Origin of the sequence: Microbacterium paraoxydans (assembly GCF_019056515.1) — a bacterium.
Lineage (GTDB): Bacteria > Actinomycetota > Actinomycetes > Actinomycetales > Microbacteriaceae > Microbacterium.
On sequence record NZ_CP064873.1, the window covers coordinates 1580045 to 1636037 of the forward strand.

Sequence of the window (55993 nt, forward strand, 5' to 3'; positions counted from 1 at the left end):
GGATCCTGGCGCATGTGCTCATCGCCGACGACCTCGATGCGGCGCGGGCCGCACGGCGCGCTCTGGACGCGGCAGGTGACACCGCGACCACGATCGTGACGACCGGGGGCGACGTCATCACCGCCCAGACGCTGCGGACCGGCTCCGGAGGGGAGCGCTCTCGCCTCGAACTCGCGGCCGAGCGCGATGCCGCGACCGAGCGGCTCACCGAGATCCAGATCGTCGTCGACTCCCTGCGCGAGGCGCGCATCGACGCCGACGAGGCCGTGGAGGAGACGCGGCGGCAAGCGAAGGACGCGCTGCGCGCGCTCCGCGAGCACGACGCCGCCCTCGCGACGCACGCGGAGCAGGTCAACAAGGTGACCGTGCGCCATGAGGCCGCTGTCGCCGAATGCGACCGTCTCGAGACCGGCCTCGCCCAGGCGCAGGCCGCCGTGGCGGACGCGGAGGCGAAGGCGGAGACCGCGAAGGCGGAGCTCGACGCTGCCGTCGCGGCGCCGCGTCCGGTGCTCGACGCGTCGGCGCGGGATGGACTGCTCGAGGCGCTGGAGCGCGCCCGCGAGGGCGAGGTCCGCGCCCGCCTGGAGGTCGAGACCCTGCGTGAGCGTGTCCGTGCCGCGCAGTCCCGGGTGACCGCGTTGGAGCGGCAGCGCGAGCAGGAGCGGGACGCCGCCGCGGAGGCCGCCCGCCGCGCTGTCATCCGCCGGGCGCAGCGCGAGGCGGCGTCCGGAGTCGTGGACGAGCTGCCGCGCATCCTCGACTCCCTCGACCGCTCGGTCACCGAGGCCCGTGTCGCCCTGGCGGAGGCGGAAGCCGCGCGGTCGGCGCAGAACGAGGAACTGGTCGCTCTGCGCGCCCAGGAGTCGTCGCTGCGGGAGCGTCTGGCCGGGCTCACGGAGAGCGTGCACGGCCTGGAGCTGCAGATCCACGAGAAGAAGCTCCACCTGAACAGCCTCTTGGAGCGCGTGTCCTCGGAGCTCTCGCTGGACGAGGACGTGCTCGTCGCCGAGTACGGTCCTGATCAGCTCGTACCGCGGGATCCCGGGGCGGAGCCGGCCGACGGCGAACTGCTCGACGACACCGCGATCCCGTTCGACCGGCGCATCCAGCAGCGGCGCCTCGCGGACGCGGAGCGGAAGCTCGCCCAGCTCGGGCGGGTCAACCCGCTCGCGCTGGAGGAGTTCGCCGCCCTGGAGCAGCGCCACGCTTTCCTCACCACGCAGCTCGCGGACCTGACGCAGACCCGGCAGGACCTCTTGACGATCATCGCCGACCTCGACGAGCGCATGCAGACGATCTTCGCCAGCGCGTTCGAGGACACCAAGGAGGCGTTCGGTCAGGTCTTCCCGCTGCTGTTCCCCGGCGGCACGGGCAGCATCTCGCTGACCGATCCGGAGAACATGCTGACGACGGGGATCGAGGTCTCGGTCCGTCCCGTCGGGAAGAAGATCGAGCGGCTGTCGCTGCTGTCCGGCGGCGAGCGGTCGTTGGCCGCGGTGGCGCTCCTGGTGGCGATCTTCAAGGCGCGCCCCAGCCCGTTCTACATCCTCGACGAGGTCGAGGCCGCCCTGGACGACGCGAACCTCGGCCGGCTCCTCACGGTGTTCGAGCAGCTGCGCGAGAGCTCCCAGCTCCTCGTCATCACGCACCAGAAGCGGACGATGGAGATCGCCGACGCGCTCTACGGCGTGTCGATGCGTCAGGACGGGGTCTCCGCGGTGGTCGGGCAGCGCGTCGGCGACCGCGCCGCCGCCGCCGTCTGACTCACCCCGGGCACGACTGCGGAGATCGTGGCCCCCACCTGGCGTGTCGACGGTCGGATCCGGCGTGTCGCCCGCGGTCTCCGAAGCTGTGCTCGGACGGACCCGGGGCGGGTCACATCGTGAGGGACTGTTCGAATGCGGTCACGGCGGCGGGGAACCCGGGGTGGTCCTGGGGGCGGTGAGCGAAACCGGAGAGGACGATGTGCTCGGCCCCGATATCGACGAGCCGTCGGGCGATGAGCTCGTACTCCTCGTTCCAGCCGCCGGTGACCACGAGGGTCGGCACCCCGGCGAGAGAATGCTCCCGGATGCCGTGTCCCCAAGGGAGATTCGCGGTTGCCCAGTGCTCCGCGACCGCGCGTTCGTCCGGCCAGGACTCGCGGTCCAGCGGGCCGCTGAACATGAGCGGGCGCAGGATCGACCAGAAGCCGTAGAGGTCGTCCTCGGCCGCGCGTGATCGCGCCTCCGTGACCACGGCGATATGCCGCTCGATCGGTGCGTCACCGCGAGCGATGTCGTACAGGGCGGGCTCGACGAGGACGAGGCCCGACACCCGCAGACCGTCGGCGAGGGCGCGGACGGCGGTCACCGCGCCGATGGAGTGGGCGAACAGGAGCGGCGTCCGGTCACGTTCTTCCTCGACGAGAGCGCCCGCCTGCGCTTCGACGGACGACTCCGGCGGGAAGCTGAGGAAGGTCCCCGACTCCGGACCCTGCGAGGGCCATGCGGCGGTGCCGAGCCTCCCGGCGCCATGGAGGAACACCCGGTGCGGGAGCGGCGCGCGGTGCATCCCTGGATGCTACCCGTAGGCTGGACGCATGGCAGAGAAGTCCTGGTCTCTCGGTCGCGCGCTGCGCGGCATGTTCGTGAAGCCCACCATCGACGAGACGACGTGGGAAGACCTGGAGACGGCGCTGATCACGGCGGACTTCGGCCCCGACATCAGCGAGCGCATCGTCGAAGAGCTGCGCGACAAGGTCGCGAAGTACCGCACCACCGACCCCAAGGACCTCCAGCGCATGCTGCGGGAGACCCTGGAGGAGCACTTCGCGAAGTTCGACACCACGCTCAAGCTCACCGAGCGCCCGGCCGTGGTCCTCGTCGTCGGGGTGAACGGCGTGGGCAAGACGACCACGATCGGGAAGTTCACGAAGTTCCTCCGCGGGTACCAGCGGAGCGTGGTCGTCGGCGCCGCCGACACCTTCCGTGCCGCCGCCGTCGACCAGCTCGCCACCTGGGCCCAGCGCGGGGGAGCGGCGATCGTCCGCCCGCAGCAGGAAGGCCAGGACCCGGCTTCCGTCGCCTTCCAGACCGTCGAGTACGCGAAGCGCGAGGGGATGGAGATCGCGATCATCGACACGGCGGGACGTCTGCACACCAAGGGCGGACTCATGGACGAACTGGGCAAGATCCGCCGTGTCGTGGAGAAGCAGGCTCCCATCAGCGAGGTGCTTCTGGTCCTCGATGCGACGACGGGGCAGAACGGCGTCATGCAGGCGGAGACCTTCCTGCAGCACGCCGGCGTCACAGGTCTCGTGCTCACCAAGCTCGACGGCTCGGCCAAGGGCGGCTTCGTGCTCGCGGTGCAGGAGCGCACGGGCATCCCGGTGAAGCTCCTCGGCCAGGGCGAGGGCATCGACGATCTGACCGGTTTCACGCCGCACGTCTTCGTGCAGGCGCTGGTCGGCTGACACAGGGCTTCCGCCCCGAGCACCAGGCTGGTTTCATAGCGTTATGGCGATCGAACACGACTACTTCGGACTGCTGTCGTCGGGCCCCGACGGCTCGATCTTCTGGTCGGAGACGGTCGAGCTCGGCGACCAGAGCGTCACGGTGGACCTGACGGCCCCGGACCAGGACGACGTCTCCGCCGACGCCCTCGACATCGCCGCCGGGCTCATCGCCGGCCTGGAGAACGTGGACGCGACCGCACGGCGCGGGATGCTCGCCGAGGTGGACGACCGCACGAGCGAGGTGACCGAGTACATCCTGCAGCAGCAGGAGGCGTTCGGCGACGACCTCCCCGACGTCCTCATCGACGTGTCCGGGGACGCGGCCGTGGACATCATCCGATCGCTGCGCCTGATGAGCATGACGATCCTCGCGGACGAGCACGGCGGCTCCGAGCCGTTCGCGGTGCTGGAGTACGCGCTCGACGACAGCGCCACCGACGACGTGCTGCTCGTGAACCTGGGCTCCGACGGCAGCGTGCAGTCGGTCATGAGCGCCGACTGACCGCCGCTGGTCAGACCGCCTGCGCGAAGCCGAGGTCGGCGCTCTCCGCGATGTGCGCGAGGTGCGCGGGGATCTCCCGTCCCTTCGAGGTCATCGACTGCGCCCAGAGCCGTCCGGCCCGGTACGAGGAGCGCACCAGCGGCCCGGCGAGCACACCGAGGAAGCCGATCCGCTCCGCCTCCTCCTTGAACTCGACGAACTCGGCCGGCTTCACCCACCGCGACACCGGGAGATGACGCGGCGTCGGGCGGAGGTACTGGGTGATGGTGATGATGTCGCAGCCGGCGTCGTGGAGGTCCTGCAGCGCCTGGACGACCTCCTCCGGCTCCTCGCCCATGCCGAGGATGAGGTTCGACTTCGTGATGAGTCCGGCGTCGCGGGCCTGCGTGAGCACGTTCAGCGACCGCTCGTAGCGGAACGCGGGGCGGATGCGCTTGAAGATGCGAGGCACCGTCTCCACGTTGTGCGCGAAGACCTCGGGGCGTGCGTCGAAGATCTGGCCGAGGAACGCCGGGTCGGCGTTGTGCTCGTTGGCCAGCAGTTCCACGCCGGTGTTCGGGTTCAGCTCGTGGATCTTGCGCACCGTCTCGGCGTTCAGCCAGGCACCGGTGTCGGGGAGGTCGTCGCGGGCCACGCTCGTGACGGTCGCGTAGCGGAGGTTCATCCGCTGCACGCTCTCGGCGACGCGTCGCGGCTCGTCGGTGTCGTAGTCGGCGGGCTTGCCGGTGTCGATCTGGCAGAAGTCGCAGCGACGCGTGCACTGCGACCCCCCGATGAGGAACGTCGCCTCGCGGTCCTCCCAGCACTCGTAGATGTTCGGGCAGCCGGCCTCCTGGCACACCGTGTGCAGATCCTCGCTCTTCACGAGCGAATGTAGCGCCGAGTACTCCGGCCCCATCTTGGCTTTCGTCTTGATCCACTCGGGCTTGCGCTCGATCGGGGTCTCGGCGTTGCGGATCTCGAGGCGGAGGAGCTTGCGCCCCTCGGGTGCGGCGGTCATGCCGGGACTCCTGTCAGGTCGGGTGCGTGCGCGGTGCGGAAGGCGTCCTGCACGGCGTCGACGAGGTCGAGCGGGCCGACCACGCGGCCGGACACCTCGCTCACCGTGGTCACGCCGGCGTCGGTGATGCCGCAGGGGATGATGTCGCGGAAGGGGGCGAGACTGTTGTCGCAGTTGATGGCGAAGCCGTGCATGGTCACGCCCTGCTGCACCCGCACGCCGATCGCGGCTACCTTGTCCTCCGAGAGCGGTCGGCGCACCCACACACCGCTGCGCCCCTCGACCTGGTGCCCGTCGACCCCGAACGGACGCAGCACCTCGATGAGGATCCGCTCCAGACGCCGGACGTGTGCGACCACGTCCATCGGCTCCGGCAGCCGGAAGATCGGATAGCCGACGAGCTGCCCCGGCCCGTGCCAGGTGATCTTCCCGCCGCGGTCGACGTCGATGACCGGGGTCCCGTCCTGGGGGCGCTCGTGGTCCTCCGTGCGCTTGCCCGCGGTGTAGACGGCCGCGTGCTCGAGCAGGATGAGCGTGTCAGGGCGGGCACCGGACACGACGTCCGCGTGCACGCGGCGCTGCAGGGCCCAGCCGTCGGGATAGGGGACAGGGGTCGGCATGAAGCCGGGGGTGAGGATGTCGAGCATGCGTCGTCGCTTCCCTCTAATACATGGATTGCGTCCAACAATACATCCTCGTCCGGGGTGCGGCGCGGCGCGCGGTACCGTGAAGTCATGAACCGGACTGGTCGCGCCGGCCGCCCGAAGGCCTCCTCGCGCGAGACCCTCGCCGAGGCCGCCTGCGAGCTCTTCCTGGAGCGCGGGTACGAGGCCACGTCCATCGCGGACATCACGCAGCGGGCGGGGGTCAGCCGGTCGAGCTTCTTCAACTACTTCACGTCCAAGAGCGACGTGCTGTGGTCGGGTATCGATGAGCGCATCGGCGTCGCCATCACCGCGCTGGACGACCTCGGCCGCGAGGCCACGGGGGAGCGGGTGCGGCTGATCCTCCACGGCATCGTGCAGGACTTCGCGCCGGATCCTCTGGCGCTGGCCCTGCGGAACGCGGCGGCCATGGCCCTCGAGGAGGAGCTGGTGCGGGAGACGGGCGTCCGTCTGGCCCGCCTCTCCGCCGCCATCTCCCGAGCGGCGTGCGCGGCCGGGATCGACGTCATGCGCGCCGACGTGCTCGGGGCCGCGCAGGCGGCCGCTGTCATGTCGGCGCTCCGGGTGTGGGCGGAGGAGGGCGCCGGCCGCGGCACTCCGGAGTCCGTGCTGCACGAGGCCCTCGCCCGCGTGCACGATCTCCCCTGGCGGGACTGACCGCGGTCGCGAGACCCCGGTTTCGCGCCGAGGCCCCGGCGTGCTCACGCATGCCGGGCGGGGTCTCGACAGCGAGGCGGGGTTTCGGCGAGCCGCCTCCGTGCCGCGCTGAGCGTGGAGGCTCCGCTCGCGTAGAATCGTAGGCACCATGGCTACCTTTGGCACGCTCTCCGATCGGCTCACCGACACCTTCCGCAACCTGCGCACGAAGGGAAAGCTCACCGCCGCCGACGTCGACGGCACGGTGCGCGAGATCCGTCGCGCCCTGCTCGATGCCGACGTCGCGCTCGCGGTCGTCAAGGACTTCACCGCCAAGGTGCGCGAGCGCGCTCTCGGCGACGAGGTCAACAAGGCGCTGAACCCCGCGCAGCAGGTGGTGCAGATCGTCAACGAGGAACTCGTCCAGATCCTCGGCGGTGAGCAACGGCGCCTGCAGTTCGCCAAGACGGCGCCGACCGTGATCATGCTCGCCGGCCTCCAGGGTTCGGGAAAGACGACGTTCGCCGGCAAGCTCGCCAAGCAGCTCGAGAGCGAGGGTCACACGCCGCTCCTCGTGGCGGCCGATCTCCAGCGTCCGAACGCCGTGAACCAGCTCCAGGTGGTCGCAGAGCAGGCCGGAGCCACCGTGTACGCGCCCGAGCCCGGCAACGGCGTCGGCGATCCCGTGAAGGTTTCGCGCGACGGTGTCGAGCACGCCCGCCGGCAGCAGCACGACGTGGTCATCATCGACACCGCCGGCCGCCTCGGTGTCGACGCCGAGCTCATGAAGCAGGCCGCCGACATCCGCAAGGCGGTCAACCCGGACGAGGTGCTCTTCGTCATCGACGCGATGATCGGTCAGGACGCCGTCAACACCGCCAAGGCCTTCCAGGAGGGCGTGGACTTCACCGGCGTCGTGCTCTCCAAGCTCGACGGCGACGCGCGAGGCGGAGCGGCGCTGTCGGTCGCCTCGGTCACGGGTCGCCCGATCATCTTCGCCTCCACGGGCGAGCGGCTGGAAGACCTCGAGCCGTTCCACCCCGACCGGATGGCGAGCCGCATCCTCGACCTCGGCGACATCCTCACCCTCATCGAGCAGGCCCAGCAGGCCTTCGACGAGGAGGAGGCACGCAAGGTCGCGGAGAAGCTCGCGAACGAGGCCTTCACCCTGGAGGACTTCCTCGAGCAGCTCCAGCAGATGAAGAAGATGGGCTCGATGAAGAAGATGCTCGGGATGCTCCCGGGCATGGGCCAGATGAAGCAGCAGCTCGAGGACTTCGACGAGCGCGAGATCGACCGCACCGAAGCCATCATCCGGTCCATGACGCCGGTCGAGCGTCGCAACCCCAAGATCCTCAACGGCTCGCGCCGTCTGCGCATCGCGCGCGGTTCCGGCATGACCGTCACGGACGTCAATCAGCTTGTCCAGCGCTTCGAGCAGGCCGCGAAGATGATGAAGACGGTCGCCCGTGGCGGCACGCCGAACATCCCCGGCATGGGCCCGGTGCCCGGCATGGGCAAGCCCGGCGCCTCGTCGAAGCGCGGCAAGAAGGGCAAGGGTGGCGGCGGCAACCGCTCCCGCTCCGGCAACCCCGCGAAGCGCGCGGCGGAGAACGCCGGCCTCGCGGCCTCGTCGGCACCGACCGGCTCGGGCTTCGGCCTCGGCGGGGGAGGCGCGGCCCCCTCGGAGGCGGACCTCGCTGAGATCCAGAAGCTGTTCGGCAAGGGCTGAGCGGCCGGGACCTCAGCGCACGGCGACCGGCGCGGCCGAAGGATCGACCGTGGTCGCGGGCGTGCCTCGCGGCCGTGCCGCGAACTGCCCGCCGACGAGGGCGGCGAGCGTGATCACGATGCCCGCCACCTGGACCAGGGTGAAGCTCTCGCCGACCACGAGCACGCCGAGCAGCGTCGCGACGATCGGTGAGAGCAGCGCGAGGAGCCCGGGCACGATCACGGGCAGGCGCTGGATCCCGCGGAACCACAGTGTGTACGCGACGATCCCTCCCGCCGTCGCGAGCCAGAGATAGCCGAGGAGCGCATCGGCGTCGAGGGCAGGAGGCGGGCCCTCGACCGCGAAGGTGAGGGGGAGCAGCAGCAGTCCTCCCGCGGTGAGCTGCCAGCCCGCGTAGGCCACGGGACCGACACCGGCGGGGCGTCCCCAGCGCTTGGTGAGGATCATCCCGAGGCCGGTCGCGGTCACCCCGCCGAGAGCCGCGACGAGGCCCCAGAAGTCCAGCGCGGCGGCCGGGCCGAGGACGACGAGGGCGACCCCCGCCGCTCCGGCGACGGCGGCGGCCGCGGAGATCGGTCGGACACGTTCCCCGAGCACGAGCGCTCCGAGTCCCAGGACGATGAGCGGCTGCGCCCCGGCGACGGCGGCGGCGACCCCACCGGGGAGGCGCTCGGCCGCGAGGAACAGCAGCGGGAAGAACGCGCCGATGTTGAGGGCGCCGAGCACGACGACCTTGCCCCACCAGGCGCCGTGCGGCAGACGCCGGGCCAGCAGCACCGCGAGGAGACCCGCAGGAAGCGAGCGGAGGAGGCCGGCGAGGAGCGGATGCCCGGCGGGGAGCAGCTCCGTCGTCACCAGGTAGGTCGTACCCCACGCCGCGGGCGCGAGGGCCGTGACGAGGGTGAGCGTGAGGCGGTTCATGCTCCCAGCCTGCGCGCCGCATTCAGATGAGTCCAACGCATTGTTGTCACGCTATCCATGACGAGCGATCATGGAGTCATGGAACTCCAGCAGCTGCGATATGTCGTCGCCGTGGCGGACACCGGCTCGTTCACCCGCGCGGCGGAGCGCTGTCAGGTCACGCAGTCGGCGCTCAGCCATCAGGTCGCCGCACTCGAACGCGAGCTGGGCGTGCGGCTGTTCGCGCGCACCAGTCGCAGCGTCCGTGCGACCGAGTCCGGAGAGGCGTACCTCCGCTCAGCGCGTCTCGCCGTGCGCGCCGCGGATCAGGCACGGGAGGATGCCGCGGCCGCTGCGGGCGAAGTCGTCGGAACGCTCCGACTCGGGATCATCCCCACGGTGACCGCCGTCGATGTCCCCGCGCTCCTCGTGGCCTATCGCACCGCGCATCCGGCCGCCCGCGTGGAGCTCCGCGAAGGGAACAGCGACGGCCTCATGGCTGCGATCCGTCAGGGCGACCTCGATGTCGCCTTCCTCGGGCTTCGGGAGGGCGTGGAGCCCCAGGGTGTGGCGTCCCGACCCCTGTCACACGAGCCGCTGGTAGCGGTGCTGCCTCGCGGGCACCACCTCGCCGCGAAGCGGAGGGTGCGGCTGAGCGACCTCGCGGACTCCGCTTTCGCCGACTTCCCCGCCGGAACCTCAGGACGCGCGCAGAGCGACGCGGCATTCCTGTCCGCGCGGCTCGTGCGGGACGTGGCCTTCGAATCCGACACAGCCCCGAGTCTGATCGGCCTGGTCGCTGCGGGCCTCGCCGTCACGCTGCTCGCGCCCGGGGTGGTGCGGGGCTATCGAGACGTCGTCGACACGGTGGCCATCCAGGACGGCCCCGTTCGTGTCGAGCACCTGGCCTGGGACGCCGCCGCACCGCGCAGCGCCGCCCGCGCCTTCCTCGACATCGTCGCCACGGCCTCCTGAGACCCTGTTCCGGCTGCACGACCCGCGAACGGATGCACGACGGAACCCCCGGAACGGGCGGGCCACCATATCCCGATCGTGCAGGCGACTCGGCAGAACGTTGAGCCGGAGACGACGAAGCGGGCCCGGGAAGAACCCGGACCCGCCTCATCGTGTGGTGATCAGCGCACGTCGTCGTCGACCCAGTCCATCGACTTCGTGACGGCCTTGCGCCACAGGCGCAGCTGACGGTCGCGCTCGGCCTCGTCGAGCGTGGGCTCCCAGCGGCGGTCCTCCTGCCAGTTCGCGGACAGGTCGTCGAGGTCGCTCCAGAAGCCGACCGCGAGGCCCGCGGCGTAAGCCGCACCGAGCGCAGTGGTCTCCGCCACGACCGGCCGCACGACCGGGACGCCGAGGATGTCGGCCTGGAACTGCATGAGCGCGTCGTTGGCGACCATGCCGCCGTCGACCTTGAGCTCGCTGAGATCCACTCCGGCGTCCGCGTTGACCGCGTCGAGCACGTCGCGGGTCTGGAAGGCCACGGCCTCCAGCGCAGCGCGCGCGATGTGGTTCTTGTTCGCGTAGCGGGTGAGGCCGACGATCGCGCCACGGGCGTCCGGACGCCAGTACGGTGCGAACAGACCCGAGAACGCCGGGACGATGTACACGCCGCCGTTGTCCTCGACCTTCTCGGCCAGCTCCTCGACCTCAGGGGCGGAGGAGATGATGCCGAGCTGGTCGCGCAGCCACTGGATGAGCGAGCCGGTGACGGCGATCGACCCCTCCAGCGCGTAGTGCGTGGGCTGGTCGCCGAGCTTGTATCCGACGGTGGTGAGCAGCCCGTTCTTCGAGCGGACGATCTCCTCGCCCGTGTTGAAGATGAGGAAGCAGCCCGTGCCGTAGGTGTTCTTGCTCTCGCCCTTCTGGAACGCGGCCTGCCCGAACGTCGCCGCCTGCTGGTCGCCGAGGATGCCGGCGATCGGCGTCTCGCGCAGCAGCGACGAGCTCTCGGCGGCACCGTAGACCTCGGAGGATGAGCGGATCTCCGGCATCATCGAGCGCGGCACACCGAACGCCTCGAGGATGTCGTCACGCCATTCCAGCGTCTCGAGGTCCATGAACATCGTGCGCGAGGCGTTCGTCACGTCGGTCGCGTGCACGCCGCCGTCGATGCCGCCGGTCAGGTTCCACAGGACCCAGGTGTCGGTCGTGCCGAAGAGCAGGTCTCCAGCCTCGGCCTTCTCGCGGGCCCCCTCGACGTTCTCCAGGATCCAGGTGATCTTGGTGCCGGAGAAGTAGGTCGCCAGCGGGAGGCCGACGATCGACTTGAACCGGTCGACGCCCTCGTCGCCCGCGAGGCGGTTGACGATCTCCTGCGTGCGGGTGTCCTGCCAGACGATGGCGTTGTAGACCGGCTTGCCCGTGGTCTTGTCCCACACGACGGCCGTCTCGCGCTGGTTCGTGATGCCCACGGCGGCGATGTCGTGGCGGGTCAGATCGGCGCGCCCGAGGGCCAGACCGATCACCTCCTGGACGTTGCGCCAGATCTCGGCGGCGTCGTGCTCCACCCAGCCGGCCTTGGGAAGGATCTGCTCGTGCTCCTTCTGGCCGGTGGCGACGATGCTGCCCTTCTTGTCGAAGATGATCGCGCGGCTCGACGTCGTTCCCTGGTCGATCGCGATGATGTAGTCAGCCATGTGTTCTCCTTTGAATTCCCGAGCGGTTGAGGGGGATCAGCCGGCGAGGCTGAGCAGGCCGGGGGCGGCGAGGGCGGCGATGACACCACCGATGAGCGGACCGACCACGGGCACCCACGAGTAGGACCAGTCGCTGGAACCCTTGCCCTGGATCGGGAGGATCGCGTGGGCGATGCGGGGACCGAGGTCACGAGCCGGGTTGATGGCGTAGCCGGTCGGGCCACCGAGCGACGCACCGATGGCGACCACCAGCAGGGCCACCGGGAGAGCCGTGAGCGGGCCGAGGCCACCGGGCGTGCCGACCTCGATGTCGCCGTAGTCCGCGAACGCGAAGATGACGAAGACGAGGACGAAGGTGCCGATGATCTCGGTGACGAGGTTCCAGCCGTAGGAGCGGATGGCGGGGCCGGTGGAGAAGACGCCGAGCTTGTTGGCGGCCTCCGGCTCCTCGTCGAAGTGCTGCTTGTAGGCGAGCCAGACGACGATCGCGCCGATGATCGCGCCGAGGAGCTCCGCGGCGGTCGCGGTGAGGAACATCGCGAAGGTGATCTTGCCGGCGACCAGCAGGCCGATGCCGACGGCCGGGTTCAGGATGGCACCGGAGTACGCCGAGACGAGCACACCCGCGAACACCGCGAGACCCCATCCCCAGTTGACCATCAGGAAGCCGCCGCCGAAGCCCTTGTTCTTCGCCAGGGCGACGTTCGCGACCACACCGCAACCGAGCAGGACCAGCATCGCGGTGCCGACGAGCTCGGAGAGGAAGTAGAGACCGAGATTGACGTCAGTCATGTCTTCGTTGACCTTTCTTGCGGGTCGGGGCCCCTCTGCCCCGACCCCTTATGGGGTAGCACCGCGAGGAGGGCGCGGTGGTCGGAGCCCCGTCAGCCGCGGGCGCGGGACGGGATGTGGAGTCCGTGTCGCTCGTTCAGCAGCACACGCGTCTGCTCCACCTCGGCGTCGTGACGCTCGCGGTCCCATCCGAGGAGGGGAGCCAGGGCGTCGGCGATCTCGTCGAGCACCTCTGCCCGGGCACCGCCGGTGAAGGCGATGCTGGTGCGGCGGAGGATGACGTCCTCGAGACGGGTGACCATCTCCTCGTTCACCATCCACTCCAGCTCGCGCGTCGACAGGTCGCCGCCGGCGAGGGGCGCGTCGTCCCCCTGCTCGACGAAGGCCCACACGGCCGCCGCCCGGGTGCCGTAGCGCGCGAGGAGCTGCTCGGCGCGAGTGCCGGCGCCGGGGAGGTTCTCCTGGATCCAGATCCGCTTCGCCTTCTCGGTACGCGGGAACTCGCGTCCGCCGCCGATCGCGCGACCCGCCGTGGACACGGTGCGCGTGCGGCCGAGGAGGCCGAGCACCGTGTCGGAGAGGGACTCGCCCAGGGCGCGGAACGTGGTCCACTTGCCGCCGACCAGGCTCACCAGCGGGACGGCGCCCTGGCGGTCGACCTCGACGCGGTAGTCGCGCGAGACGAAGCCGGGAGCGGTGTCCTCGTGGCGGGGGAGCGGGCGGATGCCGGAGAAGTTGTAGACGATCTGCTCACGCGTCACCGCGATGGACGGGAACACATGGTGGACGAGGTCGAAGAAGTAGTCGATCTCCTCCTCCGTGCACACCGGCACCTCGCGCGGGTCGGCATCGATGTCGGTGGTGCCGACGAGGACGCGGCCCTTGAGCGGGTAGATCAGCACGATGCGGCCGTCGGAGTGCTCGAAGAAGATCTCACGACCCCGCGTCGCCGCCAGCAGCTCGGGGTTGTCGAGCACGATGTGCGATCCCTTGGTGCCGCCCATGAAGTGCGTGTCGGTGCCGAGGGCGTCGTTCGTGAGGTCGGTCCAGGGGCCGGAGGCGTTCACGACGACATCGGCGGTCACGGTGAACTCGGTGCCGCTCTCGCGGTCCCGGAGCGTGATCTGCTCGCCGTCGCGGCCGATCGCCTCGACGTAGTTCAGTGCCACGGCACCGGGGTGCGCGGCGCGGCCGTCCTGCAGCACATCGAGCGCGAGGCGCTCGGGGTCGTGCATCGACGCGTCGTAGTACGTGGCCGTGTACTTGATCTTCCGATCCATCGACGGCAGCTCCGCGAGGGACTTCTTGCGGCCGAGGAAGCGGTGGCGGGGCACGGTGCCGCCGTCGCGGGAGAACGTGTCGTAGATCGTGAGGCCGACCTTGATGAGGAAGGCGCCGCGCTCCTTCGGCTTCCCGCTCTTGTGCGTGAGGAAGCGGAGCGGAGCGGAGAGGATCCCGGAGAACGTGGAGTAGATCGGGATCGTCGTCTGCAGCGGCTTGACGTAGTGCGGAGCGATCTTGAGCAGACCGTTGCGCTCCTCCACCGACTCCCGGACGAGGCGGAACTCGCCGTTCTCCAGGTAGCGGATGCCGCCGTGGATCATGTGGCTCGACGCCGCGGAGGCACCGGAGGCGAAGTCGCCGCGCTCGACGAGGACGACGTCGACGCCCTGCAGGGCCAGGTCGCGGAACGTGGAGATGCCGTTGATGCCGCCGCCGATGACGAGGACACTGGTGCGCCCGGATTCGCGGAGCGCGCGGACCGCGTCCCGCTCCGGGGACGTGTGGGTGGAATCGATCATCGTCGACCCTCTCTTCCTTGCTTGCCACCAGCATCGACCTCCGTGACGCCGCGCGCAAGCTCGCTGCACATATGTGCAAGGATCGAGGGAGAGGAGGTCATCATGGCGGGATCCGGAGCGCCATCGCGCGACGGCAAGCTGGTCGCCGCGCTCACCGCTGCGCAGCTCTACTACATGCAGGACAAGACCATGGAGGTCATCGCGCAGGAGCTCGGCACCTCGCGATCGTCCGTGTCGCGGCTGCTCAGCTTCGCGCGGGAGAGCGGCCTCGTCGACATCCGCATCAACTCGCCGCTGGAGCGCCTCGGGATGCTCGAGCAGCGCATCAGGGACCGGCACCGGGTGGTGGCGCACGTGGTGCCGATGGCCGAGATCGTCAGCGAGGTCGAACGTCTGGAGCGCGTCGCTCTGACCGCGGGACGACTCCTCTCGCAGTTCGTGGACTCGAACATGATCGTCGGCGTCGCGTGGGGATCGACGATCAGCGCGGTCAGCCGCGGTCTCACCCAGAAGGAGACGCACAACACGACGTTCGTGCAGCTCAACGGCGCCGGGAACACCCAGACCAGCGGTGTGGAGTACTCCAGCGACATCCTGCAGCGCTTCGGGAGCGCGTTCGGGGCGCAGGTGCAGCAGTTCCCGGTCCCCGCGTTCTTCGACGACCCCGCCACTCGCGAGGCGATGTGGCGTGAGCGCAGCACCCGGCGCGTCCTCGACCTGCAGGCGAAGATGGACATCGCCGTGTTCAGCCTCGGGTCCCCGGCCGCGGAGGTGCCCAGCCGGGTGTACGTCGGCGGCTACCTCGGTCGGGAGGACTACCGCAGTCTGCGGGAGGACCACGCGATCGGCGACGTGGCGACGGTCTTCTTCCGCGCCGACGGCTCCTGGCGCGACATCCGGCTCAATGCGCGGGCGACGGGGCCGGGCCTCGATCGGCTGCGGCGCGTGCCGAGGCGGGTCTGCGTCGTCTCCGGCGTGCCCAAGCTCGCGAGCCTGCGCGCGGCGATCGCGGCCGAGCTCATCACCGACGTGGTCCTGGACGAGGGGCTCGCGCGCCGGCTCGTCGAGGATTGAGTCGCGTTCGCCTCACTCGCCTTCGATCGAGGACTGCGGTCCGGTCCGGAACTCCCGGATGAGGTGCTGGACCACGGCGCGGAGGTCGCCGTCCGTGGCGTCGGCGACCGCGAGCTGACGGGCGTAGCTCGCTCCGCCGTCGAGGATCGTCGCGATGCTGCCGAACTCGCGCACGCACCCGAGCTCGACGGCGACCGGGGCCAGTTCCTCGATCTTCTCGGTCAGGTGCTCGCGCACGGGGCGCTGCGTGCCGATCGTGTCGACGATGACCCGGGCGTCCAGGCCGTATCGGGCCGCGCGCCACTTGTTCTCGCGGTGGAACCACGCGGGGAGGTCGGGCAGGGCGGCCCCTTCATCCAGGAGCCGGGAGAAGTGCTCGACGAGGACCTGCACGAGCGCGGCCACCGCGGCCATCTCGGAGAGCGTGGACAGGCCGTCGCACGCGCGGACCTCGATCGTGCCCCAGCGCGGGGCGGGACGGATGTCCCAGCGCACTTCCGTGGCATCGGCCATGACACCGGTGCGGACCATGTCGTCCAGGTAGCGCTCGAACTCCGACCAGTCGCGCAGCGGCCAGGGAAGGCCCGCCGTGGGCAGCTGCTGGAAGACGAGAGCGCGATTGGAGGCGTACCCCGTGCGTTCCCCGGCCCAGAACGGGCTGGACGCCGACAGCGCCTGTAGGTGGGGGAGGTAGGCCGACAGCGCGTTGATGATGGGGAAGACCTTGCGCTGCTCGTCGACGCCCACGTGCACGTGGATGCCCCAGATCATCATGTTGCGCCCCCACCACTGGGTGCGCTCGATGAGGGTGTGGTAGCGGGTCTTGTCGGTCACCGACTGGTCGTACCACTGGGCGAACGGGTGGCTTCCGGCGGAGAGCAGCTCGATCCCTGCCGGATCGGTGGCCGACCGCACCGCTGCGATCGCGTTGGCGATGTCGTCGACGGCGTGGGCCACGGAGTCGCCGATCCCGCTGGTCACCTCGATGGTGTTGGTGAGGAGCTCGCCGGTGACGGTGTGGCGTTCATCCTCGCTCTCCGCCTCCAGCGCGGCGAGGAGCTCCGGCGCGCGACCGACGAGATCACCGGTCTCGGGATCGGCGAGCATGATCTCCCACTCGAGACCGACGGTGGAGCGGGCCGAAGCGGCGAAGTCGAGCTGCACGGGGACAGTCTGACACGGGGCTGGGCCTGCTCCGCAACGCCGTGTCGCCGGGTTTCGCACCCGGCGCACGCATCTGGCAGAATAGAGGGTCGGACGACGTGCTCGACCCTCTATCCAGCGCTCGTCCTCCTCATTTGAGCTTCCGCCGGGTGTGCACCCCACGCTCCAGGCGACCGGTTCGTTTCCTTCCACACCATTCAGGAGAATCGTGGCTGTCAAGATTCGTCTCAAGCGCATGGGCAAGATCCGCGCGCCGTACTACCGCATCGTCGTCGCCGACTCGCGCACCAAGCGCGACGGTCGCGTGATCGAGGAGATCGGCAAGTACCACCCCACCGAGGAGCCCTCGTTCATCGAGGTCGACTCCGAGCGTGCGCAGTACTGGCTCTCCGTCGGCGCGCAGCCGACCGAGCAGGTCACCGCCATCCTCAAGATCACCGGCGACTGGGGCACCTTCAAGGGCGACAAGGACGCGAAGTCCACCCTCAAGGTCGCCGGCGAGAAGGCTGCGTTCGAGGCCGACGCCTCGAAGAAGTCGGTCATCAAGCCCAAGGCGGAGAAGAAGGAGGAGGCCCCCGCTGCGGAGGCCCCCGCCGCTGACGCCGACGCGGAGGCCGCTGAGGCTCCCGCCGCCGACGCCGAGTAATCCATCGTGCTCGCCGCCGCGCTCGAACACATCGTCAAGGGGATCGTCGATCACCCCGAAGATGTGCGCATCCACGAATCCTCGTCGCCCCGTGGCGACCTGCTCGAGGTGCGTGTGCACCCCGACGACCGTGGACGCGTGATCGGGCGCGGCGGCCGCACGGCCAAGGCCCTGCGCACTCTCGTGAGCGCCCTCGCCGACGGGCGCCGCGTCCGCGTCGACGTCGCGGACGACTGACGTGGTGTCGCAGGACCGCATCCAGGGCCGTAACCAGCTGCGCGTCGGACGCCTGGTCAAGGCTCACGGGCTCAAGGGCGCCCTGAAGCTCGAGCTCTACACCGACAACCCGGAGCGGCGATTCGTCCCCGGGGCCACGTTCACGTTGCAGGTGCCCGAGGCATCTCCGTGGCACGGCAAGGAGATCGTCGTCCGCGAATACCGCGTGATGAACGGCAACCCCGTCGTCTTCTTCGAGGACGTGGACGACCGCAACGCGGCCGAGAGCCTCGTCCGCGCCATCCTCTGGATGGACCAGGACGAGGACGAGACCGAGGACAACGCCTGGTTCGACCACCAGCTCGTCGGTCTGGACGTGGTCCGCGACGAGACCGTCGTCGGCCGCGTGGTCCGCGTCGAACACCTGCCGGCGCAGGACCTCCTGATCGTGAAGCCGTCGACCGGCGGCACGGACGAGGTGATGGTCCCCTTCGTCGAGGCCATCGTCCCCACCGTCGACGTGGCGGCCGGCCGCGTCATCGTGACCCCGCCGGCCGGGCTCTTCGAGGAGCTTCCCGAGTCGGAGGACGGGACCGCCGCCTCCGACGGCGCCGAGTGACCGCTGATACGGTTCCCCCGTGCGCATCGACGTCGTCTCCATCTTCCCCTCGTACTTCGACGGACTGACGCTCTCCCTGCTCGGCAAGGCGCGAGGCTCGGGTCTGCTCGACCTCCAGGTGCACGATCTGCGCGACTGGACGCACGACCGCCATCGCACCGTCGACGACACCCCGTACGGCGGGGGAGCCGGGATGGTCATGAAGCCGGAGCCCTGGGGCCTCGTCCTCGATGAGCTCACGGCGGACGCCACCCCCGCGCCGACCATCATCTTCCCCTCGCCGGCGGGCGAGGTGTTCACCCAGGCGACCGCGCGGGAGCTCGCGGGACGCGAGCACCTCGTGTTCGGTTGCGGGCGCTACGAGGGCATCGACGAGCGCGTCTTCGAGTACGCCGCCGAGCGTGGCGAGGTGCGGCTGCTGAGCCTCGGCGACTACGTGCTCAACGGCGGCGAGGTGGCGACGATGGCGATGATCGAGGCCATCGGTCGGCTGATCCCGGGCGTCGTCGGCAATCCGGAGAGCCTGGTGGAGGAGTCGCACGAGGACGGCCTCCTCGAGTACCCGTCCTACACGAAGCCGTCGGTCTGGCGGGAGCGCGCCGTCCCCGACGTGCTCCTCAGCGGCAACCACGGCGCGATCGCGGCATGGCGGCGTGAGCAGCAGCTCGTCCGCACCCGCCTGCGACGCCCCGATCTGCTGCCGGACGCGCCGACCGACGGCTGACCCTGCCATCCGTCGCGACGAGTGCTGTTAGCGTCGAGTCATGGTGGATGTGACACGCGCGCGATCGTTCGAGAGCATCGGCGAGGAGTACGACCGCTACCGGCCGGGGTTCCCGGAGCGCGCGGCCGACATCATCGTTCCGGACCGCGTGGCGACGGCGCTCGACCTCGGCGCCGGCACCGGGAAGTTCACGGGACTGCTCGTCGCGCGGGCGACGCAGGTGATCGCGATCGAGCCGTCCGCGCCGATGCTCGCCGTGCTCGCGCGCACGCTCCCGACGGTCGACGCGCGGCCGGGGACCGCGGAGAGCATCCCCGTTCCGGACGGCTCCGTCGATGCCGTCAGCGTCGCGCAGGCGTTCCACTGGTTCGATCGGGACGCGGCGGCGGCTGAGATCGCCCGCACGCTCGTCCCTCACGGGACGCTCGGGCTGCTGTGGAATCGCGCCGACCCCGCCTGTGCCTGGGATCTCGCGTGCCACCGGGTGGCGCATCCCGCGGTCGGCGCGGACGACGACACCTCCGCGTCGGCGACAGACCTTCCCGGTTTCGTCCTGGAGATCCACGAGGAGGTGCGCTGGACCGAGCGGATCACCCGCGAGGACTACCTCCGACGGTGGGGCACGGTGAGCAGCTTCCTCGTGGCGGACGAGGCGGAGCGCACGGCGATGGTGGCGGCCCTGGAGGCGGTGCTGGACGGCACGGACGAGACGCGGGGGAAGGCGGAGTTCGATCTGCCGCACCTCACCGACGTGTTCCGTTACCGCCGCGCATGAGGATCTGGTCGCTGCATCCGGAGTACCTCGACCGTCAGGGGCTCGTCGCCTGCTGGCGGGAGACCCTCCTCGCTCAGGCGGTGCTCGCCGACGCCACGAAGGGGTATCAGCGACACCCGCAGCTCGAGCGCTTCCGGGCGACGGCCGATCCCGTGGCCACGGTGGGTGCGTACCTGGTGGGCGTCGCCGATGAGGCGGACGAGCGCGGCTACCGTTTCGACCGCACGCGTATCCGGCGCGCGGAGTCGGCGGCGCCGTCGATCCCGGTCACCACGGGTCAGCTGGCAAGCGAGTGGGCGCATCTGCGGGCGAAGCTCGCCGAGCGCAGCCCGGACGTGCTCCGTCGGCACGGGTCGGTGGAGCTGCCGAAGGCGCACCCGCTGTTCGTCGTCGTGCCCGGGCCGGTCGCGCCCTGGGAGCGCGCCGACCCCGCGACCGGAGTCAGTCGACGCCGAGGAACGAGCGATCCGTCAGGATGATCGGTCCGTCCTCGGTGATGGCGATGGTGTGCTCGGAGTGCGCGCCGCGGGAGCCGTCCGCGCTCCGCAGCGTCCAGCCGTCGGGGTCGGTGATCAGCTCGTCCGTCGTCGCGAGGAACCAGGGCTCCAGGGCGAGCACGAGGCCGGCGCGGAGCGGGAAACCGCGTCCTGCGCGGCCGTCGTTCGCCACATGAGGGTCGCCGTGCATCGTGCGGCCGACGCCATGGCCCCCGAAGTCGGTGTTGATGGAGTAGCCCTCGCCGTGCGCGACGTCGGCGATCGCGGCGGAGATGTCGCCGATGCGCTTGCCGACCACCGAGGTCTCGATCGCGGCGGCCAGCGCGCGTTCCGTGGTGTCGATGAGACGGAGGTCCTCGTCCCGCGGCGTACCCACGACGAAGGAGACCGCGGAGTCGGCGACCCAGCCGTCGACCGAGACGGCGAAGTCCAGGGTGACGAGGTCGCCGTCCCGGAGCGCGTAGTCATACGGGAGGCCGTGCAGCACGGCGTCGTTCACCGAGGTGCAGATGACCTTGCCAAAGGGGCTCGCCCCGAATGACGGGTGGTAGTCGATGTAGCAGGACTCGGCGCCGGCCTTGCGGATCATGTCATGGGCCCGGCGGTCGATCGCCAGGAGGTTGGTGCCGACCTTCGTCTCGTCGCGCAGGGTCGCCAGCGTCTCGGCGACGAACCGGCCTGCCGCGCGCATCTCATCGATCTCGGCAGGGGTGCGCAGTTCGATCATCAGTGTCCTCTCGTCGTCTCCATTCTCCCTGATCGGATGGGTGCCCGGCGCCTGCCGCTCTCAGCGAACACCCGTGACGCGCGGGCGCGGTCGCCGTAGCATCGGAGCATGTGGATCCGACAGGCCTTCTTCCGCTGGCTGCTGCCGTCGGCGTTCCTCCTGCCGCTGTGGCTGCTCATCGGCTGGGCCGTCTTCCAGGGCGGCTGGTCGATCCTCTGGGTGCTGCTCATCGCGATGCCCTCGGTGTTCCTGGGGCAGCTCCTGCTCACGCTGCTGACCCGCTCCCGCCCGTCGGTCCGCGCCGAGCGTGCCGTCTCGTGGTGGGACGTCGCCGGGTTCGGTCTCTGGCACGCGCTCACGATCGCGGTCGGCTTCTTCATCGACGGGGCGTTCGGCTGGCTCCTCGCGGCCGCCATCGTCGTGGGCATCGCCCTGGTCTGGCTGCAGCTGTGGCAGCTCTGGAACGAGGCGCGGGGGAGTGGGACGCGCATCCGCGAGACCATCTCCTGGTCGACGATGACGCCGCCGCGCACCGAGAGCCCGCAGACGAGCGTGCACGAGGTGATCGTGGTGCGGGAGACCGACGACCGGCTCTGACCCGCCGTTTTGGCCGGGCCTGTCATCCGTGGCAGAATGGTTCTTTGTGCCGTGACCGGCTCTGCCCCAGGGGAGCCCGCGGACGCGTCAGCGCCGTTCGGCACACTCCCATTCTTGTTCCTTCCTAATCCGTGCATCCGACCTGAGGCGAGTGCAGAGAGAGACGATCATGCAGATCCTCGACGCCGTCGACGCGGCTTCGCTCCGTTCCGACATCCCCGAGTTCTTCCCCGGTGACACCGTCAAGGTGCACGTCAACATCACCGAGGGCAACCGCTCCCGTATCCAGGTCTTCCAGGGCGTCGTCATCGGCCGCCAGGGTGACAGCGTCCGCGAGACCTTCACCGTCCGGAAGATCAGCTTCCAGGTGGGTGTCGAGCGTACCTTCCCCGTGCACTCCCCGGTGATCGACCACATCGAGGTCGTCACCCGCGGTGACGTGCGTCGCGCCAAGCTCTACTACCTGCGCGAGCTCCGCGGCAAGAAGGCGAAGATCAAGGAGAAGCGCGTCAACAACTGACGCGAAGCTTCTTCACAGCACCCCGGGACACGATGTCCCGGGGTGCTTTCGTTCTGTCCCCGGTGTGCGAACCTTGTTACTGCCGTGCGCTCACGGTGCACTCTTCGAGAAGGAACCAGATGACTGACTCTCCGTCCGCACGCCCGACACGACGGCGGCGCGGGTTCCTGGTCTTCCTCCGAGACGTGCTGGTCATCGTCGTCATCGCCGCGCTGGTGTCCTTCGTCATCAAGACGTTCGTCGTGCGCTCGTTCTACATCCCCTCGGCCTCCATGGAGCGGACGCTGCTGATCGACGACCGCATCCTCGTCGACGAGCTCACCCCGCGGTGGACCGGCTACGAGCGCGGCGACATCGTCGTCTTCAAGGATCCGGGCGGGTGGCTCGACCCGATGCCGCAGGCGCCGGCACAGCCGCCGCTGGTCAAGGCCGTCGACTGGGTTCTCACCTTCGTGGGCATCTCGGCGACCGACACCCAGGACCACCTCGTCAAGCGCGTGATCGGGGTCGAGGGCGACCACGTGGTGTGCTGCAACGCGCTGGGGCAGATCACGATCAACGGCGCCCCGATCGACGAGCTGAGCTACCTGAACCTCCCCGAGGGGGACACCGCGGCCTCCAACGAGCCGTTCGACGTCGTCGTGCCGGAGGACTCCGTATGGCTCCTCGGCGACAACCGGGACCGCTCCCGTGACGCCCGCGCACACCAGGAGCTGCCCAGCGGCGGTTTCGTCCCCGTCTCCAACATCGTGGGCAAGGCGTTCCTGACGACCTGGCCGCTCGACCGATTCGGACCGATCGACGGCCACCACGACATCTTCACCGGAGTGCCGGACCCCGAATGACCGTCATCACGCCTCGACTGACCCTGGAACGGAAGCTCCTGGGGGAGTGCGACCTCATCATCGCCCTCGATGAGGTCGGTCGCGGCGCACTGGCGGGACCGGTGGCCGTCGGAGCAGCGGTGATGGACGCCCAGGGCGCCCGCCGCCGGGTTCCGGACGGCCTGCGCGACTCGAAGCTGGTCCCCGAGCGCCGGCGCCCGGATGTGGCCGCCCGCGCCGCCGCCTGGGTGCAGGCCTCGGCCGTCGGCTGGGCGACCGCGGCGGAGGTCGACGAGGTCGGGATCATGCGGGCCCTGGGTCTCGCCGCCTCGCGAGCCGTGGAGGCGGTGGTCGCTCAGGGCGCGACGGTGGAGAACGCCCTGGTCCTGCTCGACGGCAATCACGACTACGTCTCGCGTGTGCATCCGGTGCCGCTGCGGGTGCGCCCCGTCATCAAGGCCGACCGCGACTGCGCCTCGGTGTCCGCGGCGTCGGTGATTGCGAAGGTCGCGAGAGACGGTCACATGGCGGAGCTGCACGAGGGTCACCGTGACTACCAGTGGGATCGCAACAAGGGGTACGCGAGCCCGGAGCACCGGGAGGCCATCCGCTCGTTCGGGCTCTCCCCGTTCCACCGGTCCTCGTGGGCGATCGCCGACGCGCCGACGCTGTTCTGAGAGGCCGCGCCCGGGATGCCGCGACCGGCGCCGGACGACCATAGGATGGACTCATCATGGATGAGGAAGCCTTCGACGACTACGACCGCGAGCTGGAACTCGCGCTGTTCCGCGAGTACCGCGACGTCGTCTCTCAGTTCCAGTACGTCGTGGAGACCGAGCGTCGCTTCTACCTGGCCAACGAGGTCAACGTCGTGCGGCGGGACACCGAGCACGACTTCTACTTCGAGATCTCCATGAGCGACGTGTGGGTGTGGGACATCTACCGGGCCGACCGCTTCGTGAAGGCCGTCCGGGTGCTCACGTTCAAGGACGTGAACGTCGAGGAGCTCCAGCGTCGCGAGTTCGAACTGCCGCAGGAGCTCTCCCTCGACGGAGAGTGACGCGGCGCGCCGTTCCTGCACAGCGGTGACATTCTGCGCCATTTCCACAGCCTCTGGACTGGTCGCGCGGGACCACGGCGGTGACAGGGTGCTGACGTCCATCCTTTCGGGATGGCAGCGAAAGACGACCTCGGGCGAGCCGGGGAGCAGCAGGCAGCGGACTATCTGACGAAGCGCGGGTATCGGATCGTCGACCGCAACTGGCGGTGTCCCCAGGGCGAACTGGATCTCGTGGCGATCGTCGGGGCTCACCTGTCCGTCATCGAGGTGAAGACGCGGCGGTCGACGGCGTTCGGGCACCCGTTCGACGCCATCGACGACCGGAAGCGTCGGCGGCTGTGGCGGCTCGCTCATGCGTGGCGGGCGGAGCATCCCGATCTGGCGCGTGGACGGGTCCTCCGGGTGGAAGCGATAGGTATCACCGGTGCGTCCCCGGGGACAGCCACCGTCGAGCACCTCGAGGACATCGCATGAGCACCGCACGCACGTGGTCCGTGGCGCTCACGGGAGCGGACGGGCACGTGGTGGAGGTCGAGGCCGACCTCTCCCCGCAGACGCCGGAGTTCCGCATCATCGGGCTCCCGGACAAATCCCTCGGGGAGGCGGTGCAGCGCGTGCACAACGCCTGCGTGAACTCCAGCCTCCCGCTTCCGCGGCGGCGCCTGACGGTGAACCTCTCACCGGCGAGTCTGCCCAAGCACGGGGCCGCCTTCGACCTCGCGATCGCGGTGGCCTGCCTGGCCGCGAGCGATGTGATCGCTCGGCGCGCCGTCCGGCAGACCGTGCACCTGGGGGAGCTCGGGCTGGACGGGCGGCTGCGTCCCGTGCCGGGCGTGCTTCCCGCCGTCTTCGCCGCCGCGCGCGCGGGGTTCGAGCGTGTGATCGTGCCCCACGGCAACGCGACCGAGGCGGGTCTCGTCGCCGGCGTGGAGGTGCGTGCCGCCGCCTCGCTCGCGGAGGTCGCCGCCTGGCACGGCGCGGAGGTGGACGTGCCCGACGTCGAGCCGGTCCCGGGGCCGCACCCGCCGGAGGACGACCCCGATGAGCGCGATCTGAGCGATGTCCTCGGACAGGAGGAAGCCGTCGAGGCGCTCATCGTCGCGGCCGCCGGTGGCCACAACATGCTCCTGAGCGGTCCGCCGGGAGCAGGGAAGACGATGCTCGCAGGGCGCCTGCCCGGGATCATGCCGCCGCTGACCGAGCAGGAGGCCATCGAGGTGGCCTCGGTGCGCTCCCTCTGCGGTGAGGCCGTGACCGGGCTCGACCATCAGCCCCCGCTGGTCGCGCCGCACCACAGCGCCTCTGTGGCGGCGATGGTGGGAGGCGGATCGCGGACGGCGCGACCCGGAGCGGTGGCCCGTGCGCACCGGGGCGTCCTCTTCCTCGACGAGGCGGCGGAGTTCCCGCGGGTGGCCCTGGACGCGCTCCGTCAGCCGCTCGAGACCGGCTTCGTGGACGTGCATCGGTCCGGCTTCGTGGTGCGGTTCCCGGCGCGTTTCCAGCTGCTGCTGGCGATGAACCCGTGTCCCTGCGGCAACCGGGGCGTGCGTGATGGCGACTGCATCTGTCCGCCGCAGGCGCTGCGGCGTTACGCCACTCGGCTCTCCGGTCCGTTGCGCGACCGGCTCGACATCGATCTCCCGGTCACGCGCGTCGCGGCGTCGCGCTCGCTGGCGGGGGAGCGGTCGGGTGTCACGACCGTCGAGGCCCGGAACCGCGTCGGAGCGGCGCGCGCACGGGCCGAGCGGCGTTGGCGCGGTACGCCGTGGCGTCGGAACGCGGAGATCCCCGGCACCGTGCTTCGCCACGGCGGCTACCGTCTCCCGTCGGACGTGCGGGCGGGGCTCGATCGGGCGTTGGAACGCGGCGCGTTGACGCTCCGCGGCTACGACCGCGTCCTCCGGGTCGCCTGGACCATGGCCGATCTCTCCGGGCGGGACAGTCCCGGTTCGGACGAGGTCGGGCGGGCGCTCCTCCTGCGGACGGGGGTGGCGCGGTGATCGACGGACTCCTCTCCCAGAAGGATGCGCTCGACGCCGCGCGGGGCGTGCGCGGAACAGAGGAGGTGACGGAGGCGCTGGCGCGGGTCGCGTGGTCCGTCATCGCCGACCCGGGGGACGCCGTCGCCGCGACCCTCGTGCGCGAGTTCGGAGCGGCCGACGGGCTGCGCTTCGCGTTGGACGGGGCCGGGCGGTCGTGGCCGGAGGTCCGCGCGGTGGGGGCACGGCGGGCCCTCGACGACGCCCGCGCCCGGTGGCGCCAGCGCGCCGACCCGGTGGCTGTGGTCGCGGCCCTCCGCGGCGCGCAGAAGGCGGGTGCGCAGCTGCTGCTCCCCGGAGACCCCGACTGGCCGACGGCTGTCGACGACCTCGATGCCGACGCGCCGATGGTGCTGTGGGTGCGCGGGCGCGCCGAACTCCTGACGAGCGCGGCGCGTGTCGCGATCGTTGGTGCCAGAGCGGCCACCGCTTATGGCGAGCGGGTCGCCGCCGACATGGCCGGAGATCTGGCCGTGGGCGACACGGCTGTCGTGTCCGGCGGCGCGTACGGCATCGACGGCGCAGCACACCGCGCCGCGTTGACCGTCGGCGGGGGTACGATCGCGGTCCTCGCCGGGGGAGTGGACCGCCCGTACCCCGCCGGGCACCGTAATCTCCTGGCCCGGATCGCGGGCGACGGGGTCGTCGTCAGCGAGGTGCCGTGTGGCACGGCGCCGACGCGGTGGCGCTTCCTCGCGCGCAATCGACTGATCGCGGCGCTGGGGCAGGTCACGGTGGTCGTCGAGGCTGGCTGGCGCAGCGGCTCCCTCAACACGGCGGGGCATGCGGCGACGCTGGGCAGGCCGCTCGGCGCGGTGCCCGGTCCGGTGACGTCTGCGTCCTCGGCCGGCTGTCACCGGCTGCTGCGCGAATACGACGCGGTGTGCGTCACCTCCGCGGCGGAGGTCGCCGAGATGCTCCCTGTCGGTGCCCGGTCGCCCCGGGGACGCGAAGCGACGGACGAGGGGCGGGTGGGGCTCCTCCGTGCGCTGAGCACGCGGAACGCTCGGACGGAGGCGGAGCTCGCGCAGCGCGCGGGTCTCACCGTCGAGCGGACGAGGGCCCTGCTCGGTCTGCTCGACCTCGACGGACTCGCTCGCCGCGACGGGGACGGCTGGCGCGGGAGGGGCGCGGCGCCTTAGGGGTACGCGCCGACGGGGTGCGGGGCGCTCGTCGTCGGTCGCGCCCGGCGGGGCGCGTCGCTCTGGAGGCGGGGGAGCGGCAGGCTGGGGATATGGACTTCGCGGTCGCTGTCGAGGCGTTCGCCGACCACCTCGAGAAGGTGCGTCGGCTCTCTCCGGCGACCGTGAAGGCGTACCGCTCCGATCTGCGGGACCTCGGGGCGAGCGTCGGGGGCGGCCCGGTCGACCGGATCGACCTGGAGATGCTGCGCGAATGGCTCTGGCAGGCGACCCAGCGCGGCGACGCCCGTGCGACGCTGGCCCGACGCGCAGCCACCGCGCGGGCGTTCTTCGGCTGGGCGCGCGAGCAGGACATCGTCCCCGTCGACCCCAGCCTGCGGCTCGTGGCGCCGAAGCGCGCGAAGACGCTGCCGACGGTGGCATCGAAGGACGCGATGTCCGAGTTGTTGGAACGACATCGGCAGGCGGCGGCCTCGGGTGATCCCACCGCCCTCCGCGACCACGCGGTGCTGGAGCTCCTCTACGGCGCCGCGGTCCGCGTCTCCGAACTCTGCGGCCTCGACATCGACGACCTGGATCTCGATCGGGGGACGGCCCTCGTGCGAGGCAAGGGCGACAAGGAGCGCGTCGTCCCGTTCGGCGCGCCGGCGCGGGATGCGCTCACCGCCTACCTGCGCCGCGCTCGACCGGCTCTGCTCGCGCGGTCCGGCGCCGCGTCGCCCGCCGTCTTCCTCGGCAGTCGCGGGGGACGTGTCGGTCCGCGAACCGTCTACGAGGTGGTCGCCCGTGCGCTCGCGCCCGTCGTCGGCGCCGAGACCGTCGGGCCGCACGCCCTCCGCCACACGGCGGCGACCCACCTGCTGGACGGTGGTGCGGATCTCCGCGCGGTGCAGGAGATCCTGGGGCACGCGAGCCTGGGCACCACCCAGATCTACACGCATGTCTCGGCGGAGCGGCTGACGGCGACGTATCGACTGGCACACCCTCGGGCCTGAGCGCGGAGCCCGCGCGTCGGGTCATCCGTCGCAGCAGGGCAGGAGGCGCGCCCGCAGGAGACCGCCGAACAGCACCATCGGGTTGAGGTACTCGCCGTCGCGTCGTACCCCGATGTGCAGCGCGTCCGGGGGAGTGTGACCGCCCGTGGCGACACGGCCGATGTCCTGGCCCCGGCGGACCGGGTCTCCCGCGCGCAGGGGCGACTCCACCGGCTCGAACGTGCTCACGAGACCGTCGGCGTGTCGGATCGTGAGCAGCGGGCGGTCGACGACGACGCCCTGGAACGCGACCACCCCCTCCGCAGGGGCGAGGACGGGGTCGCCCGCGCTCGCGACGATATCCACGCCGCGGTGCCCGGGACCATAGGCGTGCGCCGGCGCGCGGTAGGCGACGCTCACGCGCCGAGTCCCGTCGACGGGCCATCGCCAGGGAACGTCGGAGACGAACTCCTCGGGCACGGGCGTGAGGCCGTGCGGTGCCGACGCCGCTTGCGCGGCGGGAGGAGACGGGAACGGAGCACCGCCGCACAGGAGCACGACAGCGGCGAGCACGGCGGCGATCAGCACCCGGAGGAGAGAGGGGTACGGGCGACAGCGAGGACGAGGAGGGGCTGGAGGAGTCATCACGCGAGTGTGCGTGGCCGGTGTGGGCCGGTGGAGCGGGTTCTCTCCGCTGGGGACGGCGGCAGGGGAGAAGACCCGGAATCGCGCTGCTGGGGAGGACGAGCTGTGGGCGCATGATCCTGTATGCTGGACGAGCACCTCGATCTCGGGGTGACTACGCGTGCCCAGAGCGACTTTGTCGTGGCATCCACTCCCGCAGGTCCCGTCTCCGAACGGGTGGGCGTGAGCCGGGCACCAGGATGTCCGACCGTCCGGTCGGCATGACAACCTCAACGGCGCGTCCCGCGCCAGAATCAGGAGACGACCATGGCTGTGGTCACCATCCGCCAGCTGCTCGACAGCGGCGTGCACTTCGGACACCAGACCCGTCGGTGGAACCCGAAGGTGAAGCGCTTCATCCTCACGGAGCGCAGCGGCATCCACATCATCGACCTCCAGCAGTCGCTCGGCTACATCGACAAGGCGTACGACTTCGTCAAGGAGACCGTGGCGCACGGCGGCACGATCCTCTTCGTCGGCACCAAGAAGCAGGCGCAGGAGATCCTCGCGGAGCAGGCCACGCGCGTCGGCCAGCCCTACGTGAACCAGCGCTGGCTCGGCGGCCTCCTCACCAACTTCTCCACCATCGCGAAGCGTCTCGCCCGCATGAAGGAGCTCGAGGAGCTCGACTACGAGAACCCCTCCGCCTCCGGCTTTACGAAGAAGGAGCTGCTGCTCAAGAAGCGCGAGCTGGACAAGCTGCACAAGTCGCTGGGCGGTATCCGCAACCTCACCAAGACGCCGTCCGCCCTCTGGGTCGTCGACGCCAAGCGTGAGCACCTCGCCATCGACGAGGCCAAGAAGCTCGGCATCCCGGTGATCGGCATCCTCGACACCAACGCCGACCCGGACGACTTCCAGTACCCGATCCCCGGCAACGACGACGCCATCCGTTCGGTGTCGCTGCTGACGCGCATCATCGCCGACGCCGCCGCCGAGGGCCTGCAGCAGAAGCACAACCCGGAGTCGGGCGACGCCGAGCCGCTGGCCGAGTGGGAGAAGGAGCTTCTCGAGGCTCCCGTGCAGGAGTCCGCTGACGCCGCCGAGGTCGTGACCGCGGATGACGAGGCCGCCGTCGTCGAGACCCCGGCCGCCGACGCCACCGCCGCCGACGAGGCCGGTGCCCAGGCGCACGACGAGGCGATCGCCGCCGCTTCCGGTGAGGAGACCGCCGAGGTCGCCGCCGCCGAGGCCGCTGACGCCAAGTAATCTCTCGTACACCCACACAACGAAGCAAGGAGCCACCACACATGGCCAACTTCACCATCGCCGACCTCAAGGCGCTGCGTGAGCAGCTCGGCACGGGAATGGTCGACACCAAGAAGGCGCTCGAGGAGGCTGACGGCGACGTCGAGAAGGCCACCGAGATCCTGCGTCTGAAGGGTGCCAAGGGCAACGCCAAGCGCGCCGACCGTTCGACCAGCGAGGGCCTCGTCGTCGCTCGCGAGCAGGACGGCGCCGTGACGCTCGTCGAGCTCGCCTGTGAGACCGACTTCGTCGCGAAGAACGAGCGCTTCATCGCGCTGGCCGACAAGGTCGCCGACGCCGTCGCCGCCGTGAAGGCCGACTCGGTCGAGGCCGCCCTGGCCGCTCCGGCGGGCGACAAGACCGTCGAGCAGCTCATCTCGGAAGAGGCCGCCATCATCGGCGAGAAGGTCGAGCTCCGTCGCGTGCGCACCGTCACCGGTGACAGCGTCGAGGTCTACCTGCACCGCACGAGCAAGGACCTGCCGCCGCAGATCGGGGTCGTCGTCGCCTACACGGGTGACGACGCCGCGACCGCGCGCAGCATCGCCCAGCACATCTCGTTCGCCAACCCGTCGTACCTGTCCCGCGAGGACGTTCCGGCGGACGCGGTCGAGAAGGAGCGCGAGATCGTCACCGAGATCTCCCGCAACGAGGGCAAGCCCGAGGCCGCCCTGCCGAAGATCGTCGAGGGCCGTGTCGCCGCGTTCATCAAGCAGGTCGCCCTGCTCGAGCAGGACTACGCGAAGGACAACAAGCTCTCCGTCGCCCAGGTGGCGAAGGACGCCGGTATCACCGTGACGGACTTCGCGCGCTTCAAGGTCGGCGCGTAGCACTGTCGAAGGGGTTCGGATCACTCGATCCGAACCCCTTCTTCATGCCCACCAGGCACTATCTTGAATCGGGACGAGAGGACATCCCCCATGACTGAACGCACCGGACGCCGCCGCGTCCTCCTGAAGCTCTCCGGAGAGGCGTTCGGCGCCGGTCAGCTCGGCGTGAACCCTGACGTGGTCAGCCAGATGGCGCGCGAGATCGCCGCCGCGGTCGACCGCGTTGAGGTGGCCGTCGTCGTCGGCGGGGGCAACTTCTTCCGCGGCGCGGAGCTCAGCCAGCGGGGAATGGACCGCGGACGAGCGGACTACATGGGCATGCTCGGTACCGTCATGAACGCGCTCGCGCTGCAGGACTTCCTGGAGCAGGCGGGCGCCGCCACCCGCGTGCAGTCCGCGATCTCGATGACCCAGGTCGCCGAGCCCTACATCCCGCGTCGCGCAGAGCGCCACATGGAGAAGGGCCGCGTCGTGATCTTCGGCGCCGGCGCAGGCCTGCCGTACTTCTCCACCGACACCGTGGCCGCACAGCGCGCCCTGGAGATCGGCGCGCAGGAGGTGCTCGTCGCCAAGAACGGCGTCGACGCCATCTACACCGCCGACCCGAACAAGCACGCCGACGCGGAGCGCATCGAGCGCGTGACCTACCGCGACGCGCTGCAGCAGGGACTCAAGGTCGTCGACTCCACGGCGTTCAGCCTGTGCATGGACAACAACATGGACATGCGCGTCTTCGGGATGGAGCCGGCGGGCAACGTGACCCGCGCGCTCCTGGGCGAGCCCATCGGCACGCTCGTCACGGCCTGAGCGCCTGCACGGGACGGGAGCCCGCTCCCGATAGAATTTCCAGAACACCCCGACGATAGGAGCCACCGTGATCGCGGACGTCCTCGCTGAAACCACCACCCGCATGTCCCGGGCCGTCGAGGCTGCCAAGGAGGACTTCTCCACGGTGCGCACGGGTCGTGCGAACCCCCAGCTCTTCCAGAAGGTGCTGGTCGACTACTACGGCACGCCGACGCCGCTGGCGCAGCTCGCCTCGCTCGCCAACCAGGAAGCGCGCACGCTCATCATCACGCCGTACGACAAGTCGGCGCTCAAGGCGATCGAGCAGGCGATCCGCGACATGCCGAACCTCGGGGCGAACCCCACGAACGACGGCAACCTCGTACGGGTCACGATGCCCGAGCTCACCGCCGAGCGGCGCAAGGAGTACGTGAAGCTCGTGAAGTCGAAGGCCGAGGACGCCAAGGTCCACGTCCGCGGCATCCGCCGGAAGGCGAAGGACGAGCTCGACGCTCTGAAGAGCGAGCTCGGCGAGGACGAGATCGCCCGCGGCGAGAAGGAGCTGGACGCGCTGACCCGTCAGCACGTCGACCTCATCGACGACGCGCTCAAGCGCAAAGAGGCCGAACTCCTCGAGGTGTAGCTCGTATGTCCGATGAATCGCGCGGCGCCGAGGAGGGCACTCCGGTGACCCGCCGGGAGGCACAGCCGGACCGGGTCTCCGATGGGGGTGCCCCGCTCGGCGATGCGTCGTTCCCGGGATTCGACGCCGGGAGCGTGCCGCCGCGTCCACCTCTCCCCGTCACGCCTCCCGCTCCTTCCGTCACGGCGGAGCGGCTGGACACCGCGGATCACAACGCGATCCGCGAGCAGTGGCGCCAGGCGCGGGATGAGTTCGGGACGCACGTGTCGCACGCCCGCGACCAGCTCGATCAGGCCAACGAACGCATCAAACAGCGCACCGGCCGCGACCTCGTGCTCGCGATCGTGATCGGGCTCGCTTTCGGCGCCGCCCTCCTCGGATCGCTGCTGTTCATCAAGGCGCTGTTCGTCCCGTTCGCGCTGGCCGCCGCCCTCCTCGGCGTCTACGAGCTGTCCCGGGCGCTGCGGGCGGCCGGGCGCCGCGTGGATGTGATCCCGCAGCTGGTCGCGGCCACCTTCCTGGTGCTGTCCGCGTACTTCGCCGAGCCGTGGCTGAGCTGGGTCATGCTGTTCGTCGCCGTGGCCTTCGTCATCGTGTGGCGGCTGCTCGCCCAGATGGTCGCGAAGGACGGTCGCACCTACGGTGACGTGCTCACCGACGCCGTGATCGGCGGTTTCATCCAGGTGTACGTGCCGTTCCTCGCCGGCGTGGCCCTCATCCTGCTCGAGCAGGAGGGCGGCCAGTGGTGGGTGCTGAGCTTCATCGCGATCGCGGTGGCGGCCGACACCGGGGCGTACGCCGCGGGTCTGGCGTTCGGCCGGCATCCGATGGCGCCCCGGATCAGCCCGAAGAAGACCTGGGAGGGCTTCGGCGGCGCCGTGGTCGCCTCCTTGGCGGCGGGCGTGCTCCTGGCCCTGTTCCTCCTCGATCTGCCCTGGTGGGGCGGCGTGATCTTCGGGGCGGCGATCCTGCTGTCCGCGACGCTCGGCGACCTCGGCGAGTCCATGCTGAAGCGCGACCTGGGCATCAAGGACATGAGCTCCTGGCTCCCCGGCCACGGCGGTCTCCTGGATCGCCTGGACAGCATCCTGCTGTCGACCATCCCCGCCCTGTGCCTGTACTTCCTCCTCTCTCCCTGGTTGGTGCTCTGATGAACGACAGCGGTGCTGTGATCAACGACGACGGGGTCGACACCTCTGCGCGCAGCATGGCGAAGCCTGCGTTCGCGCTCACGAGCGGTCGCACCAAGGGCTACCACCGTGCGGCCGTCGACACCTTCCTCGCCTCGGCGCGTCAGGCGTTCGAGGGCGGAGGAGACGATCTCACCGCCGAGGACGTGCGCACCGCCTCGTTCCCCCTCGTGAAGGAGGGGTATGCGGTGGCGGAGGTCGATGCCGCGCTCGGCCGGGTCGAGGATGCTTTCGCGGCCCGAGAGCGCGAGCGCGCCGTGCGCGCCCGCGGAGCGGGAGCCTGGGTGGAACAGGCCAGGGCCGATGCACAGGTGATCCTCGACCACCTCGCGCGTCCGCGGCGTCATCGGTTCGCCCGCACCGGAATCCTCACCTTCGGGTACCGCGTCGACGAGGTCGATCACGTCACCTCCCGCATCGTCCGGTACCTCCGCGACGGCGACGCGCTGACCGCCGAACAGCTGCGGTCCGCGGCGTTCCGCATGCAGCGCGGCGGCTACCGCGAGGAGCAGGTCGATGCGCTGCTCGACGCCACGATCGACGTCATCCTGGCGGTCCGCTGAGCCTGCCTGATGGCCTGTTCAGGCAGGTATGCGTAGACTGTCCACCATCGTGAACTCCCGAAACGACATGATTCCCGAACGAAGCGACGCCGCGCTGGTACCCGCAGCGACGGCTACGTCCGCCTCCCGAGGCACGCGACGCTGGTCGCGTCGCCGGGGTGTCGCCGGTGTCTTCAGCTCTCTCGCGGTCGTCGGATTCGCCGCCGCGATGGTCGCTCCGACCGGCGTCGCCCTCGCGCAGCCGGTCGCCACGGAAGCTCCGGACTCCGTGTACGCGGCGGCTCTCGCGGACACGCAGAACCTCACCGTCACCGTGGAAGGCGCAGCGATCACGCCGGTCGAGCGCGGGTCCTTCGAGGTGTACGTCAAGCCGAAGCCCAAGCCCAAGCCGAAGCCGGCGGCTCCCGCGAGCACGCCGTCGTCCGGTTCGCAGGGCGGGTCCTCCGGCGGGGGTCTCCCGCCGTACAGCGGCGGCGGTGCGCCGGCGGAGTGGATGGCCGCGGCCGGCATCGCTCAGGGCGACTGGCAGTACGTCGACTACATCGTGTCGCGGGAGAGCGGGTGGAACCCGAACGCCACCAACTCCTCCTCCGGTGCCTGCGGGCTCGTCCAGGCTCTTCCCTGCAGCAAGGTGCCCGGCAACGGCTACAACCCGGTGGACAACCTGCGCTGGGCCACCGGCTACGCCACCGGTCGGTACGGCAGCTGGGCCGGCGCGTACAACTTCTGGGTCACCAACCACTGGTGGTGAGCCGGCACCATGCCCCGCTCACGTCGTCGTCCTTCCGCGCGCCCTGAGGGCGAGGATTCGTTCGATCGCCTCCTCGCCGGGTGGAAGCGCACCGAGGTGCGTCGTGGCGTGGAGTGGACGGTCCAGCCGGTCTCCGCCGTCCAGGCGCAGAAGGCCTACGTCTGCCCAGGCTGCGGCCGGTCCGTCGACCCCGGGACGGCGCATCTCGTCGCCTGGCGGGCGGATGGCATCCTCGGCGAGGCGGCGGCGCTGGCCGACCGCAGACACTGGCACACCCCCTGTTGGAGGATCGCATGACCATGGAGATCCGCGGACCGCTCGAGCTCCCCGCGACGCGTGAGGACATCGAGCTGCACACCGCAGACGGGCTCACGCTGGTGGGCGAGCTGGCGGTGCCCGAGACGGCCGCCCCGGTGGCCACGCTGGTGACGCTGCATCCGCTGCCGACGGCGGGCGGCTTCATGGACTCGCACATCATCCGCAAGGCGTCCGCACGCCTGCCTGCCCTGGCCGATCTCGCCGTCCTGCGGTTCAACACGCGCGGCACGACGTCGCCGCGCGGCACGAGCGAGGGCGCATTCGACGGTGGGGCTGCGGAGCAGTTCGACGTCGCCGCCGCCATGGACTTCGTGCGTGACCGCGGATTGCCTCGCCCCTGGCTCGTCGGCTGGTCGTTCGGAACGGAACTCGCGCTGAAGTACGGCGCCGACCACGACATCGAGGGCATCATCCTGCTCTCGCCGCCACTGCACCGCGCGACGGCGGAGGAGGTCGCCGCTTGGGGGACGACCGACCACCGCGTCGTCATCCTCGTCCCCGAGCTGGACGACTACCTGCGCCCCGCCGAGGCCCGGGAGCGGTTCGCGAGCATCCCGCACGCGCAGCTGATCGCCGTCGACGGCGGGAAGCATTTGTGGGTGGGGGAGACGCAGACGAGGCGCGTGCTCACCGAGATCGTCGCCGCGGTCAACCCGTCGGCCCTGCCGCTGCCGACGCACTGGCCCGTCGAGGGCTGACGCGGAGCGACGGTCCGGTCACCGCTCGTTCATGCGGGGGATCAGCACCTGCCGGTAGATGATGAGGATGCTGGCCGCCACGGGGATCGCGATGAGCGCGCCGAGCAAACCGAGCAGGCTTCCTCCGGCGAGGGCGGCCACGACCACCACGGCGCCGGGCACCGACACGGCGCGGCTCATGATCCGCGGCGAGATCACGTACGCCTCGATCTGCATGTAGATGAGGTAGTAGATCGCCGCGGCGAGAGCCGTGCCGGGGGAGCCGAGACCGGGGATCAGGCAGACGAGGACGATGATCGTCGAACCCGTCAGGGTGCCGACGAGGGGGATGAGCGAGAAGAAGAAGGCGACGACGGCGAGGACGGCGGGGAACGGCGCGTCGATGATCGTGAGGTAGATGGCGCTGAGGATGCCGTTGATGACCCCCTGGCTGACCTGCCCCATGACGTAGTAGCCCACGGAGTCGGTGATCTGCTCGGAGAGGTCGATGAAGCGGTCCCGCTTGGACGCCGGCACGAGCTGGTACACCGCGCGCTTGAGCGAGGGGGTGGAGGCCGTGAGGTAGATGGTCAGGATGAGCACGATGAAGGCGCCGAACACCCCGCTCAGCACGGCCCCGCTGGCGACGAGCACGCCTTGACCGATCGATCCGCCGATCTCGGCGAGGTTCGTCGCCAGCCAGTCCTCGACGTAGGCGAACACGTCGTCGACGCGGAGGTTGGGGAAGGTCTCCTGGATCCACGTGCGCAGGTCCTCGATGGCGGTTCCCCGCTGCACGATCGCCGTGATCTGCGCGATGAGCTGGGAGATCTGGTCGACCAGCACCGGGAGGACGATGAGCACGATCCCGCTGAAGACCGCCAGCACGGCGACGATCGTGACCAGGACCGCGAGCCAGCGGGGCAGGCGCCGTCGCTCGAGGAACGTGACGAGCGGATCGAGCCCGAGGCTGAGGAAGAGAGCGGTGCCGATGTAGAGCAGCACCGTGGAAAGCGTCTGCACGCTGCTGATCAGCACGATGCCGAGGCCCACGCCGAGTGTCGCCACGAGGGCGGTGCGGAACGGGTTGTGGATCTTCATGCAGACTCCTCGGAACGGCTGCAGCAAGGCTACCCATGACCGGCCACGACGCGTCGCCGACGTGCCGCAGCGTCGCCAGGGGAGGGGCCTCGTGGTCAACACACAGGTGACTTCGCTAGTCTGAAATGTCGAGTGTGGCGTCACGGGCGGGAAGCCGTGGTGCGTGAGGAGACTATTCGTGCGTTTCGTATGGGCCGTCGTGGCCTTCGTGCTGGCTGCCGTGCTGATCGGTGCGGGGATCGCCCAACGCACCGTCTTCGTCGGTCCTTCGTCCCAGGAGGCCCGCGTCGACATCGAGGAGCCCGCTCCGTACGTGCTGATGGACGGCGATGTGCTCCGGATGAACCCGGGCGCGCAGAAGGTGCTGATCCGCGGCGAGGGCGAGATCTTCGCGAGCTACGGCCGTACGGCCGACATGGAGGCGTGGCTCTCTGACGCGGAGTACAACCACGTCTCGGTCGGCGACGACGACGAGCTCCTCGTCGAGCACGTCGCGGCCCCGGACCCGGAGGAGTCGGACGAGACCCCCGCGCCGGACGACTCCGAGACCCCCGCGCCGGAGGACGAGGAGTCCGCCGAGCCCGCCGGCCGCAATCCGGCCGGGTCGGACCTGTGGCTCGACTCCTTCAGCGAGAAGAACTTCCTCTCCACCGACACCATGCAGCTCCCCGAGGGGACGAGCGTGCTGATCGCCTACGACGGCACCGAGGACGCGCCGGACGACATCGTCGTCTCCTGGCCGCTGGACACGCGGACCCCGCTCGCCGGTCCGCTCATGGTCGCGGGCGGAGTCGTGCTGCTGGTGGGGCTCGTGCTCTACGTGCTCGCGATCCGCCACCAGCGCCGTGGCCGCGGCCCGCGCCGGAAGGGGCCGGGGCCGCTGCCCACGACCCAGCCGATCGACGTGGCGGCGCTCCCGCCGTCCGAGCGGGAGGCGCTGGAGGCCGCGGACGGCACGGAGCCGAAGACTCCGGCGCGGAAGGACGACGCGGAGGACGCGGAGGTCGTCGACGAGAAGCCCACGGAGGGGAAGAACGCCATGCAGAGTGTGCGCCCGCGCCGTCGTCGGCGTCTGCTCGTCGTGCCCGCGCTCGGTCTGACCGCGGTGCTGGCCGCCGGCTGCAGCGCCGAGTCCTGGCCGGAGTTCGGGGATGCCTCTGCGTCGCCGTCGCCGAGCCCCACCGTCATCGCGCCCGACAACCAGAAACCCCCGGCGGTCACCGAGACGCAGGCCGACCGCATCCTCGGGGAGATCTCCGAGACGCTGGTGAAGGCCGACGAGGAGAAGGACCTCGATCTCGCGGCGACCCGCCTGGACGGGACCGCTTTGGCGACCCGCACCACCGACTACGCCCTGCGGGAGAAGCTGCCCGACCGCCCCGCACCGGCGGCGATCCCGACCGACGACGTCGAGGTCGTGCTTCCGGAGGCGACCGACCGCTGGCCGCGCACCGTCCTCATGCTCTCGAAGAGCACCGGCGACGACACCGTGCCGCCCGTGGTCCTCACCATGACGCAGGCGGACCCCTGGTCCAACTACAAGGTGACGAACATGGCCGAGATGTCCGCCGACGCGGCCTTCCCCGAGGTGGCGGCGAGCTGGCTCGGCACCTCCCTCGTCCCCGCGGACTCCGCGTTCCTGTCGGTGCCCCCGGACGAGGTCGCCGCCGCCTTCGCGGACGTCGTCGACAACGGGGAGAAGAGCGAGTCGTACGGGCAGTTCGACGAGCTGGCACTCAACCTCGCGAAGTCGATCACCGACAGCCGCCAGAGCCTGGTGCAGGGGCTGGCCGACGCCGGTGCCGCGGAGACCTCGACGGCGGCCTTCGACATGACGCCGACGGAGGAGGACCCGGTCTCCCTGACGACCCTGGACAGCGGTGCCATCGTCGCCGTCTCCGTGCTGGACGTCGAGACGATCACTCCCACCTCGTCCGATGTGGTGATCCGCTTCGGCGACAACGAGGAGGCCAAGGCCCTCACCGGTGCCAACGAGTCCGCCAAGGGCGCCGAGACGACCTATGCATTCCAGCTGTTCTTCGCCGTCCCCTCGCAGGGATCGAGCGACCCGATCCGGCTCCTGGCGTCGCGCCAGGACCTCGTGTCCGTGAAGGTGATCAAGTGAGCGAGATCTCTCCCGCCGCCCTGCGCGGTGCCGTCGACCTGTCCAGCCTGCGCCATCGCCCCTCCGCCCCGGCAGGCGGCTCGGCGACCGCTCCCGCCGGATCTCCGGTCACGGATGTCGTCGTCGACGCGACCGATGAGAACTTCGGCCAGGTGCTCGAGCTCTCCCGCACGGTGCCGGTCGTCGTCGACCTCTGGGCCGAGTGGTGCGGGCCGTGCAAGCAGCTGAGCCCGATCATCGAGAAGGTCACCCGTGAGCTGGGCGGACGCGTCCTCCTCGCCAAGGTCGACGTCGACGCCAACCCGCAGCTCGCGCAGAGCTTCCGCGCGCAGTCGATCCCGATGGTCGTCGCCCTCATCGCCGGTCAGCCGGTCCCCATGTTCACGGGCGCGGTTCCGGAGCAGCAGGTCCGCGAGGTGTTCGCGCAGCTGCTGCAGGTGGCGGCGCAGAACGGGGTGTCCGGGTCGCTGCCCGTCGGAGAGGGCGAGGCGGCCGAGGCCGCCGCCCCGGCCGAGCCCGAGCTGCCGCCGCTGCACGCGGAGGCCTTCGCCGCGATCGAGCGCGGGGACTACCGTGCCGCCATCACCGCCTACGAGAAGGCCCTCGCCGAGAACCCGCGCGACGAGGACGCCATCGCCGGTCTCGGTCAGGTCCGCCTGCTCGACCGCGTGCAGGGGCTCGACCTCCAGGCCGCGCGCGCAGCAGCCGCCGCCGCACCGCAGGATGTGCAGGCGCAGTTCGACGTCGCCGATCTGGACCTCGCCGGCGGACACGTCGACGACGCGTTCGGCCGTCTGCTCGACCTGTTCGCGCAGCTGCCGTCGGATCAGCGGACGCCCGTGCGCGAGCGCCTCGTCGAGCTCTTCGGTCTCATCGGAGCCGGAGACCCGCGCGTGATCGCGGCCCGCAACCGGCTCTCCTCGCTGCTCTTCTGAGCGGTCTGCGCGGGGGGAACGCCCCCGCGCAGACCCCCGTCAGCCGTTGTTCACGGTGGGGACGTGCGGCTCCGGCTGATAGCGGAGCCACAGCGTGGACAGGGCCGGCAGCGTGATCGAGGCCGTCGCCGTGCCCCCGTCTCCGGATTCGGCGACCACCATCCCGAGGTTGCCGGAACCGCGCCCGCCGTAGACGTCGGCATCGGAGTTCAGGATCTCCTGCCAGACGCCGGGGCGCGGCAATCCCAGGCGGTACCCGGTGCGCTCCACGCCGGCGAAGTTGCTGACCACGACCAGACGGCCGCCGTGCGCGTCCCGCCGTTCGAAGGCGATCACGGACGGATCCCAGCTCGGTGCCCCGAGCCGCGTGAACCCCGAGCCGTCGCTGTCGCGCTCCCAGAGCGGTGCCTGCGCCCGGTACACCCCGTTCATCGCGGCGACGAAGTCCTGGAGCTGGGCGTGCGAGGGCTGGTCGCGGAGCCACCAGTCCAGCTCGCGCCCCTCCGACCACTCGGCGAGCTGTCCGAACTCCTGACCCATGAACAGCAGCTTCTTGCCCGGATGCCCCCACATGTACGCGAGGTAGGCGCGGACGTTCGCGAGCTTGTGCCAGTGGTCGCCGGGCATCTTCGACAGCAGGCTGCCCTTGCCGTGCACGACCTCGTCGTGACTGATCGGCAGCACGTAGTTCTCGCCGAACGCGTAGACGAATGAGAAGGTCATCTCGCCCTCGTGGTGCGCCCGGTACATCGGGTCTCTGCCGATGTACTGCAGCGAGTCGTTCATCCACCCCATGTTCCACTTGAACCCGAACCCGAGGCCGGCGTGATCCGTCGGCGCGGTGACACCCGGGAAGCTCGTGGACTCCTCGGCGATCATGAGGATCCCGGGGTGCAGCCGGTAGGCCGTGGCGTTGACCTCCTGGAGGAAGCGGATCGCCTCCAGGTTCTCGCGTCCGCCGTGGATGTTCGGCTCCCACTCACCCTCGCGACGCGAGTAGTCGAGGTAGAGCATCGAGGCGACGGCGTCGACGCGCAGACCGTCGACGTGGAACTCCTCGAGCCAGTACAGCGCGTTCGCGACGAGGAAGCCGCGGACCTCGGGACGACCGTAGTCGAAGATGAGCGTGCCCCAGTCCTGGTGCTCTCCGCGCCGGGGGTCGGGGTGCTCGTACAGGGGCTGACCGTCGAAGCGGGCCAGCGCGAAGTCGTCCTTGGGGAAGTGTCCCGGCACCCAATCCATGATCACGCCGATGCCGGCCTGGTGCAGGCGGTCGATGAGGTAGCGCAGGTCGTCGGGGGAGCCGTACCGGCTCGTCGGCGCGTAGTAGCCGCTGACCTGGTATCCCCAGGATCCGCCGAACGGATGCTCGGCGAGCGGCATGAACTCGACGTGAGTGAACCCCGTCTCCTGTACGTGCGCGATCAGTGGATCCGCCATGTCGCGGTAGCCCAGGCCGCCCCGCCAGGAGCCGACGTGCACCTCGTACACCGCCAGCGGCTGCGCGACGGCATGCGTGGCGGCACGACGGGTCATCCACGCGCCGTCCTCCCAGACGTAGGACGACGCCGTCACGACGGAGGCGGTCTCCGGCGGCACCTGCGCCGCCAACGCCATCGGGTCGGCCTTGAGGATCCAGCTGCCGCTCCGCGTCCGGATCTCGAACTTGTAGCGGGTGCCGACGGGGAGGTCGGGGATGAAGAGCTCCCAGACGCCGCTCGCGCCGAGCGAGCGCATGGCGTGACTCTCACCGTTCCAGCCGTTGTGATCGCCCACCACACGGACGGCCGTGGCATCGGGCGCCCAGACGGCGAAGGACACGCCCTGCTCGTCGCCCTGCGTGCGGGGATGGGCTCCCAGCGCTTCCCACAGCCGCTCGTGCCGGCCTTCGGCGATCAGATGAAGGTCCAGGTCGCCGAGGGTCGGCGCGTGACGGTACGGGTCGCCCGCGACGCTCTCCTCCTCGCCGCGGTAGCGCGTCGCGAGGCGGTAGGGGAGCGGCGGTCCCGGATGCGTGCCCTCCCACACCCCGTGCGCGACGTGGGTGAGCGTCAGGCGGCTGCCGTCGTCGAAGACGGCCTCCACCGTCTCGGCGAGCGGACGGCGAGCCCGGATCACGGTGACAGTGCGATCCGCCGCATCCTTCGCGGGGTGGGCGCCGAGCACGGCGTGCGGCGCGTGGTGCCGCCCTTCCGCCACGGCCTCCCAGTCGGCGTTCGCGGTGTCGTCGATGCCGCTCATGCGCGCTCCCTCACCTTCAGGATGTGGACCGGCTCGGCAAAGGCGTCGAGCCGGACGTAGTTGTGATCGGTCCAGGTCCAGACGCTGCCCGTGAGCAGGTCCTCCACCTCGTAGCTCTCACCCAGGGGGACGCCCCAGCGTGTGGTGTCGAGATGGACGGTGGTCTCGCGCACCGAGTGCGGGTCGACGTTCGCGACGACGATGAGCGTGTCCGGCCGCCCGGTTCCGGTGAAGGCGGCGTCGAGATGCTTGCTGAACACGAGGATGGCGTCATCGTCGCTCCAGTGCATCTCGAGGTTGCGCAGCTGCCGCAGGGCCGGATGCGCCGCGCGGATCTCGTTCAGCCGCCGCAGGAGCGGAGCCAGCGATTCCCCGCGTTCCTCGGCCCCCGCCCAGTCGCGGAACTTGTACTCGTACTTCTCGTTGTCGATGTTCTCCTCGGAACCCGGGCGGGCCACGTTCTCGATGAGTTCGTATCCCGCATACACGCCGTACACGGGGCCCGCGGTGGCAGCGATGCAGGCGCGGATCCGGTAGGCCGCGCGTCCGCCGAACTGGAGGTATTCGGTGAGGATGTCGTGCGTGTTGACGAAGAGGTTCGGGCGCATGTAGTCGGCCGTCTCGTGGGAGATCGTCGTGAGGAACTCCTCCAGCTCCGCTTTGGTGTTGCGCCACGTGAAGTAGCTGTAGCTCTGTTGGAAGCCCACCGCGGCGAGCGCGCGCATCACCGCCGGTCGGGTGAACGCCTCGGCCAGGAAGATCACGTCGGGATCCGTCTCGTTCACCGTCGCGATCAGCCACTCCCAGAACTGCAGCGGCTTGGTGTGCGGGTTGTCCACGCGGAAGATCCGAACCCCCTCCGCCACCCAGTGCCGGACGATCCGGAGCATCTCGGCGGCGATCCCCTCCGGGTCGTTGTCGAAGTTCAGCGGGTAGATGTCCTGGTACTTCTTCGGCGGGTTCTCGGCGTACGCGATCGTGCCGTCGGGGAGGGTGGTGAACCACTCCGGGTGGTCGCGCACCCAGGGGTGGTCGGGAGAGGCCTGCAGCGCGAGGTCGAGGGCGACCTCCAGTCCCTCCTTCCGCGCGGCCCGCACGAAGGCGCGGAAGTCCTGCGGGGTGCCGAGGTCAGGGTGGATCGCATCGTGCCCGCCCTCCGCCGCTCCGATGGCGTACGGCGAGCCCGGGTCCCCGGCCTCGGCGACGAGGGTGTTGTTGCGACCCTTGCGGTTGGTCGTGCCGATGGGATGCACGGGGACGAGGTAGATCACGTCGAAGCCCATCCTGGCGACCTCGGGCAGGCGCTTCGCTGCAGTACGGAACGTGCCGCTGCGGACCGTTCCGTCCTTGAGGCGGCGGGCTCCCTCCGACCGCGGGAAGAACTCGTACCAGGCGCCGACTCCGGCGCGGGTGCGCTCCACGCGGAGGAGCTGCTCCGCGGAGGCGGAACGGAGCGTCGTGACGGGGCGATCGCGGAAGATCGCCGCGAGGTCGGGGTCCACGGCACGTTCGGCGGCGACGACGGGGTCGCCGGCCCGGAGTTCCTCCGCCCAGGTCCTGAGGCGCGTGCGCTGCGCTGCGGGGCGGTCCTTCTCGGCAGCCGCCCGTCGCAGGAGCTCGGCTCCGAGGGCGGCCATCACGGGGGCGTCCACCCCGGCGGCGATCTTCACGTGCGCGGCGTGTGCCCAGGTGGCGAAGTCGTCGGAGAACGCCTCGAAGCGATACCGCCAGAGGCCCTCCGCATCGAGGGCGATCTCCGCCTCCCAGCGATCGGTGCCGTCGGCGAGCGCCGTGAGCCGGTGCAGGCTCTCTTCGCCGGCCGGTGAGGTCAGTCGCACGTGCACGCCGATGAGGTCGTGCCCTTCGCGGAACGCCACGACGCGGAAGGGGACGACCTCGCCTGCGAACGCCTTGGCGGGGAAGCCTCCCGGAACCACCGGCGTGCCGTCCAGCAGCGGGATCCGGGTGGTCCGCAGGGTTCCGGGCTGGTCGGCGTCGACGGCGCGCGTCGGGATCTGAACGGGGCTCCGCAGAGCCGTGGGTCGGGTTCCAGCACGAGCAGTCACATGCCGAATCTACCGCTCGGCCCTGTCGGAACCTACCGCTCGACCCCGGCGCCGAACCGTGCTATCACTCCACCCGGAACAGGCGCATGGATGTGCCGGGGATCGGCAGCACGTCACCCGGAGCGTACGTCTCCTCGGCCTCCGACGGGCGCTCGTCGGCGCTCGACCAGAGGGAGACGAATCGGCTGGCACCCTCGATCTCCTCCGGGAGCCGCACGTCGATCGGCGCCTCCGTCCCGTGCACGATCAGGAGGATGCGGTTGGCAGGTTCCTTGTCCGGTGTGGAGGCGGCGACGTACTGCAGCGTGCGATTGCCGGGATCGGTCCACTGCCCCGGTTCCATGGTCGCACCGTCCTGGTCGTACCAGTCCATGACCGAGGCGTTCGGGATGTGCTCGCCGAGGCGCGCATACCGACTCGGCCGCAGCGCCGGATTCTCCTCGCGCAACCGGGCGAGGCGCGCGACGTGGGCCCGGAGGTCGTCCTGCCAAGGCTCGAACTCCCAGGAGAGCCAGGACAGCGGCGAGTCCTGCGCGTAGGCGTTGTTGTTGCCGCGCTGGCTCCGCCCCACCTCGTCCCCGGCGGTGAGCATCGGGATGCCGGCCGAGAGGAGGAGGGTGCCGAGCAGGTTGCGCATGGCCTTGCGCCGGGCGGTGAGGATCGCGGGATCGTCGGTCGGCCCCTCGACGCCGTGGTTGAACGAGCGGTTCAGGTCGGCGCCGTCGCGGTTGTGCTCGCCATTGGCCTCGTTGTGCTTGACGTCGTACGACACGAGGTCGTGCAGCGTGAACCCGTCGTGCGCCGTGACGAAGTTGATGCTCGCGAGGGGTCCGCGGTCCTCGCTGAAGGTGTTGGACGATCCGGCGAGCCGGGTGGCGAAGCCGCCGATGCCGACCGGCGCCGAGGCCCGTCGTGCGTAGTCGATGTCGCTCAGCCAGAAGTTGCGCACGCGGTCTCGGTACCGGTCGTTCCACTCGTGCCACCCCGCAGGGAAGTTGCCCGTCTGCCAGCCGCCCAGTCCGACGTCCCAGGGCTCCGCGATGAGCTTGGTGTCCGCGAGGACGGGGTCGGCGGCGATCGCCTGCAGCAGCGGATGATCCGGAGTGTAGGCGTGAGCGCCGTCGCGCGCGATCGCCGTCGCCAGGTCGAAGCGGAAGCCGTCGATCTGCATCTCCTCGGCCCAGTACCGGAGCGAGTCCAGCACCAGTCGTGCGCCCGCGTCGGTGGCCGTGTTGAGCGTGTTGCCGCATCCCGTGGTGTCGATGTAGACGCCCGCGTCGTCCTGTCGGTAGTACCGCGCGTTGTCGATACCGCGGAGACTGGAGCGCGGCCCGCCGATGCCTTCTTCCGACGTGTGGTTGTACACGACGTCGAGGATCACCTCGAGGCCGGCCTCATGCAGCAGACGCACCATGCCCTTGAACTCGGCGATGATCGCCTCGGGGCCCCGTTTCCTGGCGTCTTCCGTCGCGTAGGCGGCGTGGGGCGTGAAGAAGTTCAGGGTGTTGTACCCCCAGTAGTTCGTCAGCCCCCGCTCCAGCAGCCGCGGCTCCGGGACGAAGGCGTGGACGGGGAGCAGCTCCACCGACGTCACCCCGAGCGTGCGGAGGTACGCGATCATGGCCGGATGCGCGAGGCCCGCGTAGGTGCCGTGCAGCGCGGGCGGGATGTCGGGGTGCCGCTTGGTCAGTCCCTTCAGGTGGCCCTCGTAGATCAGCGTCCGGTCGACGGGGATCCGCGGCTTCGTGGAGCCGCCCCAGTCGAAGCCGTCCTCGATGACCACGGCTCGCCATTCCTGGTAGCCGTGTCCCTGGGCGAGGCCTCGCGCATACGGGTCGAGGAGCAGCGTCTCCGGGTTGAACGTGTTGCCGGGCCCGTGCGGACCCTCGACGCGGAGCGCGTAGCGGACTCCGGGCTGCAGCAACGGCGTCGTGACCTCCCAGACGCCTCCGGGCCGCCGTTCGAGCGGAGCCTGGTCGACGACCCAGTCGAGGTCCGTCGCGTCGAAGACGACGAGCTCGACGGCGGAGGCGTTCTGCGACCAGACCCGCAGTGTGCCGACACCGTCGTGCAGCCGGACGCCGAGGTTGTCGAGGATCGCCCCACCGGGCACGACGGAGTCGGGGGACGAAGACATGGATACACCCTAAACGTGTTGCATTTCAGTCTCATGACAGGACGCACCCGGTCTCACGCGCAGACGGTCGGTCCGGGTCGCGGATCGGGGAGAATCGAAGCATGCGGCACTATCTCGACCACGCGGCGACGACCCCGTTGCGCCCGGAGGCCAGGGACGCGTGGCTGGAGGCGTCGGTCATCATCGGCAACGCGTCGTCGACGCATGGAGCCGGGCAGGACGCGCGCCGGGTGCTGGAGGAGTCACGGGAGCGGATCGCCGCGGTCCTCGGGTCCGATCCGATCGAGGTCGTGCTCACCTCCGGTGGGACGGAATCCATCAACCTCGCCCTCCAGGGACTGTGGCACTCGCGTCGTCCGGAGACGACCGCTGTCGTGGTGCCGGACGGCGAGCATCACGCGACGATGGACACGGTCGCAGCCCTGGTGGCCGACGGTGCCGCGGTGCGGGCCGTGCCCGTGTCGGCCCACGCGCGCATCGACGAGGACCGCTTCGCCGCGGCCCTGCCGGGGGCCGCGCTCGCGACCGCGCTCGTCGCGAACAACGAGACCGGGACGATCAACGGTGCGCCCGCGCTGGCGGCGGCCACGGCCGACGCCGGTGTACCCCTGCACCTCGACGCCGTCGCCGCTCTCGGGCATCTGCCGCTGTCCTTCCGGGACCTCCGCGGCCGCGCGGACGACGGCGTGGGCCTCGTGGCGCTCAGCGTCGCCGGACACAAGGTCGGCGCACCGGTCGGCGTCGGCGCGCTGGTGGTGGCCCGGTCCGCCCGGCTGACCCCGCTCCTGCGGGGCGGGGGCCAGCAGCGGGGTCTGCGTGCGGGCACGCAGGACGTGCCGGGAGCGGCGGCGCTGGCGACGGCGCTCGAACTCGCCGAACGGGAGCGGGCCGCCGAGAGCGTCCGGGTGGGCGGTCTGCGCGACCGCCTGGTCGAGGGCATCCGTGCGCGGGTGCCGGCGGCCGAGCTCCTGGGCGATCCCGATCACCGTCTTCCGGGTACCGCCCATCTGCTCTTCCCCGGTGCGGTGGGAGAGAGCCTGCTGTTCCTGCTGGACGTGGCCGGCGTCTCGGCCTCCACGGGCTCCGCGTGTCAGGCGGGGGTCGCCGAGCCTTCGCACGTCGTGATGGCGATGGGGCGCAGTGAGGCGGACGCCCGGAGCGTGCTGCGCTTCTCCCTCGGGCGCACGTCGACCGATGCCGATGTGGATGCGGTGCTGGCGGTGATCGGAGATGCCTACGCACGGGCATCCGGGGCCCGTGCAGCCGAGCGCTCGTAGACTGGACCCATGCGAATCCTTGCGGCCATGAGCGGTGGTGTGGACTCCGCCGTCGCGGCCGCCCGGGCCGTCGAGGCGGGGCACGATGTGGTCGGCGTGCACCTCGCGCTCTCCCGTGCCGGCGGGACCCTGCGCACCGGCAGTCGCGGCTGCTGCACGATCGAGGACGCCCTCGACGCGCGTCGCGCCGCCGACCTCCTCGGCATCCCCTTCTATGTGTGGGACTTCTCGGAGCGGTTCCGCGACGACGTGATCGACGACTTCGTCGCCGAGTACCGTGCGGGTCGGACGCCGAACCCGTGCATGCGGTGCAACGAGAAGATCAAGTTCGCTGCCCTGCTGGAGCGCGCCCTGGAGCTCGGTTTCGACGCCGTGTGCACCGGGCACTACGCGACCCTCGTCGACGGCCCGGCGGGACTCGAGCTGCACCGCGCCTCGGACAACGCGAAGGACCAGTCCTACGTGCTCGGCGTCCTCACGGCCGACCAGCTCGCCCACACCTATTTCCCCCTGGGTACCACGCCGTCGAAGGCGCTCGTGCGGGCGGAGGCGGAACAGCGCGGTCTCAGCGTCGCCCAGAAGCCGGACAGCCACGACATCTGCTTCATCCCGGATGGGGACACCCGGGGCTGGCTGGCCGAGAAGGTCGGCACGGCCACCGGTGAGATCGTCGACCGCACCGGTGCCGTCGTCGGCGCGCACGAGGGCGCCCACGCCTTCACGGTCGGCCAGCGGCGCGGACTCAAGCTCGGCGTCCCGGCGGCGGACGGCAAGCCGCGCTTCGTGCTCGAGGTGCGCCCCGTATCGAATACGGTGGTCGTCGGCCCGAAGGAGGCGCTGGCGATCGCCGAGATCGCGGGGGAGCGGTTCAGCTGGGCCGGCGCCGCGCCGACCTCGTCGTCGTTCGCGTGCGACGTCCAGATCCGCGCGCATGCCGAGCCGGTGCCCGCCACGGCCACGGTGACGGCCGAGGGCGTCCGCGTCGTCCCGGACACGCCCCTGGACGGCGTCGCCCCGGGGCAGACCGCCGTGCTCTACATCGGCACGCGCGTGCTCGGGCAGTTCACGATCGATGCGACCGTCTCCGCGGTCCCGGTCGGCGTCTGATCCGGGCGGATGTCGGTCGCCGCTCCTAGACTGACGGAGTGCCGGAGAACATCTCACTGGAAGACGCCCGCCGCGAGGCGGAGGAGCTGACGACCCGCATCCTCGAGGCGAAGGACGCGTACTACGGGCGTGACACGTCGCTCGTCGACGACGCCACGTACGACGGCTGGATGCGGCGCCTGGAAGAGCTCGAGCGCCTGCATCCCGAGCTGCAGGGACAGGACTCGCCCACCCAGATGGTCGGCGCGGCCGAGGCGACGGGGCTCGCGACCATCGAGCACGCCGAGCGGATGCTCAGCCTCGACAACGTCTTCTCGATCGACGAGCTGCGCGAGTGGGCGCAGAAGACACGAGCGGCCGCCGGGCGCGACGTCGACTGGCTGACCGAGCTCAAGATCGACGGCCTCGCGATCAACCTGCGGTACGAGGACGGCGTGCTGACGTCGGCCGCGACCCGTGGCGACGGGCGGGTCGGCGAGATCGTCACCGAGAACGCGCTCCGACTCCCCGAGATCCCGGAACGGCTCGCCGGGGAGGGGCACCCGCCCATCGTCGAGGTGCGCGGAGAGGTCTTCATCCCCGTCGCCGCGTTCGAGCGGCTGAACGCGGCGCAGGCGGCGTTCCGGGACCGCGCGTACACGGACGCCCTCGCGCGCTGGGAGGCCAGGGGCGGCGCGAAGAAGCCGTTCGACGAGGAGAAGGCGCGCACCGCGGCGGCACGGCGCTTCCCGGCCTTCGCGAATCCCCGCAACGCGGCCAGCGGCGGCCTGCGTCAGCAGATCGACAAGAAGGACGGCCTGGAGTTGGAAGCGGGTCTGCTGCGCATCGAGTCGCTCGCGCTGTACGTGCACGGCATCGGTGCCTGGACGAACCCGCCGGTCGCGGCCCAGAGCCAGGTCTACGAGCTGCTGGCCGCCTGGGGGCTGCCGACGAGTCCGCACACGAAGGTGTGCCGCAGCATCGACGACGTCGTCGCCTTCGTCGAGCACTACGGCGAGCATCGGCACGACATCGAGCACGAGCTCGACGGCATCGTGGTCAAGGTCGACGAGCTCGACCTGCATGACGAGCTGGGAGCGACGAGCCGGGCGCCCCGCTGGGCGATCGCCTACAAGTACCCGCCGGAGGAGGTGCAGACGAAGCTGCTCGACATCGTCGTCTCCGTCGGTCGCACCGGTCGCGCGACGCCCTTCGCGGTGATGGCGCCGGCTCACGTCGCCGGATCCGTGGTCCGTCAGGCCACGCTCCACAACAAGGACGTGGTGAAGGCCAAGGGCGTTCTCATCGGCGACACCGTGGTGCTGCGCAAGGCGGGCGACGTGATCCCCGAGGTGCTCGGCCCGGTGGTCGAGAAGCGGGACGGGACCGAGCGGGAGTTCGTCATGCCCGCCGACTGCCCCGAGTGCGGCACGCCGCTGCGCGCCATGAAGGAGGGGGACATCGACCTCCGGTGCCCGAACGCCCGGTCGTGCCCCGCCCAGGTGCGCGGACGCGTCGAGCACATCGGCTCGCGGGGAGCCCTCGATGTCGAGGCCCTGGGCGAGGTGACGGCGGCGGCGCTGACCCAGCCCACGAGTCCGGCGGAGCCTCCCCTGGTGACGGAGGCGGGCCTGTTCGCCCTGACCCTGGAGCAGCTCGTGCCGATCGAGGTCGTCGTGCGCGATGCGGAGACGGGTCTGCCGCGCGAGGACGAGGACGGCCTCGTGAAGACCCGCGCGCCGTTCCGACGCAACCCGACCGCGGCCGAGAAGAAGTCGGGTCTGGAGGGTCCGCAGCCGTCTTCCCAGGCGCTGACCCTGCTCGCGGAGCTGGAGAAGGCGAAGACGAAAGACCTCTGGCGGCTTCTCGTCGCGCTCAACATCCGTCACGTCGGACCGGTCGCGGCGCGGGCGCTCGCGCAGTGGTTCGGGTCGCTCGACGCGATCCGGGAGGCATCGCGGGAAGAGCTCGCCGCGGTCGAGGGCGTGGGCGGCATCATCGCGGACTCCTTGCTCGCGTGGTTCGACGTCGACTGGCACCAGGACATCGTCCGCCAGTGGGCGGACGCGGGCGTGCAGTGGGCGACGCCGGGTCACCCCGGCCCCGGAGCGGCGGTCGCGGCCGGGGGAGTGCTGGAGGGCCTCACCGTGGTGGCGACGGGGTCCCTCGACGGGTACACCCGCGACGGGGCGCAGGAGGCGATCATCAAGGCCGGCGGAAAGGCGGCCTCGAGCGTGTCCAAGAAGACGGACTTCGTGGCCGCGGGGCCGGGAGCCGGCTCCAAGCTCGCGAAGGCGGAGGAGCTCGGCATCCGCATCCTCGACGCCGCGCAGTTCCACGTCCTGGTCACCGAGGGGCCCGCGGCGCTGGACTGAGGGTCAGGCGCTCTCCGGCGCTGCCGTGGTGGGAGCCAGGAACTGCCGCAGCCGTGGGGAGTCCGCGAACCCCAGCTCCTGATAGAGCCCGACGGCTGCCTCGCTCGAATGCACGGTGATCCGTTCGGCGCCGACGGACACCGCGTGGGCGCAGGCCGCGGCGACGAGACCGCGGCCCGCTCCTCGTCCCCGATGCTCGGGAAGGACGAAGACGCTCTGGATGTCCGCGGAGAGGCGGTGCGGAGCGCCCGGCCGCGGCACGCGGGGCACGAGGGCGACCCACGCTGCGCCGACGATGCGGTCGTCGTCATCGCGCCGCGCGACGAAGGCCACGTGGGTGCGGTCGTGGGCCCGCCACCAGTCGCCCAGCTCGGCGGTGAAGGCGTCGAGCGATCGACCGGCCGTCAGGTCCGCGGGCACGTCCTCCCACTTGAGCTGGGCGAGTGCGGCGAGATCGTCCCTGCCGGCGCGGTCGATGCGCATCGTCGGTCCGCTCAGGCCTTGTGGCGGGGCTTCCGGAAGGGCTTCTCCTCGCGGTCGCGGTGCGGCGGGCGCTCGTCACGGTCGCGGCGGTCGGTCCGGTCGTAGCGGGCCGGCCGGCCGCGGCCGTCGCGCGAGGACGAGCCCCGCCGTGCGCCGGGACCGCGGTCAGGAGCGATCTCGATCAGCCGTCCGGAGATGCGCGTATCGCGGAGCTTGTCGAGGACGGCGGGGTCGAGGTTCGCCGGGAGCTCGACGATCGAGAAGTCGGGACGGATGTTGATCGCGCCGAAGTCGTCGCGGCCCAGACCGCCCTCGTTCGCGAGCGCGCCCACGATCTGCCGCGGCTCGACGCGGTGCCGCCGACCCACCTCGATGCGGTACGGGGTGTAGTCGCCCCGGCTGCGACGCTCCCGGGGTTCCCGGGGCTCCCGCGTCTGCCGCTCGCGCTGCGGGCGGTTGTCGGCGGCGACCGCCTGCGACAGGGCGTCGTCTGCGGGGTCGAGGAGCAGCGGCGTGGAGCCCTGGGCGACCACGGCGAGAGCGGCCGCGACGTCGCCCTCCGGCACGTCATGATGCCGGACGTAGTGGGCGATGATGTCGCGGAACGCGTCGATGCGCGACGTCTCCGACAGTGCGGTCGTGATGGCGTCGTCGAAGCGGGCGAGCCGCGTCATGTTCACGTCCTCGGTGCTCGGCAGCTGCATCTGCGTGGGCTGCTGCCGCGTCGCCTTCTCGATGTGCTTGAGCAGGTAGCGCTCGCGCGGGGTGATGAAGCTGATCGCGTCGCCCGTCCGCCCGGCCCGCCCGGTCCGTCCGATGCGGTGCACGTACGACTCGGTGTCGGTGGGGATGTCGAAGTTGACGACGTGACTGATGCGCTCGACGTCGAGTCCGCGGGCGGCGACGTCCGTCGCGACGAGGATGTCGAGCTTCCCGTCCTTGAGCTGATTGACGCTGCGCTCGCGCTGCACCTGCGGCACGTCGCCGTTGATCGCGGCGGCGGAGTACCCGCGGGCGCGGAGCTTCTCGGCCAGGGTCTCGGTCTCGTTCTTCGTGCGGACGAAGACGATCATCCCGTCGAAGTTCTCCACCTCGAGGATGCGGGTCAGGGCATCCACCTTCTGGGCGTAGGAGACGACGAGGTAGCGCTGGGTGATGTTCGTGTTGGTCGCGGTCTTGGACTTGACCGTGATCTCCTCCGGGTCGCGGAGGTACTGCTGCGCGAGGCGGCGGATCTGCGCGGGCATCGTGGCGGAGAACAGGGCGACCTGCTTCTCCTCGGGGGTCTGAGCGAGGATCTGCTCGACGTCCTCCGCGAAGCCCATCTTCAGCATCTCGTCCGCCTCGTCCAGCACGAGGTACTGGAGCTCGGAGAGGTCGAGGGTGCCCTTGGCCAGGTGGTCCATGATGCGGCCGGGGGTGCCGACCACGACGTGCACGCCGCGGCGGAGGGCGGACAGCTGCACACCGTATCCCTGACCGCCGTAGACGGGCAGCACGTGCACGCCCTTCATGCGGGAGGCGTAGGACTCGAACGCCTCGCAGACCTGCAGCGCGAGCTCACGGGTCGGGGCGAGGACGAGGGCCTGCGGCGTCTTCTGCGCGACGTCGAGCCGCTCCAGCACGGGCAGGGCGAAGGCGGCGGTCTTGCCGGTTCCGGTCTGCGCCATGCCGACGACATCGCGGCCGGCGAGGAGGGTGGGGATGGTCGCGGCCTGGATGGGCGACGGGGTCTCGTAGCCGAGATCCTTGATGGCCTTGAGGACCGGCCCGGTGATGCCGAGGTCCTCGAATCCGGGGGTGGCAGGGGACTCGTCGGGGGCGTCGGCGGGGGTCACTTCTTCAGGGGTCACTTCCCAAGGGTAGCGCGCCCGGCCCCCCGCTTCCTGTGGGGCCGGCTCAGACCCCCGACGTGAGGGCGAGCAGCTTCTCCTTCACCTGCCGGCGGAGCACCTTCCCGATCAGCGACTTCGGCAGCTCGTCGACGACGAAGACGCGGCGCGGCACCTTGTACGGGGTGAGGATGCTCCGCGCGTACTCACGGATCGCCTCCACGTCGACATCGGCTCCGGGGTCGACGACGATCGCCGCGACGACCTCCTCGCCCGAGTGGTCGCTGGGGAGTCCGACGACCGCGGCGTCCGCCACCGACGGATGCTGGCGCAGCGCGTTCTCCACCTCGGTCGGGGCGACGTTGAAGCCGCCGGTGATGATGAGCTCCTTGATGCGGTCGACGATGCGGACGAAGCCGGCGTCATCGATCGTGACGATGTCGCCGGTCCGGTACCAGCCGTCGACGAACACGGCCTCGGTCTCCTCGGGCTTGCCGTAGTAGCCGGAGAAGACCTGAGGACCCCGCACGATGAGCTCCCCGGCGGAGCCCTCCGGCACATCCTCGGTGGGATTCTCCGGATCGACGACGCGGCACTCCGTGCCCGGGAGAGGGAGTCCCACGGTGCCGGGAACCCGGTTGTCGGCGACCGGGTTCGCCATGAGGACGGGCGAGCACTCGCTCAGCCCGTAGCCCTCGACGAGGTAGCCGTGCGTTGCGGCCTCGAACGGGACGACGAGCTCGTGCGGGAGGGCCATGGCCCCGGAGATCGCGACCTCGATGCCCTCGAGGGAGACGCCCTTGGCGTTGGCGGCCGCGAGCAGCCGGTCGGCGATGGGCGGCACGAGCGGGAGGAACGTCGCCGGATGCTTCTTGACGACGTCGAGCACGAGGTCCGGGTCGAACTTCGGGAACAGCACCAGACGCGCGCCCATCGACATGGCGAAGGTGAGGCAGAGTGTCAGCCCGTACGCATGGAACATCGGCAGCACGGCGTACACGACGCAGCCCTTGCCGCGCTGGATCGACGGCACCCAGGCTTGGGACTGGGCGGCATTGGCGAGGAGGTTGCGGTGAGTGAGGGCGGCGCCCTTCGGTGTGCCGGTCGTGCCGGACGTGTACTGGATGATCGCCAGGTCGTCGGTGTCGGGCTGAGGATGCGAGGCGGGGATCGGGGTGCTGGCCACCACCGACTCCCACAGCACGGTGCCGCGGACGCGCTCGGTCAGCGCCGCCCTCGACTCTCTCGCCTTCGCGACCGGCAGCCGGAGGGCGAAGCGGGTGAGGGCCGGCATCGCTCGCGTCACGTCGACCGAGATGAGAGTCGAGACGGCGAGGTCACTCGGGAACTCCTGCACCGTCGCGACGACCTTGTTCCAGACGATCGCGTGCTTGGCGCCGTGGTCCTCGAACTGCTTGCGCAGCTCGCGAGGGGTGTAGAGCGGGTTGTGCTCGACCACGACCGCACCGAGACGCAGCACGGCGTAGAACGCGACGATGTGCTGCGGGCAGTTCGGCAGGACGATCGCGACCGGGTCGCCCGCACGGACGCCGAGATCCCGGAGCCCCGCGGCGGCGCGATCGATCGCCTCCTGCAGCTGCGCGTAGGTGGTCTCCCTGCCGAAGAACTGCAGGGCGGGGGCATCGGGATAGTCCCGCGCCGACGCGGCGACGATGTCCACGAGGGAGCCGCTGACGGGGGCGAGGTCCTCCGGAACGCCGTCGGCGTAGCTGGCGATCCACGGGCGAGGGGGCTGGAACGTGCTCACGCGCCCAGCTTAGGCGGGCCGCGCCGCGCCGAGCGGCGGGCGGCTCGCCAACTAGACTGGGGGTGTGTCTGAAATCACCCCTGATCTTGTGCGCCATCTCGGCGTGCTCGCGCGCATCCAGCTGAACGACGACGAGGTGACGCGGCTCACGGGCCAGCTCGACGCCATCGTCGACAACATCGCCAAGGTGTCCGAGGTCGCGACCGCCGATGTCGCCGCGACGAGCCACCCGATCCCGCTGAGCAATGTGTTCCGTCCCGACGTGGTCGGCGAGACGCTCACGCACGAGCAGGTGCTGCAGAACGCCCCGGATCAGGCCGACGGCCGGTTCCGCGTCACCGCGATCCTGGGAGAAGAGCAGTGAGCGACATCATCCGGCTGACCGCGGCGGAGCTCGCCGACAAGCTCGCGACGCGGGAGGTCTCCAGCGTCGAGGCCACGCAGGCGCACCTCGACCGCATCGCCCAGGTCGACGGCGACGTCCATGCGTTCCTGCACGTCAACGAGCACGCGCTCGACGCGGCGGCCGAAATCGACGCCCGCCGCGCCGCGGGGGAGGACCTCGGGCCGATCGCCGGTGTCCCGCTCGCGATCAAGGACGTGCTCGTCACGACGGATCAGCCGACCACGAGCGGCTCGCGGATCCTCGAGGGGTACCGCTCGCCGTACGACGCGACGGTCGTGGCCCGATCCCGTGCCGCCGGACTCATCCCGCTCGGCAAGACGAACATGGACGAGTTCGCGATGGGCTCCTCGACGGAGCACTCCGCCTACGGCCCGACCCGCAACCCCTGGGACCTCGACCGGATCCCCGGCGGCTCGGGTGGGGGCTCCGCCGCGGCCGTCGCCGCCTTCGAGGCCCCGCTCGCCCTCGGCTCCGACACCGGCGGATCGATCCGTCAGCCGGCGCACGTGACCGGCACGGTCGGCGTGAAGCCGACCTACGGCGGCGTCAGCCGCTACGGCGCGATCGCACTGGCGTCGAGCCTCGACCAGGTCGGCCCGGTCACCCGCACGGTGCTCGATGCCGGTCTGCTGCACGACGCGATCGGCGGGCACGACCCGAAGGACTCCACGTCGCTCGACGAGCAGTGGCCGTCCTT

The 55993-nt window shown here is 70.5% G+C and carries 55 protein-coding genes (2 of these 55 cut by a window edge); 38 read left to right on the plus strand and 17 right to left on the minus strand.

Annotated elements, in window-relative coordinates:
• Positions 1-1763, plus strand: partial view of a chromosome segregation protein SMC gene (gene smc / locus IZR02_RS07465; protein ID WP_025103326.1) — the 3' portion only. The gene continues 1783 nt to the left of window position 1, outside the view; only the last 1763 of its 3546 coding nucleotides appear in the window; its start codon lies beyond the left edge, outside the window; the stop codon is at positions 1761-1763.
• Between the two features lie 112 nt (positions 1764-1875).
• On the opposite strand, the gene IZR02_RS07470 is transcribed toward smc, so the two are convergent.
• Entirely contained in the window at positions 1876-2553 is a 678-nt protein-coding gene (locus tag IZR02_RS07470; protein ID WP_025103327.1) for an alpha/beta hydrolase, read from the minus strand.
• Between the two features lie 28 nt (positions 2554-2581).
• Between IZR02_RS07470 and ftsY the strand changes: the two genes are divergently transcribed.
• Both ftsY and IZR02_RS07480 read left to right on the plus strand, forming a co-directional pair.
• Positions 2582-3454 carry a signal recognition particle-docking protein FtsY gene (gene ftsY / locus IZR02_RS07475; RefSeq protein ID WP_025103328.1) on the plus strand — a complete coding sequence of 291 codons (873 nt, stop codon included), beginning with the start codon at positions 2582-2584 and terminating at the stop codon, positions 3452-3454.
• 43 nt (positions 3455-3497) lie between these two features.
• Positions 3498-3998, plus strand: coding sequence for a DUF2004 domain-containing protein (locus IZR02_RS07480; RefSeq protein ID WP_025103329.1), 501 nt, complete (start codon positions 3498-3500; stop codon positions 3996-3998).
• Between the two features lie 10 nt (positions 3999-4008).
• On the opposite strand, the gene lipA is transcribed toward IZR02_RS07480, so the two are convergent.
• The gene (gene lipA, locus IZR02_RS07485) at positions 4009-4998 is read right to left on the minus strand and encodes a lipoyl synthase (protein ID WP_025103330.1); all 990 of its coding nucleotides are present in this window, start codon (positions 4996-4998) and stop codon (positions 4009-4011) included.
• The gene (gene lipB, locus IZR02_RS07490) at positions 4995-5645 is read right to left on the minus strand and encodes a lipoyl(octanoyl) transferase LipB (RefSeq protein ID WP_025103331.1); all 651 of its coding nucleotides are present in this window, start codon (positions 5643-5645) and stop codon (positions 4995-4997) included. The genes lipA and lipB overlap by 4 nt, the downstream gene beginning before the upstream one ends.
• Positions 5646-5732: 87 nt before the next feature.
• On the opposite strand from lipB, the gene IZR02_RS07495 reads away from it, so the two are divergent.
• Both IZR02_RS07495 and ffh read left to right on the plus strand, forming a co-directional pair.
• Positions 5733-6320, plus strand: a complete 588-nt coding sequence (locus IZR02_RS07495) for a TetR/AcrR family transcriptional regulator (protein ID WP_025103332.1) — start codon at positions 5733-5735, stop codon at positions 6318-6320.
• 148 nt (positions 6321-6468) lie between these two features.
• Positions 6469-8031 (plus strand): signal recognition particle protein, encoded by a 1563-nt coding sequence (gene ffh / locus IZR02_RS07500; protein WP_025103333.1) that lies wholly within the window; start codon positions 6469-6471, stop codon positions 8029-8031.
• Between the two features lie 12 nt (positions 8032-8043).
• On the opposite strand, the gene IZR02_RS07505 is transcribed toward ffh, so the two are convergent.
• On the minus strand, positions 8044-8952 hold the full coding sequence (locus IZR02_RS07505; protein WP_025103334.1) for an EamA family transporter: 909 nt from the start codon (positions 8950-8952) through the stop codon (positions 8044-8046).
• A gap of 78 nt (positions 8953-9030) precedes the next feature.
• Between IZR02_RS07505 and IZR02_RS07510 the strand changes: the two genes are divergently transcribed.
• Complete coding sequence (locus IZR02_RS07510; protein WP_217316589.1) at positions 9031-9906, plus strand: LysR family transcriptional regulator; 876 nt, start codon at positions 9031-9033, stop codon at positions 9904-9906.
• A 161-nt stretch (positions 9907-10067) separates the two neighbouring features.
• On the opposite strand, the gene glpK is transcribed toward IZR02_RS07510, so the two are convergent.
• From glpK to IZR02_RS07525, 3 genes are all read right to left on the minus strand, one after another.
• A complete protein-coding gene (glpK, locus tag IZR02_RS07515) occupies positions 10068-11582 on the minus strand; it encodes a glycerol kinase GlpK (RefSeq protein ID WP_025103335.1) in 1515 nt (504 codons plus the stop codon).
• A gap of 36 nt (positions 11583-11618) precedes the next feature.
• Positions 11619-12374, minus strand: a complete 756-nt coding sequence (locus tag IZR02_RS07520) for an MIP/aquaporin family protein (RefSeq protein WP_025103336.1) — start codon at positions 12372-12374, stop codon at positions 11619-11621.
• 92 nt (positions 12375-12466) lie between these two features.
• Entirely contained in the window at positions 12467-14176 is a 1710-nt protein-coding gene (locus IZR02_RS07525) for a glycerol-3-phosphate dehydrogenase/oxidase (protein ID WP_025103337.1), read from the minus strand.
• A gap of 102 nt (positions 14177-14278) precedes the next feature.
• On the opposite strand from IZR02_RS07525, the gene IZR02_RS07530 reads away from it, so the two are divergent.
• Complete coding sequence (locus tag IZR02_RS07530) at positions 14279-15250, plus strand: sugar-binding transcriptional regulator (protein ID WP_025103338.1); 972 nt, start codon at positions 14279-14281, stop codon at positions 15248-15250.
• Positions 15251-15262: 12 nt separating this feature from the next.
• On the opposite strand, the gene IZR02_RS07535 is transcribed toward IZR02_RS07530, so the two are convergent.
• Positions 15263-16414, minus strand: coding sequence for a glutamate--cysteine ligase (locus tag IZR02_RS07535; RefSeq protein ID WP_025103339.1), 1152 nt, complete (start codon positions 16412-16414; stop codon positions 15263-15265).
• 208 nt (positions 16415-16622) lie between these two features.
• On the opposite strand from IZR02_RS07535, the gene rpsP reads away from it, so the two are divergent.
• Genes rpsP through IZR02_RS07565 form a run of 6 tightly spaced genes read left to right on the plus strand, consistent with a single transcriptional unit; the run spans position 16623 to position 19873 of the window.
• Positions 16623-17060 (plus strand): 30S ribosomal protein S16, encoded by a 438-nt coding sequence (rpsP, locus tag IZR02_RS07540; protein WP_025103340.1) that lies wholly within the window; start codon positions 16623-16625, stop codon positions 17058-17060.
• Positions 17061-17066: 6 nt separating this feature from the next.
• Positions 17067-17297, plus strand: coding sequence for an RNA-binding protein (locus IZR02_RS07545; protein ID WP_025103341.1), 231 nt, complete (start codon positions 17067-17069; stop codon positions 17295-17297).
• Between the two features lies 1 nt (position 17298).
• Positions 17299-17895 (plus strand): ribosome maturation factor RimM, encoded by a 597-nt coding sequence (rimM, locus tag IZR02_RS07550; protein WP_025103342.1) that lies wholly within the window; start codon positions 17299-17301, stop codon positions 17893-17895.
• 19 nt (positions 17896-17914) lie between these two features.
• A complete protein-coding gene (gene trmD, locus IZR02_RS07555) occupies positions 17915-18619 on the plus strand; it encodes a tRNA (guanosine(37)-N1)-methyltransferase TrmD (protein ID WP_025103343.1) in 705 nt (234 codons plus the stop codon).
• 40 nt (positions 18620-18659) lie between these two features.
• Positions 18660-19394, plus strand: coding sequence for a class I SAM-dependent methyltransferase (locus tag IZR02_RS07560; protein WP_025103344.1), 735 nt, complete (start codon positions 18660-18662; stop codon positions 19392-19394).
• The gene (locus IZR02_RS07565; RefSeq protein ID WP_025103345.1) at positions 19391-19873 is read left to right on the plus strand and encodes a pyrimidine dimer DNA glycosylase/endonuclease V; all 483 of its coding nucleotides are present in this window, start codon (positions 19391-19393) and stop codon (positions 19871-19873) included. Before IZR02_RS07560 ends, IZR02_RS07565 begins: the two co-directional genes overlap by 4 nt.
• Here the strand turns inward: IZR02_RS07565 and map are convergent.
• Entirely contained in the window at positions 19836-20618 is a 783-nt protein-coding gene (gene map, locus IZR02_RS07570; RefSeq protein WP_025103346.1) for a type I methionyl aminopeptidase, read from the minus strand. The two genes, IZR02_RS07565 and map, sit on opposite strands and share 38 nt — an antisense overlap.
• A gap of 108 nt (positions 20619-20726) precedes the next feature.
• Here map and IZR02_RS07575 point away from each other — a divergent pair, with 108 nt between their 5' ends.
• The 9 genes from IZR02_RS07575 to IZR02_RS07615 all read left to right on the plus strand — a co-directional run bounded on the left by IZR02_RS07575 (position 20727) and on the right by IZR02_RS07615 (position 27795).
• The gene (locus IZR02_RS07575) at positions 20727-21215 is read left to right on the plus strand and encodes a hypothetical protein (RefSeq protein WP_025103347.1); all 489 of its coding nucleotides are present in this window, start codon (positions 20727-20729) and stop codon (positions 21213-21215) included.
• A gap of 169 nt (positions 21216-21384) precedes the next feature.
• On the plus strand, positions 21385-21735 hold the full coding sequence (gene rplS, locus IZR02_RS07580; protein ID WP_025103348.1) for a 50S ribosomal protein L19: 351 nt from the start codon (positions 21385-21387) through the stop codon (positions 21733-21735).
• 119 nt (positions 21736-21854) lie between these two features.
• Positions 21855-22580 carry a signal peptidase I gene (gene lepB, locus IZR02_RS07585; RefSeq protein WP_025103349.1) on the plus strand — a complete coding sequence of 242 codons (726 nt, stop codon included), beginning with the start codon at positions 21855-21857 and terminating at the stop codon, positions 22578-22580.
• Positions 22577-23236 (plus strand): ribonuclease HII, encoded by a 660-nt coding sequence (locus IZR02_RS07590; protein ID WP_025103350.1) that lies wholly within the window; start codon positions 22577-22579, stop codon positions 23234-23236. Before lepB ends, IZR02_RS07590 begins: the two co-directional genes overlap by 4 nt.
• A gap of 56 nt (positions 23237-23292) precedes the next feature.
• Complete coding sequence (locus tag IZR02_RS07595; RefSeq protein WP_017204525.1) at positions 23293-23619, plus strand: DUF2469 family protein; 327 nt, start codon at positions 23293-23295, stop codon at positions 23617-23619.
• Positions 23620-23730: 111 nt separating this feature from the next.
• Positions 23731-24093 (plus strand): YraN family protein, encoded by a 363-nt coding sequence (locus IZR02_RS07600; RefSeq protein WP_025103351.1) that lies wholly within the window; start codon positions 23731-23733, stop codon positions 24091-24093.
• Entirely contained in the window at positions 24090-25619 is a 1530-nt protein-coding gene (locus IZR02_RS07605) for a YifB family Mg chelatase-like AAA ATPase (RefSeq protein WP_025103352.1), read from the plus strand. The genes IZR02_RS07600 and IZR02_RS07605 overlap by 4 nt, the downstream gene beginning before the upstream one ends.
• The gene (gene dprA, locus IZR02_RS07610; RefSeq protein ID WP_025103353.1) at positions 25616-26800 is read left to right on the plus strand and encodes a DNA-processing protein DprA; all 1185 of its coding nucleotides are present in this window, start codon (positions 25616-25618) and stop codon (positions 26798-26800) included. Before IZR02_RS07605 ends, dprA begins: the two co-directional genes overlap by 4 nt.
• 92 nt (positions 26801-26892) lie before the next feature.
• Positions 26893-27795, plus strand: a complete 903-nt coding sequence (locus IZR02_RS07615; RefSeq protein ID WP_025103354.1) for a tyrosine-type recombinase/integrase — start codon at positions 26893-26895, stop codon at positions 27793-27795.
• A 21-nt stretch (positions 27796-27816) separates the two neighbouring features.
• Here IZR02_RS07615 and IZR02_RS07620 read toward each other — a convergent pair whose 3' ends face one another.
• Positions 27817-28419, minus strand: a complete 603-nt coding sequence (locus IZR02_RS07620) for a murein hydrolase activator EnvC family protein (protein ID WP_051582189.1) — start codon at positions 28417-28419, stop codon at positions 27817-27819.
• Positions 28420-28725: 306 nt separating this feature from the next.
• Here IZR02_RS07620 and rpsB point away from each other — a divergent pair, with 306 nt between their 5' ends.
• The 9 genes from rpsB to IZR02_RS07665 all read left to right on the plus strand — a co-directional run bounded on the left by rpsB (position 28726) and on the right by IZR02_RS07665 (position 35485).
• On the plus strand, positions 28726-29667 hold the full coding sequence (gene rpsB, locus IZR02_RS07625; protein WP_025103356.1) for a 30S ribosomal protein S2: 942 nt from the start codon (positions 28726-28728) through the stop codon (positions 29665-29667).
• A gap of 41 nt (positions 29668-29708) precedes the next feature.
• Positions 29709-30536 carry a translation elongation factor Ts gene (gene tsf / locus IZR02_RS07630; RefSeq protein WP_025103357.1) on the plus strand — a complete coding sequence of 276 codons (828 nt, stop codon included), beginning with the start codon at positions 29709-29711 and terminating at the stop codon, positions 30534-30536.
• Between the two features lie 90 nt (positions 30537-30626).
• Entirely contained in the window at positions 30627-31343 is a 717-nt protein-coding gene (gene pyrH, locus IZR02_RS07635) for a UMP kinase (protein WP_025103358.1), read from the plus strand.
• Positions 31344-31410: 67 nt separating this feature from the next.
• Positions 31411-31965: a ribosome recycling factor gene (frr, locus tag IZR02_RS07640; protein WP_062766584.1), complete on the plus strand. Its 555-nt coding sequence runs from the start codon at positions 31411-31413 to the stop codon at positions 31963-31965.
• Between the two features lie 5 nt (positions 31966-31970).
• Positions 31971-33116 (plus strand): phosphatidate cytidylyltransferase, encoded by a 1146-nt coding sequence (locus IZR02_RS07645; protein WP_025103360.1) that lies wholly within the window; start codon positions 31971-31973, stop codon positions 33114-33116.
• Positions 33116-33718 (plus strand): DivIVA domain-containing protein, encoded by a 603-nt coding sequence (locus tag IZR02_RS07650; protein ID WP_374459847.1) that lies wholly within the window; start codon positions 33116-33118, stop codon positions 33716-33718. The genes IZR02_RS07645 and IZR02_RS07650 overlap by 1 nt, the downstream gene beginning before the upstream one ends.
• A 67-nt stretch (positions 33719-33785) precedes the next feature.
• A complete protein-coding gene (locus tag IZR02_RS07655; RefSeq protein WP_025103362.1) occupies positions 33786-34469 on the plus strand; it encodes a transglycosylase SLT domain-containing protein in 684 nt (227 codons plus the stop codon).
• Positions 34470-34478: 9 nt separating this feature from the next.
• Positions 34479-34766: a hypothetical protein gene (locus IZR02_RS07660; RefSeq protein WP_025103363.1), complete on the plus strand. Its 288-nt coding sequence runs from the start codon at positions 34479-34481 to the stop codon at positions 34764-34766.
• Positions 34767-34768: 2 nt separating this feature from the next.
• A complete protein-coding gene (locus IZR02_RS07665) occupies positions 34769-35485 on the plus strand; it encodes an alpha/beta hydrolase (protein ID WP_025103364.1) in 717 nt (238 codons plus the stop codon).
• 18 nt (positions 35486-35503) lie between these two features.
• Here the strand turns inward: IZR02_RS07665 and IZR02_RS07670 are convergent, their stop codons facing one another.
• The gene (locus IZR02_RS07670) at positions 35504-36565 is read right to left on the minus strand and encodes an AI-2E family transporter (protein WP_025103365.1); all 1062 of its coding nucleotides are present in this window, start codon (positions 36563-36565) and stop codon (positions 35504-35506) included.
• A gap of 178 nt (positions 36566-36743) precedes the next feature.
• Between IZR02_RS07670 and IZR02_RS07675 the strand changes: the two genes are divergently transcribed.
• Both IZR02_RS07675 and IZR02_RS07680 read left to right on the plus strand, forming a co-directional pair.
• The gene (locus IZR02_RS07675) at positions 36744-38690 is read left to right on the plus strand and encodes a glycosyl transferase (RefSeq protein ID WP_157544453.1); all 1947 of its coding nucleotides are present in this window, start codon (positions 36744-36746) and stop codon (positions 38688-38690) included.
• Complete coding sequence (locus tag IZR02_RS07680; protein ID WP_025103367.1) at positions 38687-39625, plus strand: tetratricopeptide repeat protein; 939 nt, start codon at positions 38687-38689, stop codon at positions 39623-39625. The genes IZR02_RS07675 and IZR02_RS07680 overlap by 4 nt, the downstream gene beginning before the upstream one ends.
• Positions 39626-39664: 39 nt before the next feature.
• Here the strand turns inward: IZR02_RS07680 and glgB are convergent, their stop codons facing one another.
• The 3 genes from glgB to glgX all read right to left on the minus strand — a co-directional run bounded on the left by glgB (position 39665) and on the right by glgX (position 46069).
• Positions 39665-41866: a 1,4-alpha-glucan branching protein GlgB gene (gene glgB / locus IZR02_RS07685; RefSeq protein ID WP_025103368.1), complete on the minus strand. Its 2202-nt coding sequence runs from the start codon at positions 41864-41866 to the stop codon at positions 39665-39667.
• Positions 41863-43932, minus strand: a complete 2070-nt coding sequence (locus IZR02_RS07690; RefSeq protein WP_217316590.1) for an alpha-1,4-glucan--maltose-1-phosphate maltosyltransferase — start codon at positions 43930-43932, stop codon at positions 41863-41865. Before IZR02_RS07690 ends, glgB begins: the two co-directional genes overlap by 4 nt.
• Positions 43933-43996: 64 nt before the next feature.
• Complete coding sequence (glgX, locus tag IZR02_RS07695) at positions 43997-46069, minus strand: glycogen debranching protein GlgX (RefSeq protein WP_025103370.1); 2073 nt, start codon at positions 46067-46069, stop codon at positions 43997-43999.
• A gap of 101 nt (positions 46070-46170) precedes the next feature.
• Here glgX and IZR02_RS07700 point away from each other — a divergent pair, with 101 nt between their 5' ends.
• Genes IZR02_RS07700 through ligA form a run of 3 tightly spaced genes read left to right on the plus strand, consistent with a single transcriptional unit; the run spans position 46171 to position 50807 of the window.
• Positions 46171-47346, plus strand: coding sequence for a cysteine desulfurase family protein (locus IZR02_RS07700; protein WP_025103371.1), 1176 nt, complete (start codon positions 46171-46173; stop codon positions 47344-47346).
• A gap of 9 nt (positions 47347-47355) precedes the next feature.
• Positions 47356-48453, plus strand: a complete 1098-nt coding sequence (mnmA, locus tag IZR02_RS07705; RefSeq protein WP_081811554.1) for a tRNA 2-thiouridine(34) synthase MnmA — start codon at positions 47356-47358, stop codon at positions 48451-48453.
• A 38-nt stretch (positions 48454-48491) separates the two neighbouring features.
• Positions 48492-50807, plus strand: a complete 2316-nt coding sequence (gene ligA, locus IZR02_RS07710) for an NAD-dependent DNA ligase LigA (RefSeq protein ID WP_062766594.1) — start codon at positions 48492-48494, stop codon at positions 50805-50807.
• A 3-nt stretch (positions 50808-50810) separates the two neighbouring features.
• On the opposite strand, the gene IZR02_RS07715 is transcribed toward ligA, so the two are convergent.
• From IZR02_RS07715 to IZR02_RS07725, 3 genes are read right to left on the minus strand one after another with little or no spacing between them, the layout of a single operon-like run.
• Positions 50811-51290: a GNAT family N-acetyltransferase gene (locus IZR02_RS07715; RefSeq protein ID WP_025103374.1), complete on the minus strand. Its 480-nt coding sequence runs from the start codon at positions 51288-51290 to the stop codon at positions 50811-50813.
• 11 nt (positions 51291-51301) lie between these two features.
• Positions 51302-53143, minus strand: a complete 1842-nt coding sequence (locus IZR02_RS07720) for a DEAD/DEAH box helicase (protein WP_438803949.1) — start codon at positions 53141-53143, stop codon at positions 51302-51304.
• Between the two features lie 46 nt (positions 53144-53189).
• A complete protein-coding gene (locus IZR02_RS07725) occupies positions 53190-54890 on the minus strand; it encodes a long-chain-fatty-acid--CoA ligase (protein WP_025103376.1) in 1701 nt (566 codons plus the stop codon).
• A gap of 64 nt (positions 54891-54954) precedes the next feature.
• On the opposite strand from IZR02_RS07725, the gene gatC reads away from it, so the two are divergent.
• Both gatC and gatA read left to right on the plus strand, forming a co-directional pair.
• The gene (gene gatC / locus IZR02_RS07730; protein WP_025103377.1) at positions 54955-55254 is read left to right on the plus strand and encodes an Asp-tRNA(Asn)/Glu-tRNA(Gln) amidotransferase subunit GatC; all 300 of its coding nucleotides are present in this window, start codon (positions 54955-54957) and stop codon (positions 55252-55254) included.
• Positions 55251-55993, plus strand: partial view of an Asp-tRNA(Asn)/Glu-tRNA(Gln) amidotransferase subunit GatA gene (gatA, locus tag IZR02_RS07735; RefSeq protein WP_025103378.1) — the 5' end (the start) only. Its footprint extends 775 nt past the window's final position; only the first 743 of its 1518 coding nucleotides appear in the window; its start codon is at positions 55251-55253; its stop codon lies off the right edge, out of view. The genes gatC and gatA overlap by 4 nt, the downstream gene beginning before the upstream one ends.

What these genes read in the sequence shown, in the direction of transcription:
- IZR02_RS07470 (WP_025103327.1), bottom strand. Translation starts at nt 2,553, where the DNA reads ATGCACCGCGCGCCGCTCCCGCACCGGGTGTTCCTCCATGGCGCCGGG.
- ftsY (WP_025103328.1), top strand. Translation starts at nt 2,582, where the DNA reads ATGGCAGAGAAGTCCTGGTCTCTCGGTCGCGCGCTGCGCGGCATGTTC.
- IZR02_RS07480 (WP_025103329.1), top strand. Translation starts at nt 3,498, where the DNA reads ATGGCGATCGAACACGACTACTTCGGACTGCTGTCGTCGGGCCCCGAC.
- lipA (WP_025103330.1), bottom strand. Translation starts at nt 4,998, where the DNA reads ATGACCGCCGCACCCGAGGGGCGCAAGCTCCTCCGCCTCGAGATCCGC.
- lipB (WP_025103331.1), bottom strand. Translation starts at nt 5,645, where the DNA reads ATGCTCGACATCCTCACCCCCGGCTTCATGCCGACCCCTGTCCCCTAT.
- IZR02_RS07495 (WP_025103332.1), top strand. Translation starts at nt 5,733, where the DNA reads ATGAACCGGACTGGTCGCGCCGGCCGCCCGAAGGCCTCCTCGCGCGAG.
- ffh (WP_025103333.1), top strand. Translation starts at nt 6,469, where the DNA reads ATGGCTACCTTTGGCACGCTCTCCGATCGGCTCACCGACACCTTCCGC.
- IZR02_RS07505 (WP_025103334.1), bottom strand. Translation starts at nt 8,952, where the DNA reads ATGAACCGCCTCACGCTCACCCTCGTCACGGCCCTCGCGCCCGCGGCG.
- IZR02_RS07510 (WP_217316589.1), top strand. Translation starts at nt 9,031, where the DNA reads ATGGAACTCCAGCAGCTGCGATATGTCGTCGCCGTGGCGGACACCGGC.
- glpK (WP_025103335.1), bottom strand. Translation starts at nt 11,582, where the DNA reads ATGGCTGACTACATCATCGCGATCGACCAGGGAACGACGTCGAGCCGC.
- IZR02_RS07520 (WP_025103336.1), bottom strand. Translation starts at nt 12,374, where the DNA reads ATGACTGACGTCAATCTCGGTCTCTACTTCCTCTCCGAGCTCGTCGGC.
- IZR02_RS07525 (WP_025103337.1), bottom strand. Translation starts at nt 14,176, where the DNA reads ATGATCGATTCCACCCACACGTCCCCGGAGCGGGACGCGGTCCGCGCG.
- IZR02_RS07530 (WP_025103338.1), top strand. Translation starts at nt 14,279, where the DNA reads ATGGCGGGATCCGGAGCGCCATCGCGCGACGGCAAGCTGGTCGCCGCG.
- IZR02_RS07560 (WP_025103344.1), top strand. Translation starts at nt 18,660, where the DNA reads ATGGTGGATGTGACACGCGCGCGATCGTTCGAGAGCATCGGCGAGGAG.
- IZR02_RS07565 (WP_025103345.1), top strand. Translation starts at nt 19,391, where the DNA reads ATGAGGATCTGGTCGCTGCATCCGGAGTACCTCGACCGTCAGGGGCTC.
- map (WP_025103346.1), bottom strand. Translation starts at nt 20,618, where the DNA reads ATGATCGAACTGCGCACCCCTGCCGAGATCGATGAGATGCGCGCGGCA.
- IZR02_RS07575 (WP_025103347.1), top strand. Translation starts at nt 20,727, where the DNA reads ATGTGGATCCGACAGGCCTTCTTCCGCTGGCTGCTGCCGTCGGCGTTC.
- rplS (WP_025103348.1), top strand. Translation starts at nt 21,385, where the DNA reads ATGCAGATCCTCGACGCCGTCGACGCGGCTTCGCTCCGTTCCGACATC.
- lepB (WP_025103349.1), top strand. Translation starts at nt 21,855, where the DNA reads ATGACTGACTCTCCGTCCGCACGCCCGACACGACGGCGGCGCGGGTTC.
- IZR02_RS07590 (WP_025103350.1), top strand. Translation starts at nt 22,577, where the DNA reads ATGACCGTCATCACGCCTCGACTGACCCTGGAACGGAAGCTCCTGGGG.
- IZR02_RS07595 (WP_017204525.1), top strand. Translation starts at nt 23,293, where the DNA reads ATGGATGAGGAAGCCTTCGACGACTACGACCGCGAGCTGGAACTCGCG.
- IZR02_RS07600 (WP_025103351.1), top strand. Translation starts at nt 23,731, where the DNA reads ATGGCAGCGAAAGACGACCTCGGGCGAGCCGGGGAGCAGCAGGCAGCG.
- IZR02_RS07605 (WP_025103352.1), top strand. Translation starts at nt 24,090, where the DNA reads ATGAGCACCGCACGCACGTGGTCCGTGGCGCTCACGGGAGCGGACGGG.
- IZR02_RS07615 (WP_025103354.1), top strand. Translation starts at nt 26,893, where the DNA reads ATGGACTTCGCGGTCGCTGTCGAGGCGTTCGCCGACCACCTCGAGAAG.
- IZR02_RS07620 (WP_051582189.1), bottom strand. Translation starts at nt 28,419, where the DNA reads ATGACTCCTCCAGCCCCTCCTCGTCCTCGCTGTCGCCCGTACCCCTCT.
- rpsB (WP_025103356.1), top strand. Translation starts at nt 28,726, where the DNA reads ATGGCTGTGGTCACCATCCGCCAGCTGCTCGACAGCGGCGTGCACTTC.
- tsf (WP_025103357.1), top strand. Translation starts at nt 29,709, where the DNA reads ATGGCCAACTTCACCATCGCCGACCTCAAGGCGCTGCGTGAGCAGCTC.
- pyrH (WP_025103358.1), top strand. Translation starts at nt 30,627, where the DNA reads ATGACTGAACGCACCGGACGCCGCCGCGTCCTCCTGAAGCTCTCCGGA.
- IZR02_RS07645 (WP_025103360.1), top strand. Translation starts at nt 31,971, where the DNA reads ATGTCCGATGAATCGCGCGGCGCCGAGGAGGGCACTCCGGTGACCCGC.
- IZR02_RS07650 (WP_374459847.1), top strand. Translation starts at nt 33,116, where the DNA reads ATGAACGACAGCGGTGCTGTGATCAACGACGACGGGGTCGACACCTCT.
- IZR02_RS07655 (WP_025103362.1), top strand. Translation starts at nt 33,786, where the DNA reads ATGATTCCCGAACGAAGCGACGCCGCGCTGGTACCCGCAGCGACGGCT.
- IZR02_RS07660 (WP_025103363.1), top strand. Translation starts at nt 34,479, where the DNA reads ATGCCCCGCTCACGTCGTCGTCCTTCCGCGCGCCCTGAGGGCGAGGAT.
- IZR02_RS07665 (WP_025103364.1), top strand. Translation starts at nt 34,769, where the DNA reads ATGGAGATCCGCGGACCGCTCGAGCTCCCCGCGACGCGTGAGGACATC.
- IZR02_RS07670 (WP_025103365.1), bottom strand. Translation starts at nt 36,565, where the DNA reads ATGAAGATCCACAACCCGTTCCGCACCGCCCTCGTGGCGACACTCGGC.
- glgB (WP_025103368.1), bottom strand. Translation starts at nt 41,866, where the DNA reads ATGAGCGGCATCGACGACACCGCGAACGCCGACTGGGAGGCCGTGGCG.
- glgX (WP_025103370.1), bottom strand. Translation starts at nt 46,069, where the DNA reads ATGTCTTCGTCCCCCGACTCCGTCGTGCCCGGTGGGGCGATCCTCGAC.
- IZR02_RS07700 (WP_025103371.1), top strand. Translation starts at nt 46,171, where the DNA reads ATGCGGCACTATCTCGACCACGCGGCGACGACCCCGTTGCGCCCGGAG.
- mnmA (WP_081811554.1), top strand. Translation starts at nt 47,356, where the DNA reads ATGCGAATCCTTGCGGCCATGAGCGGTGGTGTGGACTCCGCCGTCGCG.
- IZR02_RS07715 (WP_025103374.1), bottom strand. Translation starts at nt 51,290, where the DNA reads ATGCGCATCGACCGCGCCGGCAGGGACGATCTCGCCGCACTCGCCCAG.